Annotated in this window: 51 protein-coding genes, 1 other RNA gene and 1 pseudogene (1 of these 53 cut by a window edge); 34 read left to right on the plus strand and 19 right to left on the minus strand. The window is 57.0% G+C overall.

All coding sequences use genetic code 11. The features are described 5' to 3' along the window. Positions 1 to 109 precede the first annotated feature (109 nt). Positions 110 to 448 (plus strand): outer membrane protein assembly factor BamE, encoded by a 339-nt coding sequence (gene bamE, locus ACOTZB_RS14070; protein WP_008502502.1) that lies wholly within the window; start codon positions 110 to 112, stop codon positions 446 to 448. Positions 449 to 556: 108 nt separating this feature from the next. Here the strand turns inward: bamE and ACOTZB_RS14075 are convergent, their stop codons facing one another. Continuing rightward, entirely contained in the window at positions 557 to 844 is a 288-nt protein-coding gene (locus ACOTZB_RS14075; protein ID WP_421627490.1) for an RnfH family protein, read from the minus strand. Then, positions 834 to 1,271, minus strand: coding sequence for a type II toxin-antitoxin system RatA family toxin (locus tag ACOTZB_RS14080; protein ID WP_024908332.1), 438 nt, complete (start codon positions 1,269 to 1,271; stop codon positions 834 to 836). The genes ACOTZB_RS14075 and ACOTZB_RS14080 overlap by 11 nt, the downstream gene beginning before the upstream one ends. A 156-nt stretch (positions 1,272 to 1,427) precedes the next feature. Here ACOTZB_RS14080 and smpB point away from each other — a divergent pair, with 156 nt between their 5' ends. The 7 genes and pseudogenes from smpB to ACOTZB_RS14115 all read left to right on the plus strand — a co-directional run bounded on the left by smpB (position 1,428) and on the right by ACOTZB_RS14115 (position 7,130). Continuing rightward, positions 1,428 to 1,910 carry an SsrA-binding protein SmpB gene (smpB, locus tag ACOTZB_RS14085; protein ID WP_008502505.1) on the plus strand — a complete coding sequence of 161 codons (483 nt, stop codon included), beginning with the start codon at positions 1,428 to 1,430 and terminating at the stop codon, positions 1,908 to 1,910. Positions 1,911 to 1,999: 89 nt separating this feature from the next. Next, positions 2,000 to 2,363: a transfer-messenger RNA gene (ssrA, locus tag ACOTZB_RS14090) on the plus strand. A gap of 204 nt (positions 2,364 to 2,567) precedes the next feature. Then, positions 2,568 to 2,870: pseudogene (locus tag ACOTZB_RS14095) on the plus strand (integrase arm-type DNA-binding domain-containing protein); the annotation flags it as partial. Between the two features lie 180 nt (positions 2,871 to 3,050). Continuing rightward, positions 3,051 to 4,448, plus strand: coding sequence for an AAA family ATPase (locus tag ACOTZB_RS14100; RefSeq protein WP_421627492.1), 1,398 nt, complete (start codon positions 3,051 to 3,053; stop codon positions 4,446 to 4,448). After that, positions 4,435 to 5,130: a hypothetical protein gene (locus ACOTZB_RS14105; protein WP_421627494.1), complete on the plus strand. Its 696-nt coding sequence runs from the start codon at positions 4,435 to 4,437 to the stop codon at positions 5,128 to 5,130. Before ACOTZB_RS14100 ends, ACOTZB_RS14105 begins: the two co-directional genes overlap by 14 nt. A 977-nt stretch (positions 5,131 to 6,107) precedes the next feature. Beyond that, positions 6,108 to 6,464, plus strand: a complete 357-nt coding sequence (locus ACOTZB_RS14110) for a hypothetical protein (RefSeq protein WP_023333137.1) — start codon at positions 6,108 to 6,110, stop codon at positions 6,462 to 6,464. A gap of 105 nt (positions 6,465 to 6,569) precedes the next feature. After that, positions 6,570 to 7,130: a YceI family protein gene (locus tag ACOTZB_RS14115; RefSeq protein ID WP_337281657.1), complete on the plus strand. Its 561-nt coding sequence runs from the start codon at positions 6,570 to 6,572 to the stop codon at positions 7,128 to 7,130. On the opposite strand, the gene ACOTZB_RS14120 is transcribed toward ACOTZB_RS14115, so the two are convergent. From ACOTZB_RS14120 to ACOTZB_RS14130, 3 genes are read right to left on the minus strand one after another with little or no spacing between them, the layout of a single operon-like run. After that, positions 7,122 to 7,913: an anti-sigma factor family protein gene (locus tag ACOTZB_RS14120; protein WP_421627496.1), complete on the minus strand. Its 792-nt coding sequence runs from the start codon at positions 7,911 to 7,913 to the stop codon at positions 7,122 to 7,124. The two genes, ACOTZB_RS14115 and ACOTZB_RS14120, sit on opposite strands and share 9 nt — an antisense overlap. Continuing rightward, positions 7,910 to 8,440 (minus strand): sigma-70 family RNA polymerase sigma factor, encoded by a 531-nt coding sequence (locus tag ACOTZB_RS14125; protein WP_421627498.1) that lies wholly within the window; start codon positions 8,438 to 8,440, stop codon positions 7,910 to 7,912. The genes ACOTZB_RS14120 and ACOTZB_RS14125 overlap by 4 nt, the downstream gene beginning before the upstream one ends. A gap of 7 nt (positions 8,441 to 8,447) precedes the next feature. Beyond that, positions 8,448 to 8,975, minus strand: a complete 528-nt coding sequence (locus tag ACOTZB_RS14130; protein ID WP_047650335.1) for a tetratricopeptide repeat protein — start codon at positions 8,973 to 8,975, stop codon at positions 8,448 to 8,450. Positions 8,976 to 9,736: 761 nt separating this feature from the next. On the opposite strand from ACOTZB_RS14130, the gene ACOTZB_RS14135 reads away from it, so the two are divergent. The 6 genes from ACOTZB_RS14135 (at position 9,737) to ACOTZB_RS14160 (ending at position 25,567) form a co-directional block, all read left to right on the plus strand. Continuing rightward, positions 9,737 to 19,798: a BapA/Bap/LapF family large adhesin gene (locus ACOTZB_RS14135; protein WP_421627500.1), complete on the plus strand. Its 10,062-nt coding sequence runs from the start codon at positions 9,737 to 9,739 to the stop codon at positions 19,796 to 19,798. 81 nt (positions 19,799 to 19,879) lie between these two features. After that, positions 19,880 to 21,283 carry a TolC family outer membrane protein gene (locus ACOTZB_RS14140; RefSeq protein WP_047650332.1) on the plus strand — a complete coding sequence of 468 codons (1,404 nt, stop codon included), beginning with the start codon at positions 19,880 to 19,882 and terminating at the stop codon, positions 21,281 to 21,283. Then, positions 21,280 to 23,478, plus strand: a complete 2,199-nt coding sequence (locus ACOTZB_RS14145; protein ID WP_421627501.1) for a type I secretion system permease/ATPase — start codon at positions 21,280 to 21,282, stop codon at positions 23,476 to 23,478. The genes ACOTZB_RS14140 and ACOTZB_RS14145 overlap by 4 nt, the downstream gene beginning before the upstream one ends. Beyond that, positions 23,459 to 24,658 carry an HlyD family efflux transporter periplasmic adaptor subunit gene (locus ACOTZB_RS14150; RefSeq protein WP_421627502.1) on the plus strand — a complete coding sequence of 400 codons (1,200 nt, stop codon included), beginning with the start codon at positions 23,459 to 23,461 and terminating at the stop codon, positions 24,656 to 24,658. Before ACOTZB_RS14145 ends, ACOTZB_RS14150 begins: the two co-directional genes overlap by 20 nt. 251 nt (positions 24,659 to 24,909) lie before the next feature. Continuing rightward, positions 24,910 to 25,209, plus strand: a complete 300-nt coding sequence (locus ACOTZB_RS14155; protein WP_257833978.1) for a type II toxin-antitoxin system RelE/ParE family toxin — start codon at positions 24,910 to 24,912, stop codon at positions 25,207 to 25,209. 10 nt (positions 25,210 to 25,219) lie between these two features. Next, complete coding sequence (locus ACOTZB_RS14160; protein ID WP_214577165.1) at positions 25,220 to 25,567, plus strand: HigA family addiction module antitoxin; 348 nt, start codon at positions 25,220 to 25,222, stop codon at positions 25,565 to 25,567. Between the two features lie 70 nt (positions 25,568 to 25,637). Here the strand turns inward: ACOTZB_RS14160 and ACOTZB_RS14165 are convergent, their stop codons facing one another. Continuing rightward, positions 25,638 to 26,369, minus strand: a complete 732-nt coding sequence (locus tag ACOTZB_RS14165; protein ID WP_421627503.1) for a helix-turn-helix domain-containing protein — start codon at positions 26,367 to 26,369, stop codon at positions 25,638 to 25,640. 97 nt (positions 26,370 to 26,466) lie between these two features. Between ACOTZB_RS14165 and ACOTZB_RS14170 the strand changes: the two genes are divergently transcribed. Next, on the plus strand, positions 26,467 to 26,886 hold the full coding sequence (locus ACOTZB_RS14170; protein WP_421627504.1) for a nuclear transport factor 2 family protein: 420 nt from the start codon (positions 26,467 to 26,469) through the stop codon (positions 26,884 to 26,886). A gap of 2 nt (positions 26,887 to 26,888) precedes the next feature. Here ACOTZB_RS14170 and ACOTZB_RS14175 read toward each other — a convergent pair whose 3' ends face one another. From ACOTZB_RS14175 to ACOTZB_RS14185, 3 genes are all read right to left on the minus strand, one after another. After that, positions 26,889 to 27,407, minus strand: a complete 519-nt coding sequence (locus tag ACOTZB_RS14175) for a DUF6622 family protein (protein WP_126329521.1) — start codon at positions 27,405 to 27,407, stop codon at positions 26,889 to 26,891. Between the two features lie 85 nt (positions 27,408 to 27,492). Next, on the minus strand, positions 27,493 to 28,674 hold the full coding sequence (locus tag ACOTZB_RS14180) for a PLP-dependent aminotransferase family protein (protein WP_193805778.1): 1,182 nt from the start codon (positions 28,672 to 28,674) through the stop codon (positions 27,493 to 27,495). A 20-nt stretch (positions 28,675 to 28,694) separates the two neighbouring features. Further along, positions 28,695 to 29,582, minus strand: a complete 888-nt coding sequence (locus ACOTZB_RS14185) for a LysR family transcriptional regulator (RefSeq protein ID WP_421627507.1) — start codon at positions 29,580 to 29,582, stop codon at positions 28,695 to 28,697. A 97-nt stretch (positions 29,583 to 29,679) separates the two neighbouring features. Here ACOTZB_RS14185 and ACOTZB_RS14190 point away from each other — a divergent pair, with 97 nt between their 5' ends. Continuing rightward, the gene (locus tag ACOTZB_RS14190) at positions 29,680 to 30,282 is read left to right on the plus strand and encodes a short chain dehydrogenase (RefSeq protein WP_023308908.1); all 603 of its coding nucleotides are present in this window, start codon (positions 29,680 to 29,682) and stop codon (positions 30,280 to 30,282) included. Here ACOTZB_RS14190 and ACOTZB_RS14195 read toward each other — a convergent pair. The 7 genes from ACOTZB_RS14195 to ACOTZB_RS14225 form a co-directional block, all read right to left on the minus strand. Then, positions 30,276 to 31,010, minus strand: a complete 735-nt coding sequence (locus tag ACOTZB_RS14195; RefSeq protein ID WP_193805775.1) for a class I SAM-dependent methyltransferase — start codon at positions 31,008 to 31,010, stop codon at positions 30,276 to 30,278. The two genes, ACOTZB_RS14190 and ACOTZB_RS14195, sit on opposite strands and share 7 nt — an antisense overlap. A gap of 95 nt (positions 31,011 to 31,105) precedes the next feature. Next, positions 31,106 to 32,485, minus strand: coding sequence for an amidohydrolase family protein (locus ACOTZB_RS14200; RefSeq protein ID WP_421627509.1), 1,380 nt, complete (start codon positions 32,483 to 32,485; stop codon positions 31,106 to 31,108). 1 nt (position 32,486) lies between these two features. Then, complete coding sequence (locus ACOTZB_RS14205) at positions 32,487 to 33,443, minus strand: carbamate kinase family protein (RefSeq protein WP_257833822.1); 957 nt, start codon at positions 33,441 to 33,443, stop codon at positions 32,487 to 32,489. After that, positions 33,440 to 35,020: a xanthine permease gene (locus ACOTZB_RS14210; protein ID WP_421627511.1), complete on the minus strand. Its 1,581-nt coding sequence runs from the start codon at positions 35,018 to 35,020 to the stop codon at positions 33,440 to 33,442. Before ACOTZB_RS14210 ends, ACOTZB_RS14205 begins: the two co-directional genes overlap by 4 nt. 11 nt (positions 35,021 to 35,031) lie before the next feature. Next, complete coding sequence (locus tag ACOTZB_RS14215) at positions 35,032 to 36,447, minus strand: DUF1116 domain-containing protein (protein ID WP_421627513.1); 1,416 nt, start codon at positions 36,445 to 36,447, stop codon at positions 35,032 to 35,034. Next, positions 36,447 to 37,988, minus strand: coding sequence for an acyl-CoA synthetase FdrA (gene fdrA / locus ACOTZB_RS14220; protein WP_421627514.1), 1,542 nt, complete (start codon positions 37,986 to 37,988; stop codon positions 36,447 to 36,449). The genes ACOTZB_RS14215 and fdrA overlap by 1 nt, the downstream gene beginning before the upstream one ends. Positions 37,989 to 38,095: 107 nt before the next feature. After that, positions 38,096 to 38,701 carry an ankyrin repeat domain-containing protein gene (locus ACOTZB_RS14225; protein ID WP_421627515.1) on the minus strand — a complete coding sequence of 202 codons (606 nt, stop codon included), beginning with the start codon at positions 38,699 to 38,701 and terminating at the stop codon, positions 38,096 to 38,098. Positions 38,702 to 39,021: 320 nt separating this feature from the next. Between ACOTZB_RS14225 and ACOTZB_RS14230 the strand changes: the two genes are divergently transcribed. Next, positions 39,022 to 39,951, plus strand: a complete 930-nt coding sequence (locus ACOTZB_RS14230; protein ID WP_421627516.1) for a LysR substrate-binding domain-containing protein — start codon at positions 39,022 to 39,024, stop codon at positions 39,949 to 39,951. Here the strand turns inward: ACOTZB_RS14230 and ACOTZB_RS14235 are convergent. Continuing rightward, positions 39,948 to 40,106 (minus strand): YqaE/Pmp3 family membrane protein, encoded by a 159-nt coding sequence (locus ACOTZB_RS14235; protein WP_023308917.1) that lies wholly within the window; start codon positions 40,104 to 40,106, stop codon positions 39,948 to 39,950. The two genes, ACOTZB_RS14230 and ACOTZB_RS14235, sit on opposite strands and share 4 nt — an antisense overlap. Before the next feature lie 179 nt (positions 40,107 to 40,285). Here ACOTZB_RS14235 and ACOTZB_RS14240 point away from each other — a divergent pair, with 179 nt between their 5' ends. From ACOTZB_RS14240 to ACOTZB_RS14250, 3 genes are all read left to right on the plus strand, one after another. After that, on the plus strand, positions 40,286 to 40,585 hold the full coding sequence (locus ACOTZB_RS14240; RefSeq protein WP_193805768.1) for an ArsR/SmtB family transcription factor: 300 nt from the start codon (positions 40,286 to 40,288) through the stop codon (positions 40,583 to 40,585). A 9-nt stretch (positions 40,586 to 40,594) separates the two neighbouring features. Then, positions 40,595 to 41,116: a rhodanese family protein gene (locus tag ACOTZB_RS14245; protein WP_421627519.1), complete on the plus strand. Its 522-nt coding sequence runs from the start codon at positions 40,595 to 40,597 to the stop codon at positions 41,114 to 41,116. 79 nt (positions 41,117 to 41,195) lie between these two features. Next, positions 41,196 to 41,375 (plus strand): hypothetical protein, encoded by a 180-nt coding sequence (locus ACOTZB_RS14250; protein ID WP_421627521.1) that lies wholly within the window; start codon positions 41,196 to 41,198, stop codon positions 41,373 to 41,375. Between the two features lie 38 nt (positions 41,376 to 41,413). Here the strand turns inward: ACOTZB_RS14250 and stpA are convergent, their stop codons facing one another. Continuing rightward, positions 41,414 to 41,818 (minus strand): DNA-binding protein StpA, encoded by a 405-nt coding sequence (gene stpA, locus ACOTZB_RS14255; protein WP_033146355.1) that lies wholly within the window; start codon positions 41,816 to 41,818, stop codon positions 41,414 to 41,416. Between the two features lie 497 nt (positions 41,819 to 42,315). Here stpA and alaE point away from each other — a divergent pair, with 497 nt between their 5' ends. Continuing rightward, positions 42,316 to 42,765: an L-alanine exporter AlaE gene (gene alaE / locus ACOTZB_RS14260; protein WP_008502567.1), complete on the plus strand. Its 450-nt coding sequence runs from the start codon at positions 42,316 to 42,318 to the stop codon at positions 42,763 to 42,765. Between the two features lie 32 nt (positions 42,766 to 42,797). Here the strand turns inward: alaE and ACOTZB_RS14265 are convergent, their stop codons facing one another. Beyond that, a complete protein-coding gene (locus tag ACOTZB_RS14265; RefSeq protein ID WP_023308923.1) occupies positions 42,798 to 43,142 on the minus strand; it encodes a DUF2002 family protein in 345 nt (114 codons plus the stop codon). Positions 43,143 to 43,302: 160 nt separating this feature from the next. Between ACOTZB_RS14265 and ACOTZB_RS14270 the strand changes: the two genes are divergently transcribed. The 13 genes from ACOTZB_RS14270 to leuA form a co-directional block, all read left to right on the plus strand. After that, entirely contained in the window at positions 43,303 to 43,629 is a 327-nt protein-coding gene (locus ACOTZB_RS14270; RefSeq protein ID WP_023308924.1) for a DUF883 domain-containing protein, read from the plus strand. 243 nt (positions 43,630 to 43,872) lie between these two features. After that, positions 43,873 to 44,112 carry a glutaredoxin-like protein NrdH gene (gene nrdH / locus ACOTZB_RS14275; protein ID WP_421627524.1) on the plus strand — a complete coding sequence of 80 codons (240 nt, stop codon included), beginning with the start codon at positions 43,873 to 43,875 and terminating at the stop codon, positions 44,110 to 44,112. Beyond that, entirely contained in the window at positions 44,109 to 44,519 is a 411-nt protein-coding gene (gene nrdI, locus ACOTZB_RS14280; RefSeq protein WP_047650315.1) for a class Ib ribonucleoside-diphosphate reductase assembly flavoprotein NrdI, read from the plus strand. Before nrdH ends, nrdI begins: the two co-directional genes overlap by 4 nt. Next, a complete protein-coding gene (nrdE, locus tag ACOTZB_RS14285; RefSeq protein ID WP_421627526.1) occupies positions 44,492 to 46,636 on the plus strand; it encodes a class 1b ribonucleoside-diphosphate reductase subunit alpha in 2,145 nt (714 codons plus the stop codon). Before nrdI ends, nrdE begins: the two co-directional genes overlap by 28 nt. Before the next feature lie 9 nt (positions 46,637 to 46,645). After that, on the plus strand, positions 46,646 to 47,605 hold the full coding sequence (gene nrdF, locus ACOTZB_RS14290) for a class 1b ribonucleoside-diphosphate reductase subunit beta (protein ID WP_421627528.1): 960 nt from the start codon (positions 46,646 to 46,648) through the stop codon (positions 47,603 to 47,605). Positions 47,606 to 47,936: 331 nt separating this feature from the next. After that, the gene (gene proV, locus ACOTZB_RS14295; protein ID WP_421627530.1) at positions 47,937 to 49,148 is read left to right on the plus strand and encodes a glycine betaine/L-proline ABC transporter ATP-binding protein ProV; all 1,212 of its coding nucleotides are present in this window, start codon (positions 47,937 to 47,939) and stop codon (positions 49,146 to 49,148) included. Then, a complete protein-coding gene (gene proW / locus ACOTZB_RS14300) occupies positions 49,132 to 50,202 on the plus strand; it encodes a glycine betaine/L-proline ABC transporter permease ProW (protein WP_193805761.1) in 1,071 nt (356 codons plus the stop codon). Before proV ends, proW begins: the two co-directional genes overlap by 17 nt. A 9-nt stretch (positions 50,203 to 50,211) precedes the next feature. Next, entirely contained in the window at positions 50,212 to 51,207 is a 996-nt protein-coding gene (gene proX / locus ACOTZB_RS14305; protein ID WP_023308931.1) for a glycine betaine/L-proline ABC transporter substrate-binding protein ProX, read from the plus strand. A gap of 162 nt (positions 51,208 to 51,369) precedes the next feature. Then, positions 51,370 to 52,554 (plus strand): MFS transporter, encoded by a 1,185-nt coding sequence (locus tag ACOTZB_RS14310; RefSeq protein WP_421627531.1) that lies wholly within the window; start codon positions 51,370 to 51,372, stop codon positions 52,552 to 52,554. Between the two features lie 313 nt (positions 52,555 to 52,867). Then, positions 52,868 to 53,398, plus strand: coding sequence for a transcriptional repressor MprA (mprA, locus tag ACOTZB_RS14315; protein ID WP_023308933.1), 531 nt, complete (start codon positions 52,868 to 52,870; stop codon positions 53,396 to 53,398). A 126-nt stretch (positions 53,399 to 53,524) separates the two neighbouring features. Continuing rightward, entirely contained in the window at positions 53,525 to 54,697 is a 1,173-nt protein-coding gene (emrA, locus tag ACOTZB_RS14320) for a multidrug efflux MFS transporter periplasmic adaptor subunit EmrA (protein ID WP_023308934.1), read from the plus strand. A gap of 16 nt (positions 54,698 to 54,713) precedes the next feature. Next, complete coding sequence (gene emrB / locus ACOTZB_RS14325; protein WP_045357562.1) at positions 54,714 to 56,261, plus strand: multidrug efflux MFS transporter permease subunit EmrB; 1,548 nt, start codon at positions 54,714 to 54,716, stop codon at positions 56,259 to 56,261. 96 nt (positions 56,262 to 56,357) lie between these two features. Next, on the plus strand, positions 56,358 to 57,671 hold the 5' portion of the coding sequence (gene leuA, locus ACOTZB_RS14330; protein ID WP_421627534.1) for a 2-isopropylmalate synthase. Its footprint extends 342 nt past the window's final position; the window shows 1,314 of its 1,656 coding nt (coding positions 1–1,314); the start codon lies at positions 56,358 to 56,360; the stop codon falls past the right edge of the window.

The raw sequence follows: 57,671 nt of genomic DNA on the forward strand, positions 1-57,671 counted from the left end.
ACAACAAAAACGCCGCCAGACCGGTTTCAAAGTGGGGCAAGGTCTATTATCATCGGCATATTACATATGAGCCGCGTTCTGCTCGGGCCCGAAAAGGAATCAAATCACTATGCGTTGTAAAATGCTGACCGCTGCCGCAGCGGTTCTTCTGATGTTGACCGCAGGCTGTTCCACTCTGGAGAAAGTGGTTTACCGTCCTGACATCAACCAGGGGAACTACCTTACCCCTAACGATGTGTCCAAAATCCGTGTGGGGATGACACAACAGCAGGTCGCTTATGCACTGGGAACCCCGATGATGTCCGATCCGTTCGGCACTAACACCTGGTTCTATGTATTCCGTCAGAAGCCGGGCCACGAAGATGCGACCCAGCAGACCCTGACGCTGACCTTCAGCAGCGCCGGTGTGTTGACCAACATCGACAACAAGCCTGCCCTGACCAAATAATCAGAAGTCAGAAATGCAAAAAGGTGCTCATTGAGCACCTTTTTTGTATCTGAACTCTTGCGCAGAATCGTAGCCCCGGTAAGCGCAGCGCCACAGGTGGAGGAAGAGCTACTTAGCCGCTTTCTCCGCACGCTGACGTCGCAGCTCTTTCGGATCGGCAATCAGCGGACGATAAATCTCCACCCGGTCGCCCTCTTTCAGCACATCACCCAGCTTCACCGGACGGCTATAAATCCCCACCTTATTTTTTGCCAGGTCTATATCGTTGCGAAGTTCAAGGATGCCGGAAGCGCGGATAGCCGCCTCAACGGTTGCTCCCTCTTCCAGCATTACGCGCTGCAGATACTGCTTCTCCGGCAGCGCGTACACCACTTCTACAGCAATCTTATGCGACACTGTAAACCTCTTTGGCGCGGGTGGTGAACGCCTGAACCATATTCGAAGCCAGCTCTTTAAAAATGCGGCCAAACGCCAGCTCAATCAGCTTATTGGTAAATTCAAAGTCCAGCTGGAACTCGATGCGACAGGCGTCAGCGCTCAGCGGCGTAAACTTCCAGCCCCCCATCAGGGTTTTAAACGGACCATCCACCAGATGCATCAAAATACTCTGATTGCTGGTCAGCGTATTGCGGGTGGTGAACGTTTTGCTGATCCCCGCTTTAGAGACATCCACCGCCGCAGTCATCTGCGTCGGGCCGGACTCCAGAACGCGGCTCCCGGTGCATCCCGGAATAAATTCTGGATAAGACTGAACGTCGTTCACTAACTGATACATTTGTTCCGCGCTGTAAGGCACAAGCGCAGTACGGCTAATCTGAGGCATAGCATTTCCCATGGTCATACAACGGACAAATAATAACATTTATCACCTGTTAAAAAAACGCTAAGCCTCATCTCGTGCTAAGATAGCGCGTTAGACCTCACAGGACGCAATGAGGTGACTTTTTGAAATCAGATTACCGACGGCTTTACGACACTTATGACGAAGAAAAAAGCACATAAACCAGGCTCGGCGACCATTGCGCTCAACAAGCGTGCTCGCCACGAGTATTTCATTGAAGAAGAATTCGAAGCTGGCCTTGCGTTGCAGGGCTGGGAAGTAAAATCGCTGCGCGCCGGGAAAGCCAACATTGGCGATAGCTACGTGATCCTGAAAGATGGCGAAGCCTTCCTGTTCGGCGCGAACTTTACGCCACTGACCGTCGCCTCCTCACACTATGTGTGTGACCCAACGCGCACCCGCAAGCTGCTGCTGAACAAGCGTGAGCTGGAATCCCTCTACGGACGCATCAACCGTGAAGGTTTCACCGTGGTCGCCCTGTCGCTGTACTGGAAAAACGCCTGGTGCAAAGTGAAAGTTGGCGTCGCGAAGGGTAAAAAACAGCACGACAAACGTACTGACCTGAAAGAGCGCGAGTGGCAGCTTGATAAAGCGCGCATTATGAAAAACGCAGGACGTTGATTCTGCACACTTATTGTACTATTCAATAAGTTAGCGTTCCGGGCTGGTATCCAGGAAGTGAAATCTGGTATACTGAGTTCAACACTATTGGGGCTGATTCTGGATTCGACGGGATTTGCGAAACCCAAGGTGCATGCCGAGGGGCGGTTTGCCTCGTTAAAAGCCGCAAAAAAATAGTCGCAAACGACGAAAACTACGCTTTAGCAGCTTAATAACCTGCTCTGAGCCCTCTCTCCCTAGCTTCCGCTCTTAAGACGGGGATCAAAGAGAGGTCAAACCCAAAAGAGATCGCGTGGAAGCCCTGCCTGGGGTTGAAGCGTTAAAACTAATCAGGCTAGTTCGTTAGTGGCGTGTCTGTCCGCAGCTGGCGTGCGAATGTAAAGACAAACTAAGCATGTAGTACCGAGGATGTAGAAATTTCGGACGCGGGTTCAACTCCCGCCAGCTCCACCAAAATTCTCCATCGGTGATTACCAGAGTCATCCGTTGAAGTCCTAAGAGCCCGCACGGCGCAAGCCCTGCGGGCTTTTTTGTGCCCTCAATTTGTCCCGCGAAGTCCGAACTGAACTAATTAAATCCGAACCTTTTAGGCACCTCGTTAGGCACCTCATAAAGCTTTATTGTTTTTGAGGTGCCTAAAACTAAGGAAACCCGGCAATGGCGAGACAAACCAAACCTCTATCCGTTAAGGAAATCGAAGCAGCCAAACCCAAAGAAGCGGACTATGTTCTATGATGGTGATGGCCTTGAGCTACTCATCAAATCCAGCGGAAGTAAAATCTGGCAATTTCGCTACATTCGACCTGTCACCAAGAAGGGTGCGAAGAAGAGCATAGGCCCCTACCTGTCTGTTACGCTTGCCGATGCCAGAAGCTATCGAGCAGATTCTCGCCTCACCTGGCAAAACGAATCGATTCACAGAAACATCAGCAAGTACAACTGCGAAGTTTTCTGGAAGCATTTGTGGGCGGTTATTAAATGAATAGCTGAATTTAGTGGAGAACTATTTCGAATAGCCATTTAGATTAACATAATCTAATGTCTGTTTCTAACTCCTGATAAAAGCAGGTTTACTATGTGAGCTGGTTTGGTACAGTTATATGATAATACTATATTAATTACTATTCTGGAGTGAATACAATGCCATATATAAAGTCTATTAAATTTAAAGACCATAACATTTTCAATAATTCAGAGATTAATATCAATCTATCAAAAACTAACGATTCAAATAATCACATTACGGTAATAATTGGTGAGAACGGGACAGGAAAGAGTGAACTGCTGAAAGAAATAGTTGAACTGTTTAGATCAAACAAATCAGGTAGCAGAGGTTCTCAACAAAAAAGTCTTCATGTTGATTTGAAACCTGCCCGAGTGAAATCTTGGCCTAAAAAGTTGATTGCATCTTCTTTTAGCCTTAACGATAAATTTCCATTCGTGAATAAAGATAATAAAAATGAAGACAATGGGTTTTATAAATACCTTGGCATAAGGACCGCAAGTAATAATGCTTTCACGGGAAAAATCAGAGACGAATTATTTACATGCATGATAAAAATCTTCTCCAACCAGAACAAACTTAAAAAGTTTATTAATATTATTGAAACATTCGATTTACCAATAACCTATACCTTTGAATTTTCATATTCAAGAGGATTAGATGACTTGTTCACAAAGCCAAACATCAAAACATCCAAGGAAATAACCAATAATATAATCAACAACTTAATATTATCCAGAAGATTCAACCTCCCGGCATTAGAAAGAATGCAAGAAGACTCTTCTTTTGAAACAGATGTATTAACTAGCATCAACAAAACATTTAAGGAAGGAAAAAAGACAAAAATAATAAAATTTGATTTAGATGAATTCACTAAATTACGCTTACCAGAAAACGCTACAGAAATGGAGTTTATGTTAAACTCAAGACTGGTATCAATAAAAGAGTTCTCTCCGGGTGGTGATGTTAAATTTCAACATATGAGTTCAGGTCAATTTCATATCCTTAAGAGTGTTATTACTATAATTTCTGAACTTGAAGATGACTCATTAATTTTAATTGACGAACCAGAAATCAGCCTACATCCAAGTTGGCAAATGAATTACATGTCAGTTTTAAATGACATGATTTCAGGATTTAAAGATTGTCATGTTTTTGTTGCTACCCACTCCCATTTGATAGTGACAACCTTACCGATAAAAAATTCAGATGTTATTATCTCTAGAAAAAGAAAAGATAATAAAGAAATCTATTTCGAATCTTTTGAAGGGACACCGTCTGGGTGGTCATCTGACATGATATTATATAGCGCCTTTGGTGTTATAAATAAAAACAATCAATCTTTTGATTACGATATAGATCAAGTTGCTTCATTTATGAGTAATTGGAAATATTCAAAAGAAAATCTGATAAAACTTCAAAATTCAGTAAGGCGACTATCTCAATACAAATTACCAGACAATGATCCATTAAGTGTTTTCATCCTAAAATCTGAGGTTTTTTTAGCAAAGGTAATAAAAGATGAGAACTTATAAAATAGTGAAGCCAATCGAATCAATTACGTTAACCCCTAGCGAAATGGCTTTAGCAAAAAAATGTAATCAAGCTGGAAAAATAGCTTGGTCGGGGGCTGCTAAAAACATTTCAACTTTTGTTCATGGCGATATAGATAAAAGAAAAAAACTAAAAGCAAAAATAAAAAGAAAATTAAGAAAAAACCAGCAAAATTATTGTTATTATTGTGGGGTAGATTTCTCTTTCTTAAGAAACGAAGATGTTAACTCTCACATTGACCATTTTTATCCCAAAGGCGCTCCTCACAGATTTTATGAGCGTTTTGTCCTGGAAACAATGAATCTTGTTTTGTCTTGCTCTATTTGTAATGGTCTAGGTATGAAGGGTGAAAACGACTACGGCATTGACCATTACGCTTCAATAAGCAGAATTGGCTCGACCATAATACACCCCTATTTTGATGATATAACCGAGCACTTTAAAATTAATGAAGAATCAGGAGTTATCGATTTTATCAATCAAGACAAGACCAAGGCAGAACTCACTGCAAAAATTTTCAAATTAAATAAAAAAGCACAAATAAGAGCAAGACTAGGAGATATTCTTGTCGAACAAAAGGAAATTGAAGATGCAAATAGAAATTCCGCAGAAGCAGCTAAAAGATCAATTCCATTACAAGGAAGAACAGCTTCGAGAATATAAAATATAACGTTATCCCGCGGTAGAGTACCATTACTCTATCGTGGATAATTTAAATTACTCATATTATTACTCAACATAATTTCAAAAATATGCTACCAAAAACCACCTGTTGGCATAAGATAAAAGCACATAATTCAATTACAGCGCCTGTTGATATTAACAACCAATTTATCTAGTAGTTCAAAGTAGAATTCAAATAGTAAAGATAAAATCAACATTGTCTTTTAATAATAGACTTCAGTGTTTTTTAAACTACTTAACAATCGTTCTACGTAACAATTCTGCCTTAATAGCATCTTAATAAAATCACAGCCACAACCACAGCACTGACTTATGCGAAAAAAAACATTAGGTTACTGTGCATATCGTTAAGTTTTGTATATTTGCGAATTGACTGGTTGTAATCCATTCGAAAAAAACGCCCATATGCGGTAAATACTCACTTATGAATTTTTTCAGTAAATTTGTTTTAGTTATAGCAAAATAAATAATTACTGATATCACTGTACCAAAACATAAGATAAACTATCTCATTATACACCTAATTCGGACACCCCTTTACCTACCAAATTCCTAAAGAAATGCTCATCTAATTTTTATGATGAGGTTCTACGTGTCCGCATGATACAAGGCCTTGTTTTTTCCACGCACCACAGTCTTCCATCCCTTTGACAAACATCAACGACACCTCCCGTCCCCTTATGCAGAATAAAAAACACACCACCCAGCGCTACGGATTAGCCGCCCCAACCCGGAAGTAACCCCACCATGTACAGACCCATAACCGTCATTATCTTTATTCTCCTGACCCTCGCTGCCCTCGCGGAAATAGGCGTTTTATCCTTTGGATAATCCTCAGGCGAAATATCCCTCATCATGGCACATTGATCTCATTACAGTTTTTTCCTAAAGCCATCCCGCTTCGCCTGTGCCATGCTGAATCACGCTCATAACCGATAACGTTAAATGAGGATATTATGAAAAAAACAATTATCGCATTATCTGCCGTTCTGCTGGCTTCCCCAGTATTTGCTGCGACCACACATGCAACTGACGATACCGTCGCGGCGGCGAACGCAAACGCCAACGAGGCGAAGCAAAAACTGCACGAAGAGCAGAACAAAGGTGAAGAGCTGAAGCTGAAACAGAAGCATGCTGCGGAAGGCAAAAGCGAGAGCCTGGGCAGCAAGGTCAGCGAAGATTCCCAGAAAGCCTGGCATAAAACCAAAGAAGGCACCGAGAAAGGGTGGGATGCCACCAAAGAAGGCGCGGAGAAAGGCTGGAACAAAACCAAAGAAGGTGCCAGCGAGCTGGAAAAGAAAGTCACTGAGTAAGCATTTATACTCACAAAAAGGTCGCGCTTGCGGCCTTTTTTATTTCTTCGAATACAATTAGCACCTCGGGCGTTTACGCAGTGCGCACCTATCGGAGAAACCACGATGTATCGCCTTTTGGCCTTTCTGACCGTTCTGCTGTTATGTCCTTCCCTGCATGCTGCCCCGAAGAGCTACATAATTGACACCGATAACACCGCCATTCGGCTGTCGTGGCATGCCTTCGGCGGCATCCTCTCCTGGGCGACGTTCAGCGGCGTGACGGGCGCCGTGACGCTCAACCCGGAAAATGACGTCGACGACCATATTCACGTCACCATTCCCGTAGCGACTCTCGTAGCCTCAAACAAGCTGCTCACCTGGCAACTCAAAAGCGACATGTTTTTTGAATCCGAGCGCTACCCGACTATTGAGTTCATCAGCTCTCGCGTGGTCGCCCAGGGCGACGGGCGGTTCAGGGTGTTCGGCACGCTGACCGTGCGAAACATTGCCCGCCCGGTGATCCTGGAGGCCGTCGTGAAAGACCCGCACGCGCAGGCACTCACGCTGGATGCCACGACGGCAATCTCGCGCGCGGCCTACGGAATGGATAAGTTTGCGCTAGTCGTGGACGATCGTATTGCCATCGACATTGCCATTCAGACGAACGACGTGCCGTCATCCTGAGATGAGCCGCTGTAGCTGCTCCGCGTTTCCCCGCAGGTGAGACGGCGGGTTGCGGCCAATGAGGACAAACTGATAGCCCGCCTCCTGCCACCACGCCAGGTTCATGCCGTGCCGCTGCTCCTGGCGCAGAGAGGCCGTCGCCTTTTCATCAACAGGAGAGATACAGAGCGCCATCGGGCCGTAGTCGGCGTTGATCCAGGCAATCTGCGCGATCGAGGTGGTTTCATAGCGCAGCATTCGCACCATTTTCAGCTCTGCCCCCTGCAGGACAAGCTGCGACATATTCAGCTTCATGCCGATGTCCTGCGCGGCCCGTTCCAGCCCGCGCTGCAGGACCGGCGTTGCGCTGTCCATATCCAGCAGCGTCTCGACGCTGTACAGGGACATATATTGCGCTTCGAGGTCGCGAATATGGGCGTTCTCATCCGCTGGCGAGGAAGCGGGCCTCAGCAGGTAGCCCAGCCCGGATCCGACCATCAAAAAGCTGACCGACGCGGCGATCAGCGCCCGCCTGCTGACGCCAGCCGGCGTGGAGGATTGTGGATCGGGAAGGGCCGCCAGACGCGCCTGCATTGTCTCCAGAGGTGCCTCATCCAGCAGGGAGGCAAACGCCCCGGCGAAATCCTGGCTGCTTTTCATCAGCTCGGCGGTTCGCCCGGAGAGGCGTTCATCACTTTTCAACTGCTCTTCAAATTGCTGCGCGTCGGCGCGGCACATCTCGCCATCTATCCATGACACGATAGCGTCGTCGTTATAGGGCGGTGCAAAACGGTGCGCGTTCAAGAGCGTTTCTCCTTTACCGGAGGCAGTGCGTCAGCGGACCTGGCAAGCCGAGCCCGTGCCGTCGCCAGCCGGCTCATCACGGTACCGATAGGCACCGCCAGAGTGTCCGCCGCCTCCTGGTAGGTAAAGCCTTCGACATAAACCAAAAATACCGCGTTGCGCTGGGCTTCAGGCAGCGCGTTGACGCGCTGCATCACCTTAAGGTAATGCAGGCGCGTCTCATCCAGTTCACGGGTGTCCGGCGCCAGAAGCTCGTCGCTGGCGACAAATCCCTGCCCCTGACGCACGTGTCGTGCCCGAAGTTCAGAGATCCAGATGGAGTGCAGTATCGCGAACAACCACCTGTCGATGCGCGTGCCCGGCGTATACTGGCTGCTCCGTTCAAGCGCACGCACGCAGGTAGACTGAACCAGCTCTTTGGCGATATCCCTGTTTCGCGACAGCACCAGCCCATAGCGCCAGAGACGCGTCAGGTGTGCGGCTAACTGTTGACGAACCTCACGGGTAGCGATGTGTTTTCCCTCCACGAGAAAATCAGGATTCCGGATGTCCGTTGATAGCGGCCTGCAGGTCACGATACTCCTCGCAGGACTGGCCACAAATACCGGCAATCACCTTCAGCTGTTCTTTCGCGAGGTCAGGACGTCCTTTTACCATCCACGCTTCACCGAGATATTCCCGGGCTTTGGCATAATCCGGTGCGATAGCCAGCGCGCGCTGGTAGTAACCAATCCCTTCGTCCGTGCGGCCCAGTTTGCGCGTGGCGAACCCGCGATAGTTCCACGCTTCAGGAGTATTGCCATTTTTCAGCGAATCAAGCAGGTTCAGCGCCGCCTGGTACTCGCCTTTCTTCGCGAGATGGTACGCATAGTTGGTTTTGTCCTGGTCGCTGAGGCTGCTGCTCTTGTCCGGCACGCATTTCTGGGTGGCGCTGTCATACACCTGTCCGGAAGGACAATCGGGCGTTTTGCTCTCGGTACTATTATTGCCCATGGCTAGCGCCAGGGGGGACAGCAGGGAAAAAATCAGCACCGGGATCAAACGAAACGAGGTCGTGTTCATATAATGCTCCAGGGTAAGAGGGAAGTGACGTCAGTAAACGCCCGACTAACGATTTTTATTCATTCTCCCAGTGAATATTTTGCTGTTGCAAAATCATGCTGACATCGTAGCCCCAATGGCAATGAATCAGATTATTTTATCCTTGCCTTAACGTTATTATTTTCGCGTGATAGCAGAGTTTTAAGTCTGCATAAGAATATATTTTATTGTGCGGGTGACATAATATATCTTATATCAAAAACGTTACCCTAACTTAAATGCATATTAAGCGCGCTTAAACAATAACGTTTTCCAATATATTAAAAATGTCCCCTACCAATTATCATACTGCGTTAATCATATTTATAGGCAGCCTCGAAAGGAAAAGACAAAACAATATAAAACAGGATGTTATGCAATATGAGCTATTAACACCCCCTATGTATTAATGCCATCTTCATTGTTTTGTCACTTATTTACGAAAGCTTAAGTTGCACAACTATCGTTTTCTGTCTATATCATTTTTATATTCTGAAAAATAATTCCTCTATTAAATACAGGGTTTTATAAGACGCAAAACACCCATAAAAACGGTTCTCTTTTATAAGTCATTAGATTCGCTCTGATGTTGCCACTCTGAATACTGGCGGGCATCGTGCGCGCTAAAAACAACGGTGAGTGCTGCGTTATAACAGCAACTGCGCCGGGGGCGCCCTTTACCTTCTGCAGAGATGGCTCGTCTTGTTCGCCATTCATGAAACTTCTGCTGGAGTAATGCCTAAATGAGCCAAATCTCTGTTATATCGAAACTTACTGGCGTGGAAACGACCACGGAAGGCACACAGATTACGCTGAGCCATTCCTCTATCGTTGAGCTTCATGTCGAGCGAGCGAGCGTCTCCAACTTCGCGCGAAATGGGAACGATCTGCTGGTTACGCTGCACTCCGGCGAGGTAATCACCCTTAAAAATTTCTACGTCACGGACGCGCAGGGCGTGAGCCAGCTGGTACTGCAGGACAGCAACGGCGCATTATGGTGGATTGAAGATCCGACCGGAGCCGCCACGTACGAATCCATCGCGTCCACGGACGTGCTGCTTGCGGCCTCCGGGAGCGACGCTGGTGGTGCCGCCATCTGGCCATGGGCCTTGGGCGGTATTGCCGCCGCGGGCGGCATCGCGGCGGCGGCAAGCGGTGGGGGCGGCGGCGGTGATAGTGGCAGCAGTAATAATTCGGCCGATCCGGATACGACAGCGCCGAACGCGCCTTCCGGCCTTAAGTTCTCTTCAGATGGCAAAACCGTCACCGGTACCGCGGAACCCGGCAGCACCATCACGCTGAAAGACGCGAACGGCAACGTCATTGGCACAGGAAAAACGGGCAGCGATGGCAATTTTACCGTCTCTCTCGACACACCGTTGACCAACGGCGAGCAGGTGACCGCCACCGCGACGGATAACGCCGGGAATACCAGCCCGGGCACGAATCTTACCGCCCCGGACACCACCGCGCCCGATGCGCCAGCCATCACCAGCGTAACTGACGATATTGCCCCGCAGACGGGGGCAGTCAGCAGCGGCGGCAGCACCAACGATCAGCGCCCGCAGCTTACCGGCACCGGCGAAGCGGGCTCGACCGTGACGATTTATGACGGCGGAGTCGCTATTGGTACGGCGGTCGTCGCCAGCAACGGCACCTGGACTTTTACCCCGTCAGTTGATCTGAGCGAAAGCACTCACCAGATTACCGTGCGGGCAACCGACGCCGCCGGCAACACCGGGCCAGCCTCGCCGGTGTTTACCCTGACGGTGGATCTTACTCCGCCGGACGCGCCGACCGCGATTGTGTTGACCGACGATACGGGCAATATCAGGGGAACCATCACGTCGGTCGCGCCTACCGATGCTTCACTGCCGATCCTGGCGGGAACGGGCGAGCCCGGTGGGACCATCACCATCTACGATAACGGCGTGGTTGTTGGCACAACGACGGTGCTGCCCAACGGCACCTGGAGCGTCACGCCGAACGGTCCGCTTCCGGACGGGACACACTCCATAACCGTCACTGAAACCGATGCCGCCGGCAACCTGAGCGCGACCTCAGAGCCCGTCATCTTCACCGTGGACACCACGCCGCCGTTAGCCCCTGGAAACCTTGAGGTTTCGAATGATGGCGACACCATCAGCGGCATCGCGGAAGCTGGCAGCACGGTGACCATCCGTGAAGGCGATGTCACCCTTGGCACGGTTGTTGCCGACAGCCAGGGTAACTTCAGCCTGACGCTGACCCCGCCAAAAGTTAACGGCGAAATCCTGACCGCTGACGCCACCGACACGGCAGGCAACACGGGGCCCGCAACCTCCGCGGCGTCACCGGATATTACCCCACCGCAGACGCCAGTTATCGTGTCGGTGATAGATGACGTGCAGGCCACCACCGGCCCCGTGGGCCAGAACGGCCTCACCAACGACCGGGCCCCTACCGTGAACGGAACGGGCGAAGCGGGCTCGACCATCACGATTTATAACGGCAGCGATGTCCTCGGTACGGTGGTTGTTCCCTCCTCCGGCCTGTGGAGCTTTACGCCGCCCGCACCGCTGACCGATGGCACGTACGAACTGACGGCGAAGGCGACGGATCCCGCCGGTAACCCGAGCGGGTTATCAGCCCCGTGGACAATTAACGTCGACGGCACGGCACCTGGCACCCCGGTGATTTCACAAGTCGTGGACAATGTTCCCGGTCGCACCGGCTCGCTCGACATTAATGAGACCACTAACGACGCCACCCCGACGCTCAGCGGTACCGCCGAAGCAAACGCGACGGTCACCGTGCGCGTGGACGGTGTTGCTATTGGTACAACCGTCGCCAATGGTCTTGGCGTATGGATCTTTACCCCTTCCACCCCGATCGGTGCAGGCCCCCACGCCCTGACCGCCGTCGCGACCGACGCGGCAGGTAACACCAGCGGTATCTCCAACATCTGGACTCTGACGATTGACAGCGTCGCGCCTGCCGCCCCGGTCATTACCCAGGTGCTGGATGATGTGCCGGAACGCCTCGGCGCGCTCACCCCTAACGACAGCACCAACGACACCACGCCGACGCTCAACGGCACGGCTGAACCCGGCTCAACCGTCACCATCCGCCTCGATGGCACCGATCTTGTCACGATTCCGGTCGACAACAATGGCGCGTGGACCTATACCCTCACGACGCCTCTTGTCAGCGGGCCTCATACCTTTACCGTTGTCGCCACCGATACCGCGGGTAACACCAGCCAGCCGTCAGGCGGCTTCACCCTGACCGTCGATACCACGCCGCCAGCGGCGGCAACCATCGCCACCGTGACCGATGACGTCGGTGGCGTTCAGGGCACGCTCAGCAGCGGCGATACCACGGATGACACCCAACCCCTGCTGCAGGGCACCGCCCCGGCTGATGCGACGATCACCGTCTATGACGGTGCTACCCTGCTCGGTACCGCCACCCTCGACGGCAGCGGAGGCTGGAGCTTTACGCCCGTTACCCCGCTCACCGACGGCCCGCATTCCCTGACGGTTCACGCCACGGATGCCGCCGGCAATACCACTATCTCCAGCCCGTTTGTGTTGACGGTAGATACCGTCGCACCTGCAACGCCGGATATCCCGGTCATCACCGTCAATCCTGACGGAGCAGACACAACGCTGAACCCGGGCGAAACCACCCGCGACACCACGCCAACCCTGAGCGGTACCGGCACGGCGGGTGATACCGTGACGATCTATAACAACGGCACCAAACTTGATGATGTCATCGTGGACGGTACCGGCAACTGGTCCTGGACGCCATCACCCCCACTGTCCGGCGGTACCTATGACATCACCCTGACCGTCACCAACGTGGACGGCACGGGCAACGAAAGCGCCCCGTCGCAGCCGATAACTTTCACCATTGATACCGAGGCGCCGGCTACGCCTGCGGCACCGATCGTCACCGACAGCGTCACCCAGATCACCGGCCCCGTTCTTGATGGCGGAACCACCAACGATCCGCGCCCGGTCCTGAGCGGCACCGGTACGCCAAACGACGTCATCAACATTACTGACACCGTCAACGGCATATCGACCGTCGTGGGCACCGTCACGGTAGACAGCAGCGGTAACTGGAGCTGGCGCCCTGGCAGCGACATTGCTGAGGGCAGCCACGCCTGGACCGCCACCGCCACCGATGAAGCGGGCAACGTCTCTGACCCGTCGCTAGCGATTACGATCGTCGTGGATACCGTGGCGCCGGATACGCCGGCGATCAGTGCAGTGGGCGGTGAGCCGAACGGTGGCTACATCACGGATACCACACCGACAGTGGGTGGAACCGGGGTTAACGGTGAGACGGTGATCGTCTACAACAACGGCGTCGAAGTGAGCCGTGTTGTGGTGGCTAATGGAGAATGGAGTCTGACGCTTCCCACGCAAACGGACGGTCCGCTCAACATTACCGTGGCGGGCGTGGACGCAGCGGGCAACGTCAGCGCGCCGAGTTCGGTCTTTACCGTCACGCTGGATACCGTTGCGCCTGAGATCCCCGTCATTGGCGCCGTAGCTGACAGCCAGCTGTCAAATAACGTGCTCTATACCCGCGACGGCACGCCGACCCTTACCGGGACCAGCGAACCCGGCACCACCGTTATCGTCTCCATCGACGGTACCCCGTCGGGCGTGCCGGTCACGATACAGCCGGACGGCAGCTGGAGCTGGACCGCAGGCACAACGCTCTCAGACGGCCCGCATACCTTCACTGTCTCCGCTACCGATGCGGCGGGTAACGCTTCAGGAACTTCAGCCCCGCTGAGCGTGACGGTAGATACCGCCGCGCCTGCAGACCCGATCAACATGGTCCTGGCTCAGGAGGGAACACCGCTGACCGGTAACGCCGAGGCAGGAAGTACCGTTACCGTGAAAGACAGCGGTGGTACCGTCATTGGTAGCGGCGTTGCCGCCAGCAACGGCAGCTTCTCCATTGCGCTGAGCCCGGCGCAGCTGGATCCGACCACGCTGACCGTGAACGCTACGGACGCCGCAGGGAATGCCAGCGCGGGCGTGCCTTTTGTCGTCACCGACTCGTCGCTTGAGCTGCCGCAGGTGCCCGTCATCACGGCAATCGTCGATGACGTGGCCCCGGTTACTGGCGATGTGAAAGGCAAAACCACTAACGACACCACGCCAACGCTTACCGGTACGGCCGAAGCGGGCAGCCTGATAACCATCTATCAGGACGGTAGCGCGACGCCATTGACGACGGTGACCGCCGACGGCAGCGGCAACTGGAGCTATACGCCAGCCGCGCTTGGCGAGGGGCTGCACACCTTTGAGGTGACGGCGACCCTCAACGGCCAGACCAGCGGCCGCTCTCCGGCGGCCAGCGTCACCGTCGACCTCACCGCACCGGGCACGCCAGCTATCGGCGCGGTGATTGACGACGTCGGCCCGGGAACCGGTCCGCTGACCAGCGGCCAGACCACCAACGACAACCAGCCGACCCTCACCGGCACCGGCGCGGTCGGCGATACCATCTCCATCTACAACAACGGCGTGCTGCTGGGGACCGCGGAGGTCGGCAATACCGGCACCTGGAGCTACACCACGCCCGTTCTGGCTGAAGGCAATAACGTCCTGACCATCCGCGAGACCGATCCGGCGGGTAATCAGAGCGGTCCTTCGGCGGGCTTCACCGTCGTGGTGGACTCCGTTTCCGCCACGCCGGTCATCACCAACGTCACGGATAACGTCGGTAACGCGGCCACCACGGTGGTTAGCGGCAGCGAAACGAACGACGCCACGCCAACCCTTTCGGGGACAGCGGACGCAAACAGCGTGGTGACCATTTTCGACGGCGGCACCCAGATTGCCGTGGTAACGGCTGACGGCACCGGCGCGTGGACGTTTACTCCTGACACCGCGCTCGGCGAAGGCTCACACAGCTTCACCGTTCGGGCAACCGATCCGCTGGGCAACGTCAGCGCGGTCTCAGCCCCCTGGAGCATAGAGGTTGACCTGACGGCACCGACGGTTCCGACGCTGGATAATGTGAACGACAACGCCCCTGGCGGCGCCCAGGGTAACCTCACCAGCGGCCAGGTGACCAACGATAGCACCCCAACCATCAGCGGTACCGGCCAGGCGGGCAGCACGATTCACATCATGAACAACGGCACGCAGATTGGTACGGCGCTCGTTGACGGCAGCGGGAACTGGTCCTTTACGCCGACCGCGCCGCTGGGCGACGGCAGCTACTCCCTGCGCGCGTATGCAACGGATGCGGCAGGCAACGCCTCGTCGAACTCATCGGTCTTCGCCTTCACCATCGATACCGCAGCCCCCGGCGTACCGGTGGTGACCAGCGTGATTGACGACGTCGGTCCGGTCACCGGGACGCTAACGTCGGGTAACAGCACCAACGACGCGCGTCCAACCTTCAGCGGCACGGGTGACGTGGGTTCTACCGTGCACGTGATCGTTGATGGCAGCGAAATTGGCACTGCGGTGGTGAATGCCCAGGGCAGCTGGACCTTCACTCCGGGTACCGATCTGCCCGATGGGCCGCACGCCATCACCTTCAACGCCACCGACGTGGCTGGCAATACCGGCAGCACGACGACACCGTTTAACCTGACGGTGGATACGGGCGTGCCGTCGGCGCCGGTCATTTCGACCGCGGGTGACAACGCGGGCAGCATTCAAACTCCGCTCTCTTCCGGGCAGAGCACGGACGACACCACGCCGACGCTGAACGGCACCGCGACCGCCAACGCCACGGTCACCGTGTACGAGAATGGCCAGCCGGTCGGCACCGTTCAGGCGGACGGTACCGGCGCATGGAGCTTTACGCCGTCAACGCCGCTTACCAGCGGCAGCCATACCTGGACCGCCACGGTCACCGATGCAGCGGGCAACGTCAGCCTGAACTCGCCGGACTTTACCCTGATCGTGGATACCACCGCACCGAACGCCCCGGTTATCAGCCAGGCGATAGACGACGTGGGCAGCATTACCGGCCCGCTCACCTCCGGGCAGACAACCGACGATACCGTTCCGCGCCTTGTTGGGACCAGCGAACCGTTTGCCACCGTGAAGATCTATGAGGGAACTACGCTGGTTGGTACGGGCACCGCGGATGGCAACGGGAGCTGGAGTATCTTGCTCAACACCACGCTGACGGCGGGCGCGCACAGCTTCACCGCGCAGGCGACGGATGCGGCAGGCAACACCAGCGTGTCGTCCACCAGCTTCAGCCTCACCGTCGACACCACGCCGCCTGCGCTGCCGGTGCTGACCAGCATTCTGGATGACGTGGGCAATGCAGCAACGCCGGTGGCGAACGGCGGGTTCACCAACGACGCGCAGCCAACCCTCAGCGGTACGGCGGAAGCCGGGTCGACGGTGAAAATCTTTGATAACGGCGTACAAATCGGCAGCGTGACGGCGACCGGCGGGGCGTGGAGCTTTACGCCATCCCCGGCGCTGGGCAACGGTTCGCACAATTTGACCTTTACCGCCACCGATGCGGTGGGCAACGCGAGCGCGCCGACCGCCGGGTATGTGATTAACGTCGATACCCTCGCGCCGGGCGCGCCGGTTATCAGTTCGGTGATTGATGATGTCGGCAGCGTCACCGGGCCGGTGACCGGTACAAATCCGACCAACGACACGCGCCCAACGCTGAGCGGGACGGCCGAAGCGAATGCCACGGTGCGGATCTACGACGGCATTACGCTGGTGGGCACGGTGACCGCAGACGGCAACGGCAACTGGACCCTGCCGCAAACCACCACGCTGACGCAGGGCACGCATAACTTCACCGCCACGGCCACCGATGCGGCGGGCAACATCAGCGCGGCGTCAGGCGTGACGACGATTATCGTCGATACGACCGCCCCAACGGCGCCAACCGGGACCCTCAACGCCGACGGTAGCGTCCTGACCGGGACTGCGGAAGCAGGCAGCACCGTCGCTATCCGCCTTGCGGACGGCTCAACGGTGACCGCCATTGCGGGCAGCAACGGCACCTACAGCTACACCTTCATTAACAAACAGATCGAAGGCCAGACGCTGCAGATCACCGCTACCGACGCCGCGGGCAACACCTCCCTGCCGGGCTCCGCCCTTGCGCCGGTGGTGCCGCTCTCAGCCAGCAATAACGTCGAAGAGCTGGACCTCAGCACCACGGCAACCGTGACCAACAGCCAGTACAGCGATTACGGCTTCCTGCTGGTCGGCGCCGTCGGCAACGTCCTGACGCTGCTGGGCAATGATACGGCCCAGGTCAACTTCACGGTGGGCAACGGCGGCAGCGCGGATATCGTGGTGAACGCCAACGCCACGGGAGCGGTGCTCTCTCTGCTCAACACCCTTGAGCTGGTGGTTCAGCATTACGTCAACGGCGCCTGGACCACCGTGGTGGATACCGGTCAACCGCAGTTTGCCGATCTCCTGACCCTCGGCGCAACCGGCGTTTCGCTGAACCTGACCGGGCTGGCCGACGGCAACTATCGCGTGCTCAGCTACAACACCAACCTGCTGGCGACCGGCTCCTACACCAGCCTCGACGTGGCAGTGAAAGAGACCGGTCCGGGTACGGTCACGGGCGATACCAGCCTCAACGGCAACGTGATCCTCGATACGGACCCGACAGCCGGCAGCGACAACGCGCCGGCCGGAACCACTATCTCCACGGTTACTAACGCGCAGGGCGTCACCACTAGCGTGAACGCCGACGGCACGGTGATCCAGGGCCAGTACGGTACGCTGACCATCAACCGCGACGGCAGCTACACCTACAACCTGACCGACACCAGCGCCGCGGTGATTGGCCGCACAGAGAGCTTCAGCTACACCATTACCCACAACGGCGTCAGCGCCTCGGCGAACCTGGTTCTCTCTCTGGGTGCCGGTACGGTGAACGGCATTGTGGCGGTGGACGACACGGCCTCGCTGACCTTTGACACTACCGTGAGCGAGATTAACAACGGCACATCGTCTCAGGGCGGCGTTACTCTGGTAGGCATTAATCTCGGCAGCACGCTGGGGCTTAACCTGCTGGACGACATGACCAACCCAATCATCTACAACGTGGAGGAAGGGACGACCCGCACCATGACCATCCAGGCCTCCGTGGGCGGCGTGGCGCTGGCGTCGGTGTTCGACCTGTACGTCTATAAGTTCAACAATGCGACCCAGACCTTCGAGCAGGTTCGCGTTGAGTCGGGCTGGCTGCGCGCCCCGGTGCTGGGGGGAACGTCACCTCAGCTGACGCTGAACCTGCCTGCCGGGGAGTACCTGTTCCTGCTGAATACCGCGTCCGGGATCGCTGTACTGACGGCCTACACGCTGAGCGTCCTGCAGGATCATGTCTACAGCGTGGCGAGTATCAGCGAAACCACCACGGGCGACGTGCTGGCGAATGACCCGGTTCCAGCGGGCACGCTGGTTACCGAAGTGAACGGCGTGGCGGTCAACAGCAGTGGAACCACCACCATTCAGGGAGAATACGGCACGCTGACCATTAATTCGTCCGGACAGTACACCTATACCCTGAGAAGCGGCGTGGGGGCGGATCATATCAGCACGCCGGACACCTTCGTCTACACCGTTACCGCGCCTGACGGCTCGAAGGATACGGCATCGCTCAACATCACCCCAACCGCCCAGGCGATGAATGCGGTCAACGACGTCAGCACCGCAATGGACCTCACCTCGGTGCACCACACGTCGGCATACTCGGATACGACCGTGGGCACCGCCAGCTGGACGACGGCGCTGCTCTCGTCAACCCAGGGCAGCGGCAGCGGAACCTTCGTGGTCGACGCGAACACCGCGCTGCACAACGCGTCGCTGCACTTTAGCGTGGTCTCGCTGCTGGCGCTGGGCGGGCTGACGGTGAACTGGTCTATTAGCGACGGTTCGGGAGTTATCCGCAGCGGCTCCTTCAGCGGCGCCTCGCTGCTGGGCGGCAGTATCGACGTTCCGCTCACCGGGCTGGATCTGAACGCCGGGACCTATACGCTGAGCTTTACAGGTAGCGTACCGGGGCTGAGCGTGGGGAACATCACCATCACGCCAAGCGTGAACGGCACCACCTACTCGCTGAGTGATTTCGACGTCACCGGCAGCCACACCGTCAACGGCAATATCTTTGACGGCACCGATTCCGGCGGCGTCCTGGATCAGCTCCACTCGGTGGATACCCGTCTGAGCGTGACCGGTTACAACGGCGTGACCACCACGCTGGATCCGTATACCGGCAGCGCAACGGTGAACATTGTCGGTCATTACGGCACGCTGGCGATCGGCGCGGACGGTCACTACACCTATACCCTTAACAGCGGGGTATCGCTCTCAACCATGACCTCGAAGGAGACCTTCAACTACACCCTGACCGACTCCACAGGGAGAACGGACAGCGCCACGCTGACTATCAATATGGCGCCACAGTTCATCAGCTCTGAGCATAACGACGCCATCACCGGTACGGCCTACGGCGATACGCTGATTTACCAGGTGCTGAACAGTACGGTGGGGAATGGCACGGCGGGTAACGTCAGCAGCACCGCGGGCGATCACTGGACCGGCTTCTCGCTGGCGCAGGGGGACAAAATCGACATCGGCGATCTGCTGGTCGGCTGGAACGGTAGCGCCGCGACGCTGGGGAATTATCTCCATGTCACTAATAGTAATGGCAATACCGTGATCTCCATCGACCGTGACGGTGCGGGAGGCACCTACACTAATACCACGCTCGTTACGCTTGATGGCGTTCAGACCACCTACGACGAGCTTGTTAACCAGCAGCACATCATTACCTGATAGCACCTGCAGGAGATGACCCGGGCGCACAGCGCCCGGGCATAAATAATAAAGCCGTACTCTTTTTATTAGGGACATGACATGGGAATGAAGATGCCTCACTGGTGGCTCTCGTGCTGCCTGATATCTGTGCCCGCTCTCTGCGCGAACCCGGCGGCAATCATCAATACCGGCCAGCTTCGCGAAACGCAGGAACTCCCCTCGCTCAATGGCCGCGTCGCACCTGCGGCGGGCAAAGCCGCACCCGGTTCATTGCAGCTTGGCGATGCCGTCAACCGCGCCGTCACCTGGCACCCGGCCATCAGCGAAGCCGTGGGGAAACTCTACCAGCAGAGCGAAGAGGTGGACGTCGCTAAATCAAAATACTATCCGCAGATTAATGCCGGCGTGGACAACGGTTATTCCCATGACGGCGACCAGAACGGCTTTACCCCGTCGCTGGTGCTCTCTCTTTCACAAATGCTCTACGACTTTGGCAAAGTGGACAGCCAGGTGCGAGCCGAGAGCGCGGGCGTTGCCCAGCAGCAGGCCAACGTGCTGGTAAGTATCGACACTATCGCCCACGATACCGCTATCGCCATGGTGCAGGTGCAAACCTGGCAGCAGATGGTCGAGACCGCTAAAGAGCAGCTCGACGCCCTCTCCTCCATTGGCAAACTGACCCGTCTGCGTAATGACGAAGGAGCCACGTCGCTCTCTGACGTGGTGCAGACCGATGCCCGTATCGAAGGCGCGCGCGCCCAGCTGATGCAGTACCAGGCAAGCCTGGACAGCGCCCGCGCCACGCTGATGAGCTTTCTCGGCTGGAACAGCCTGAACGCCATCGGCAATGACTTTCCGCAAAAGCTGGGCCGGAGCTGCGACATTGCCGAGCCGGATGACCGTCTGGTGCCCGCGGTACTTGCCGCCTGGGCGCAGGCTAACGTCGCCCAGGCGAACCTCGACTACGCCGACGCGCAGATGACGCCCACCGTCTCGCTGGAGCCGGAGGTGCGTCACTACATGAACGATCGCTACGCGGGGAGCGAAACCCGGGATCGCACCCAGTATTCTGCATGGGTGAAAGTGCAGATGCCGCTCTATCAGGGCGGCGGCCTCACCGCCCGGCGTAACGCTGCCGGACACGCGGTGGAGGCGGCGCAGTCCACCGTTCAGCGTACGCGTCTGGACGTCCGCCAGAAACTGCTGGAAGCCCGCAGCCAGGTGATGAGCCTGCAAAGCACGCTGCAAATCCAGGGCCGCCAGGAAGCCCTCAGCGCCCGCACCCGTGAACTGTACCAGCAGCAGTATCTCGATCTCGGCTCGCGCCCGCTGCTCGACGTGCTCAACGCCGAGCAGGAGGTCTATCAGGCGCGCTTCACCCAGCAGCAGACCCTCGGTCAACTGCACCAGCTGCAGCTCAACTGCCTGTATAACACCGGGCAGCTGCGTCATGCGTTCGATCTTGATAACCGCACCATCCAGACCGTGGAGATCCAGCCATGAAGCAACGCGAAATCCCGCAGGGTGAAATGATGACGGATGAGGCGCTGGCGCAGTGGGCGCAGGCCTTTGGTTTTGTCGCCACGCGCTACCGCGTCGCCTGCTCTCCCGGCGCGCTTATCGCAGGCGCACCGTGGCTGAAAGGCAAACCGATGGTACCCGCCCTCACCCAGCTGGCCCGCGAAGCGGGGCTGTCGTTTCAGCTCCTTACCGACGATCGGCAGGCGATCAACAGCTGGCGTCTGCCGGTGGTGGTGGCGATGAATGACGGCAGGATCGGCGTGATCGAGCATTTCGACGGGGACGATACGCTGGAGGTCAGCTTTTTCGACGATGAGACCTATACCAACCGGCTGTCGATGACGGCGATGCTGCCCGCTATCCGCCACGTCATTGCCCTGCGTCCACTCGCCGCGCTGAAGGACAGCCGCGTGGACGCCTATATCTCAAAATACCGCCCGGACTGGCTCTACCGGCTGGTGATGCGCGACCTGCGCCCCTACAGCTGGGTCATGCTGGCCGCCCTCTTTATCAACGTGCTGTCGCTCTCCGGGATCGTCTTTTCCATGCAGGTGTACGACCGGGTGATCCCCGCCCAGTCCTACCCGACGCTTTACGTCCTGACTATCGGGGTGCTGATCGCCACGCTGTTTGGCTTTGTGCTTCGCGTGGCGCGCGGGCACATCATGGATCTGCTCGGCAAGCGCTCGGACATGCGCGTTTCGGATCGCGTCTTCGGCCACGCGCTGCGGCTGCGCAACAGCGCGATCCCCCGCTCCACCGGCAGCTTTATCTCTCAGCTGCGCGAGCTGGAGCAGATCCGCGAGATGGTGACCTCGTCCACCATCTCGACGATTGTCGATCTCCCCTTCTTTCTCCTGTTCGTGGTGGTGCTGGCGATCATCGCCCCGCAGCTGGCGTGGATCGCCCCGGTCGCGGCGGTGATCATGGTCCTGCCCGGCCTGCTGCTGCAGAAGAAGCTGGCGGAGCTGGCAAAGCAGTCGGCCCATGAATCGACCCTGCGTAACGCTGTGCTGGTGGAGAGCGTGCAGGGACTGGAGGACATCAAGCTGATGCAGGCGGAAAACCGCTTTTTGCAGCAGTGGAACAGCTATATCCAGATCACCGCCGAATCCGGCCTGCGCACCCGCGAGCTGACGCAGAACCTGATCAGCTGGGGGATGACCATTCAGAGCCTGGTCTACGCCGGAGTGATTGTTGTCGGCGCCCCGATGGTGATCGACGGCACCCTGACCACCGGCTCGGTGGTCGCCGCGTCGATGCTGGCCTCCCGCATGATCGCCCCGATGGCGACGCTGTGCGGCGTGCTGGCGCGCTGGCAGCAGGTCAAAGCGGCAAAAGAGGGGCTGGACAGCATCATGCAGCTTCCCACCGAAAATCAGCGCGAGGAGACGCCGATCCGCCAGGACGTGCTGCGCGGTCATTACCTCTTCGAGCAGGCGCAGTTCCGCTATCAGCCGGACGATCCGCGCATGGCGCTGCGCATTAACCGGCTGGAGATCCGGCCGGGAGAAAAAGTGGCGATCCTCGGGCGCAACGGCGCGGGCAAATCGACCCTGCTGCAGGCCATGGCGGGCGGGATGGATCTGGCGGCCGGCGAGCTGCGGCTTGATAACTTCAGCCTGCCGCATCTCGACGTCGCCGACGTCCGGCGCAACGTCGGCTTTATGACCCAGAACGCCCGGCTGTTTTACGGCACCCTGCGCGAAAACATCACCCTCGGCATGCCGCGCGCCACCGATGAAGAGATTTTCGAGGCGCTGGAGCTGACCGGCGCGACAGGCTTCGTGCAGAAGCTGCCCAAGGGGCTGGACTACCCGATCATGGAAAACGGCGTGGGATTATCCGGCGGGCAACGCCAGTCTATTCTGCTGGCGCGGATGCTCCTGCGCGATCCGAATATTGTGCTGATGGATGAACCCACCGCGTCGCTGGACGAGCACACCGAGCGGGAATTCATCCAGCGTCTGGGCGACTGGCTCGGGCATCGCACCCTGATTGTCGCCACGCATCGCGTACCGGTGCTGGAACTGGTGGAGCGCGTCGTGGTGTTGAAAGAGGGAATGCTGGTGATGGACGCGCCAAAGGCCCAGGCGCTGAACAACAGCCGTATGCAGCAGCAACAGCAACAGGCAGCAACCGGACGGGAGTGGAAAAATGAAAATCAGTCAGCGTGACGTGGCGGCAATAGACGATCTGGATAACGCCCTCGACTCTGAAAGCGGCTACACCGGCGCGCGTCGGATCGTGATCTTCTCGCTGCTGATGTTTGTGGTGCTGGGCGTCTGGGCATGGTTTGGCGTGCTGGATGAGGTATCAACCGGCTCGGGTAAAGTGATCCCCAGCTCGCGCGAGCAGGTCTTACAGTCTCTCGACGGCGGGATCCTCACCGAACTGAACGTCCACGAGGGCGATCAGGTGCAGGCCGGACAGGTGCTGGCTCGGCTTGATCCGACGCGTTCCGAATCGAACGTTGGCGAAAGCGCGGCGCGCTATCGGGCCTCACTGGCCTCCAGCGCCCGCCTGTACGCCGAAGTGAACGATCTCCCGCTGAAGTTCCCCCCTTCGCTGGCGAAATGGCCGGATCTGATTGCTGACGAAACGCGCCTCTACAACTCCCGCCGCGCGCAGCTGGAGGATACCCAGCGGGAGCTGCGCGCCGCGTTAGATCTCGCCAACAAGGAGCTGGCCATCACCCAGCGGCTGGTCAAAACCGGCGCCGCCAGCCACGTGGAGGTGCTGCGCCTGCAGCGGCAGAAAAGCGATCTGGAGCTGAAGCTCACCGACGTACGCTCGCAGTATTACGTTCAGGCCCGGGAGGCGTTATCCAAGGCCAACGCGGAGGTGGATATGGTTTCAGCGATCCTCAAGGGCCGCCAGGATTCCGTCACCCGTCTGACGGTAAAATCCCCGGTACGCGGGATCGTGAAAAACATCAAGGTGACCACCATCGGCGGCGTGATCCCGCCCAACGGCGAGCTGATGGAGATTGTACCGGTGGACGATCACCTGCTGATTGAAACCCGCCTGTCGCCGCGCGATATCGCCTTTATCCACCCGAACCAGGAGGCGCTGGTCAAAATCACCGCCTACGACTACGCCATTTACGGCGGGCTGCACGGCGTGGTGGAGACGATATCCCCGGATACCATCCAGGACGAAGCCAAGCCGGAGGTGTTCTATTACCGAGTATTCATCCGCACCAGCCAGGATTACCTGGTCAATAAGGCGGGCAGGCACTTCTCGATTGTGCCGGGGATGATTGCGACGGTGGACATTAAGACCGGCGAGAAAACGGTGCTGGATTATCTGATCAAGCCGTTTAACCGCGCGAAAGAGGCGCTGCGGGAGCGGTAGTCAATCGCCGGGTGGCGGCTCCGCCTTACCCGGCCTACATACCCGGAGGCCCTTGCAAGCGCAGCGCCGCAGGGTATTAAACCGTACGCCAGAACTGGAACCTACCTCGGAGTATTAATCTTTAGCCATGCATCCCACTTCCCTTCAGCCATCGCCCTGGTAATATTAACCGCAGACAAAAACGCACTTGCGCACAGTGCAGGAGTGCGTTACTATTCAATCAGCTTCAAGGACTGGAGCTCAGCACCATTATGATTAGTTATTTTCGGGATCAATGGCTTGAGGATTTTTTTCTTTACGGCAGATCGAGCAATGTTATTCCTGCAAATCTGGAAACAGCGCTTGCGAGAAAGCTCGATATCATCAGGGCAGCAACATCGCACAGAGATTTGCGATCGCCACCGGGCAATATGTATGAAGCATTGAATCCTCCGCTGAAGGGATATTCCTCAATCCGGGTAAACAGGCAATACAGGCTCGTATTTCGCTGGACAGAGGGTAAAGCAGAAGATCTCTACCTCTCTCCACACAAGTACACGCATCACAAGTGAGGCATCACCTATGACACTTCAACAGGCACTCCGCAAACCCACTACGCCGGGCGACGTGTTGCAGTATGAGTATCTTGAACCGCTCAATCTGAAAATCAGCGATCTGGCGGAGATGCTCAATGTTCACCGCAACACCATCAGCGCGCTGGTCAATAATAATCGCAAGCTTACTGCCGATATGGCGATCAAACTGGCAAAAGCCTTTGATACCACGATTGAATTTTGGCTGAACTTACAGCTGAACGTCGATATCTGGGAAGCGCAATCAAACTCCAGGACGCAGGAGGAGCTAAGCCGTATAAAGACCGTTGCGGACGTCATGGCTAAGCGAAAATCTGGCCAGCCGGATGTAGCCTGATTCGGTAAACACTTCATCTATCAATACTTTTAATCGTTAAAAGAGCTGGATCTCAACGATGCCACGCGCATTACCTTCGCCCAAAAGGGCCTTCTTTAATCACCCATTGCCCCGGCGTTTTACCGGTCCATGCTCTGAATACCTCAATAAATGCGCTGACGCTGCTGTAGCCGCAGGACAGCGCAATCCACCCTACCGGCTTCCCCGCCGCCAGCCACTCCATTGCCCGCATGACGCGTGCCAGCTGCCGCCAGTTAACAAAGTTCATTCCGGTCTGGGCGCTAAACCGACGGTTGAACGTACGCACGCTCATCCCAGCATGAATAGCATGGCTCTCAACCGTCTGGTTATCATCGACAAACTGCAGCAAATGGCTGACCACGTTCTTCAGACGCGGATCCGTCGGCACGGGCAGAGAAAAGCGAGCCTGAGGCGTCAGGGCAAGCTCATCCAGCAGCAAAGTAAGCTTTCGCGGATCGTACTCGCTCTCTGCATCGCATAAACGGGAAAACAGTGCATGGGTGAGATCGTCGGGCTCGAACAGAGCGGGCGCATCGGGAAGCATTGCGCACCCGGCCGGGTCAAGATAGATAGCGCAGCCTTCTATCGCACTTTCGGAAAAAGCGGCGTGCTGCCGATCCGGAGGGATCCAGCCAATGTGTTTAGCCGGTACGACCGAACGCGCCTGCTGCGTCTCAATGACCAGCAGCCCCGTTGCAATGCGCCACAGCTGGCCGGTGCGATGGCTGTGCCAGGGCGTTCGATACCCGCCGGGATGAAGGAGCGCTTCAATACTGACCATATCATTTTGACCTAAAATCGTTATTCTTCGGCGTATTACAGAAACTGCGACTTCGGCTGTCAAGGATAATGGTGATTCAACCACATAAGGAGCCCGCATGAGCATTATCACGTCCCTGATAGCCCACACCGACAACGCCGCGCAGCGCGAAAAGATGGCCTGCCTGTTAACCCGCTTATTCAACGGCGATATCGATCCGGCAGAAGTATTTACGCCCGATTACCAGCAGTTTACGGACGGTCACGCGCTTGACTACCGGGGTTTTATCCAGCATCTGAGCCACGTCAGCTCGCAGATCCGCGCGATCGCCTTTACCGTGGTGGAGATAGCCTGTCATGACGAACTTCTGGCTGATCGGCATATCGTGACGGTCACGTATCCCGATGGTCGTCAGGCAGAGATCGAGGTTTACCTGTTTGCCGCGCTGCGTGAAGGGAAAATCTGGCGGATCCATGAAGTCACGCGAGCACTCAGCGGCGATGCTGCAGATCGCACGCTGGCACACGCGACAGAATAACCTTACTCCGCCGGGCGCGGTGCGGCGCTGTTATACACGCCAATATAACGCGCAAATTTCCCGATAAACACACCGGCAAACACGCCGCCGGAGACGATCGCCAGCGCGCTCATGGCGGGCTGCTGCATCGTCTGGGGAGAGACAGCGCTCATCACGCCCAGGACGTACTTCACGCCGAACGCCAGCATCATAAACGGCAGCGCGGTGTAGTCTGCCTGACGGTAAAGGCTGCGCGGCGCCTCTGCGCGGGTGATAACCGCCTGCTTAATCAGGAAATACCCCAGCGCGGCACCGGCGAGGATCCCCGCCGTCCACAATGCCACAGTCTCGGGCGTCAGCGTGCGGTACACCACCAGATCGTAGATATCCCAGATTAGAAATATTGCCGGAATGATGGCAAGCCTCTCCAGCGTAACGGTGGCAGGCCTGCGGGCTTTAATGCCGCGAGAGATAAGGAAGATAAAAAGCACCCACACCCAGGCGGGCGTGTGCGTAACGACACCGAACAAAAATTCAAACATGGAGATCTCCATGGACGATCGCGGCCCGTGCCGCCCTGAACGCGTATTGCGCATAACGGCAGGAAAGCCATTATGCGCAGGTCTTTTACAGCGATTTTTTCAGGCGTTGAACCGCTTCCTTCAGCTCTTCATCCGTTGGCGTGACAAACGACATACGCAGCGTCGAATGGTCTGGCTCATTGCAGTAGAAAAATTCGCCCGGCACAAATACTACGCCGTTACTTAACGTTTTTTCCAGCCAGCGAGTGGTATTACTCCTATTTTTCATAGTCGCCCACAGGAACATGCCGCCCTTCGGCTTGTGGAACGACATCACATCACCCAGCTCGGCCTCCAGCTCGGTTGCGAAGGTCTGGTATTTCTGGCGATAGGCTTCGCGGATCGTTTTAATCTGATCGGGCAGGCGACCGGTTTTCAGATATTCATACGTCATCAGCTGCGACAGCGTGCTGGTGTGCAGATCGGTGGTTTGCTTAAGGTTTACTACTGCGCGCTTCAGCCATTCCGGCACCAGCACCCAGCCCACGCGGGTTCCTGGAGCAAGAATTTTGGAGAAGGTCGAGGTATACACCACGTTCTCTTCGTTGCCGATATCTTTGGCATGGGCAATTAACGGGCGGAAAACTTCATCGGTATAATTAATTTCGCTGTACGGATCGTCTTCAATAATGACGAAATCATAGCGCTTCGATAATTCCACCAGCTGTTTGCGACGCGCCTCGGAAAGGGTTACCCCGCCAGGGTTGCCAAACGTCGGAACAATATAGACCGCTTTGATGGTTTGTTTTGCCGCCAGCGCTTCAAGCTCGTCGACCTTCATGCCGTCGCCATCGGTGCCAACGGATTCAAAATTCGCCTGCGCCAGGCCAAATACCTGCAGCGCAGCAAGATAGGTTGGACGCTCAACCACAACGGTATCGCCCGGGTTAATTAATGCACGCGCCAGCACGTCGAGGGACTGCTGCGAACCGGAGGTCACGACCACATCATCCGCCTTGCAGCTGATCCCACGCCCTTCACAGATGCGCTGAATTTCTTCACGCAGCCCCGGTACACCTTCGGTCAGACCGTACTGAAAGGCCTCACCAAAATGCTGTGATAATACGGCATCAGCGGCAATTTTCAGCCCTTCGTGATCGAACAGGGCCGGATTAGGAATCCCCCCACCCAGCGAAATGACGCCGGCCATTTTGCTATGTTTTAATAATTCACGGATGGCAGATGATTGCAGGCCCTGCGCGCTGCTGGCGAGTTTATTCACAGACATTCTTTGCATACCTTCTTTTTTTATAGTGTGCCCAATCTTAGCAGAATATGGGCGATAAATTCCGTTAGCTTAGGGAGAGGTCGTAAATCCTGACGCCACAGCAAATGCACGGGTCTCGGCGCCGGAATGTACTTCTCCAGCACCCGCACCAGCCTGCCGCTTTCCAGATCTTCCGCCACCAGCACTTCCGGCTGCAGCAGCAGTCCCGCGCCGGCACTCGCGGCCATCCGCAGCCCGTAGCCGTCATTACATCTTAAGACCGCATCCCGCTTCCAGCGCACCTCGCCCTCAACGCCCGGCAGCCGCCACTCGTTGCGCGCGGTCCACACGCTGTGGGATAAGCAGAGATGATCCACCAGATCGGCAGGGGTTTGCGGCGTACCGTAGCGCGCCAGATAGTCCGGCGCGGCGCAGATCACCATCCGGTAAGGGCAGAGGTATTTCGCCACCAGATCGTCGTTGTGAATGTCGCCAATGCGAATGGCCAGATCGATACCTTCCTCCACCAGATCCACCATCCGATTGGTGAGATCCAGCTCGATGCGCACCTCCGGGTAGCGTTGTAAAAAAGAGGCCGTAAGCGGCGCGATCGCGCTGCCGCCAAACGAGGTGGGCGCCGTCACGCGCAGGGTGCCGGACGGCGCGGCGCGCAGGCGTTCCACCGCGCTTTCGGCAATCGCCACCTGCTCCAGCACCCGCTTCGCCTCGTCGTAATAGACCCGTCCGGCGTCGGTCAGGCTCTGGCGCCGCGTGTTACGCTCCAGCAGGCGGGTGCCGAGCTGTGATTCCAGCAGCGCAACGTATTTCCCCACCATTACCGCCGACATCTCCAGCCGTGCCGCCGCGCCGGTAAAGCTGCCGCTTTCCACCACCGCAATAAAGGTCTCCATGCTGCGAAGCTTATCCATATTCCAAACCCCTGGTTAGCAATCTTCTAACTTTAGCCCAGTTTATCTGCATTTTTATTTATTAAAGAATGGAGGCTCACAACATAAGGAGTCGGCTATGAAAATCGTCATTATTGGTGCCAGCGGTACGGTCGGTCGTGCGGTAACGGAAGAGCTGAGTCGTCGCCACGAGGTCATCCGCGTCGGCCGCACGCAGGGCGACGAGCAGGTGGATATCACCTCGCAGGCAAGCGTCCAGGCGCTGTTTGAGAAAATCGGCCCGGTGGATGCGATTGTCTCCGCCAGCGGCGGCCTTTACTTTGGCCCACTCGCGACCATGAAGGACAGCGACTTCAACCAGGGCCTGCAGGACAAGCTGCTCGGGCAGGTGCGCCTGGCGCTGACCGGCCAGCATTATTTGAACGAAGGCGGCTCGATTACGCTGATAAGCGGCATCGTGGCGCACGAGCCAATTGCCCAGGGCGTGAATGCCACCACGGTGAACGCGGCGCTGGAAGGGTTTGTCCGCGCCGCAGCCTGCGAACTGCCGCGCGGGATCCGCATCAACCTGATTAGCCCGACGGTCCTCACCGAATCCGTCGAAACGTACGATGGCTTTTTCCCGGGCTTTGAGAGCGTTCCCGCCGCGACCGTGGCGCAGGCCTATCGCCGCAGCGTGGAGGGCGTACAGAGCGGGCGCGTGTATAAGGTGGGTTACTGAGCCTTAAGGGCGGCGATCAGCACCAGCATCGGGCGCTCTGCCTCTTCGGCCAATGCAGGCCAGGCGTCAATCTGCGCCTGCGCTGGCCCCCACTCGTTGACGTCGCTTATCGTTAATCCTGCCCCGATCAGCGCGTTAAGCGTTGTGCCGAGCGTGCGGTGATATTTCACCACTCCGTCCGCCAGCCAGTTGCTGACGCGTTTGCCTTCGTCCTGATAATGGTTTACGCCCCAGAACCGCTCGCCGCTATCGTCGGTCAGCCAGCCCTGACGGGTGGCGCAGGTGTATATCGGGTGCTCCATCGAAAAGACCAGGCTGCCGCCGGGCCTGAGCGCGCGCTGAACCCTGGCGAATAGCGTGTCCAGTTCCGGCAGGTAGTGCAGCGCCAGCGAGCTATAGACCAGATCTAGGCTGTTCTCGTTGAGCCTGAGAGATTCCAGATCGCTACGCTGATAGTGAATCTGTGGGTCAGCGGTAAGCTCCGCTGCGCGGGCGAGCATCTTTTCTGAGATATCGACCCCCGTGACGTCAGCAGCGCCCAGCTCGCGGGCTGCGCGGCAGAACCAGCCGTAGCCGCAGCCGAGATCGACAACCGCTTTGCCGGTTAAATCCGGCAGCATGGCCTTAAGCGCGGGCCACTCCGGCGCGCCGTCCAGCCCCTGAACCGAGCGCGGAAGCTGGGCATAGCCTTCGAAAAACGCAGGGTTGTCGTAGATGTTTTGTGCCATGGCAGATCCCTCTTTAAGAATGTGACTCCCAGTATAAAGCATTGTCTGCGGCCTGATGCCCTCCCTACTCCCACAGGGAGAGGGAGAAATTCACGTCAACCCACCGAGCCCCAGACAAGGTTGCCCTTATGGAACGTCGCGGTGCGCGGAGAAATGCGCGCCACGGCTTCGGCGGAGCAGGAGGCGTCCACCAGCACAAAGCTGGCATCATCCTGCGCTTTCGGCCACACGCGCTCGCCCTTGTCGTTCAGCGGCAGCACGTCGCCGGTCGCAATCCCCAGCGCGCGGGAGAGCGTCTGCTCGTTCGGACGGATGTAGAGCTGGGCATAGAGATTCGCTTTTTCCAGCATGTCCCCCAGACCGTACGGCGACCAGTGATCGATGACGCTGTCGGTTCCCGTCACCACGAACACGCCCTTCTCGCGCAGCTGCTTTAGCGGCATATGCAGGGTGCCAATCGGCACGGTGGAGGCGATGGTCACCTGCTGCGCCGCCATGCGGGTGGCGATCTCATCCACCTGCTGTTCGTTGAGCGTCGCCAGCGCGAAGGCGTGGCTGATGGTCAGCTTCCCCTTCAGCTCCGGCGTTTTCTCCACGGTCTCGACCATGTAATTCACCGCCGCCACGCCCGCCGGGCTGGTTTCGTGCAGGTGGATGTCCACACCTTTGTCGTAGTCCAGCGCAATCTGGAACATGGTGTCGAGGGATTTCTCCATCGCGCCGTCGACGTTGGTTGGGTCCAGCCCGCCCACGTAGTGCGCTCCGGCCTGCATCGCCTCGCGCATCAGCTTTTCGGAGTTCGACAGCAGCAGCCCGTGCTGCGGAAAAGCGACAATTTCGCAGTCAAAGCCGGGCTTACGGCGCGATAAAACCGCCTGCAGGTTTTCCAGATTCTTCAGACCGGAAACCGGCTCGATATTGCAGTGGCTGCGGGCGATGGTGGAGCCTTTCGACTGGATCAGGTCGATCAGCTTTTCCGCGCGCTCCTGGGTGTAGGGCTGCAGCTCCGGCAGCAGCTTCTGCTCGAGGCGGATCATATCCTGAATCGTCGTGCCCGCCGGGCGGTTCAGGGAGCGCCACGGACCGCCATAAAAGGTTTTATCCAGATGAATGTGCATGTCGCGCATCGCCGGGAGCATCAGCTTGCCGCCCGCATCGTAGTGCGGCAGCGTGGCGTCGGCGTGGCGCTTGTTGTCGCGCAGGGCGACGATCTTCCCGTCGTTAATCTCCAGCGTTTTCAGTTCGGTGCGGGTGCTCGTCGCCACGCCGCCGTCGACGTTAAACCCGGCTTCGAGCAGCACGTTGTCCAGATAGTAATGTTTCGCGGTGATGCTCATCGGTTTGCCCTTCTCGCAGGTTGGCTTCGCGGAGTCAGCAGCATACGCGACGGATCCGGTGGCGCCAAACAGCGCGCAGGCGGTGAACATTTTGCCGCTCTGGCTAATAAACTCGCGGCGGCTTTTGTTTTCACTCATCTTATCTTCCTTCATTAACAATATGGGTGCCGGTTTCCCCACGCAGCGCCGCGGGCAGGCAGTCCGGCGAGGTGATGATCACGCGCCTGCCGCCGTGGTGTAAAAATTCCAGCGAGGCGACGATTTTGGGCAGCATGCTGCCCGCCGGGAAGTGGCCCTCTTCCCTGTAGCGCGTCATCTGCGCCACGCTGACGGTGTCCAGCGCCTGCTGGTTCGGCTTGCCGAAGTTGATGCACACCTTCTCCACGCCGGTGGTGATCACCAGCACGTCGGCGCCGATCTCGCGCGCCAGCAGCGCGGTGGAGAGATCTTTATCAATCACCGCATCGACGCTCTGGTAGTCGCCCTGCTCGCTGCGAATCACGGGTATTCCGCCGCCGCCCGCGCCGATCACCACAAAGCCTTTTTGCGTCAGAGCCTTGATGGCATCCGCCTCGACGATCCGCAGCGGCTGGGGTGAAGCCACCACGCGACGGTAGCCACGGCCTGAATCCTCGACAAAATGCCAGTCCGGGTGCGTGCGCTGCAGCTCGTCGCGCTGCGCCTCGGTGAAGAACGCACCGATAGGTTTGGTAGGGTGAGTAAAGCCCGGATCGTTTTTATCCACCTCCACCTGCGTGACGACCGTGACCGCTTTTTGCTCCCCACGCGCGGCAAGGCGATTGTTGAGCGCCTGCTGGATCAGGTAGCCAATCCCGCCCTGGGTGTCCGCCACGCAGTTTGCCAGCGGCGTCAGCGGCAGCCCTTCCCGCTCGTGGGCGATTTCGGCGCGGCGCAGATCCAGCCCCACCTGGGGGCCGTTACCGTGGGTGAGCACGATGTCATAGTCGGAGGCCAGCATTTCGAGCACCGACTCTGCCACCGCTTTCACCGCCTGCGCCTGATGTTCAACCGACTGGCTGGCGTTGTCTTTGATAATGCTGTTGCCGCCGATGGCGACGACCATAAGCTCTTTCATTTTGTGTCCTTTAGAAGGTGCGTTCTGGTGCCCTCACCCCGGCCCTCTCCCACAGGGAGAGGGGGAGTAACAGAGATATCCAGTACATGCTTCACCACAAACATGCCGCCCATCATCAGATACGCGGTGACGAACATCAGCGAACTGCCCTCGGCAAATCCCACCACCGGAGCGTGGATCACGCCAAACAGCGCCAGCAGTGCACCACCCGCAGCGGCGACAGCCCCGCGCAGCGGCTTGTTGATGATGGCGAAGATGGCGATACAGCCCCACAGCATGCTGGCGAGCGGCGCGCCGCTGCCGAGATGCACCAGGCCTTCGTAGTAAATTCCTTTGCTGTGCAGCACGTCGGTGCCGATCTTCGCCGCGCTGGTGCCCGCCGCCCCCATCACGCTGTTCATCATCGTCAGCGCCCAGTTGGCGATCCACGGGAACAGGCAGATGAAGATCACCGGTACCTCCACCTTCGGCGTCTCCCTTACCACCTGGTTGGCGGTGACCACGCCGATAAACACCAGAATCGGCACGATGGCGGTCATTGGAATGATGGCGAGCATAAACGCCCCCAGTCCGAACAGCGGCACGATGAACATGGTCACGCCGGAGGCCAGCGTGTAGCCGATGCTCGCACCCATCGCTTTCCAGCCAGGGTGGCCGACGTAGACCGTCACCGGGAAGGGGTTCCCCATCAGGCAGCCGAGCATCGACGCCAGGCCGTTCGCCAGCATGACTTTACGCGTCGGGTATTCATCCCCCGCCGCGTGGGCGCTTTCGATGTTCTCCAGGTCAAAGATGTAGTTCGCCAGCCCCAGCGGCACGGCAGAGGCAAGATACGGCAGCGCGTGCGGCAGGCCCTGCATGAAGCTGTCCACGTGCACTTCCGGCGGGTTAAAGCCGAAGGATGACATAGACGCTTTAATCGCTTCCGGGCTTTGCAGACCGGAGATCCACGCCAGTGCCGTACCGGCAATCAGCAGCAGCAGACCGGTCGGGATACGGGCGAAAATCGGCTTTTTACCGAACCAGTTGATGAAGATCAGCAGCAATACGATGAAGGACACGGTCGGCGCTTCGAACGCCTGAAGCATCGGGTTCATCGCCAGCAGCAGCAGGCCCAAACCGGAGAGGCACGACAGCAGCACGGTACGCGGGATCATCTTGCGGATGGTTTCACCGAGGAACGAACCGCCCGCGAGGATCATCGCCTCCACGAAGCACCACACCAGGCCAATCTGGATCGCGAAGTCCGCATCGCCGGTCTGCTGATAAACCGGCATCAGGACCAGGAAGGTCACGGTAAAAATCGACGGCGCGCTCGGGCCGGACGGCAGCGCGGTCACGTCCGTACGCCCGGTGGCGCGCGCCATCTGCATGCCGAACCAGGCGTAGCAAATACTCGCGACCAGCACCGCCAGCCCGAAGGCCGGCGCGATGCGTCCATAAACAATCTCCTTCGGGATGCCAACGACAAAAATGAGCAGCCCCATCATGGTCAGCAAATTGGTCAGGTTGTTGGTCATCAACCCGAAATACGCCGCCCAGTCACCTCTTTTCCACTCCAGCTTCATGTTTTTCATGGATGCTTGCCTTATAAAAAGTAGCGATCGCGGAAGGTCAACAGCGCCTTTTCAAAACAGCTAAACGGCGGGTGAACGATGCCCGCCCCAATCATGCCGATGCCCGCGTCTTTATGGGCAATGGCGGTGTTAATCACCGGCAGAATGCCGCTGCCGGCGACTTTGGTGATGTCGATAGCGGTCGGAATGCCCATAAACGAGAGCAGCGGAATGGTGACGTTCGGGTTTTCGCCGAGGGTGATTTCGCGCATCTGACGGGAGAAGTCGATGGCTTCCTCCACCGTCCCGCCCACCAGCGCAACGATTGCCGGAGCCGTCGCCATCGCAAAGCCGCCGATGCCGTAGGTTTCGGTGATGGCGCTATCGCCGATGTCCAGCCCTGAATCTTCCGGCTTATAGCCCGCGAACATCGGGCCAATCACCTGCTGCGCCGGGCCGGTGAACCACTGCCCCGGCAGGCCGGAAACGCGCAGGCCGAACTCGTAGCCGTTACGCGCCATGGTGGTGACGACGGTGCTGTACTCAATGCCGTGAGCGGCGTCCAGCGCGGCCTTACACATCGCCATCCACGTCGGGCCGGAGAAGTAGTCGCTGCTGGCGACAAACTCGAACACCTCGCGCTGCTGCTCCACCGGATAACCCGCCTGAATCAGCCCCGGCGTCAGCGCCTGAATAAGAAGCGTGGTGCCCGCGTTGTTGCGGTTGTGGCACTCGTCGCCCATATGCAGCGCCTGGGCCAGCATCAGGCGCAGGTCGATTTCGCCGACGATCTTCATCGCCTCGCGCAGCATCGGGCCGAGCACGTCGCGCATCCAGTTCAGGCGGTCGATCACGCTCTGGTCGTTGGCGCCCATGCGCAGGATCTTCGCCATCTGCTCGCTGAGGTTGGTGAACGCGCGGTTGCCGTAAGTTTTGTTCTCCACGATGTGCATAAACATCGACGCGGAGGTGACGCCCGCCATCGAGCCCACGCAGTCGTGCTCGTGGCACGGCGAGAACGTAATATCTCCGGAGGCGGCGAGCCTTGCCGCATCGTCCAGATCTTTCGCCAGCCCTTCAAACACCAGCGCCCCGGTAACCGCCCCCTTCATCGCCCCGCACATGTTCTCCCAGGCGACAGGCGGACCGGCATGCAGAATGGTGGTGCGGGTCATGCCCGGCACAACGTTAATGGCCTGGTCATAGCCCACCAGCACCGGATGAGACTGAATAATGCGCTCAAGGGCGATGTGGTTAGCGGCGGCGATTTTCTCCGCCAGCGGTTTTTCTGCCAGCCGATCGAGCGCTTCAACGACCTGCATATTGCCCCGTCCCGGCGGCGTCCAGTCGAGCTGGGTCACGGGAACGTGCTGTTTTTTGAGATCGTCGCTGAACATCGCAATGCCGACGTTAATCACGTTCAGCGGCTGGTTGAATAAGGTCGTCATTATGCTTTCTCCCCTTTGCAGACAAATTCGCGTGCCAGTAATCCGGTGTTGGTGCTGCTGCTGGCCCAGATGACGCCTGCGTCGGTCAGCAGCTGGCATTGCTGCGCCAGCGACTGCGGATCCTGGTCGGTGCCGAGCACGTAGCCGAGGATCTCCAGCGGACGGTTATCGGCCTTCGCGATGGCCTGCGCCTCTTTGATAGCGTCGATCATCACCCCGACCGGATCCTCGTGCGCGCCAAAGCCCAGCACGAAGTCCATCACAATTACCCCGACTTCCGGGTCGCGGGCTTCCTGCATCAGGCGGCTGATGCGGTTGGTCGGGTCGATCATCGGGTGCGGCTTGCCGTTGGTGAAGTCGTCGTCGCCAAAATCGAGGAAGGTGTGGGCTTTACTGACGCTGATGTCGCTCAGGCGCTTAGCCGGATCCGGCTGGATGTTGCTGTAGACGTCGTCGAATTTCGCAAGCGACGCGAACATCGCCTCGTCGCACAGGGTACCGCCGCAGAACAGGCCGCGAATGTACTTCTGCTGCGGGGTCAGGCGGGCGCGCACCTCTTCAATCAACGGCCAGTTGAGAGGATGCAGATCGAGGGACTCTTTTTTGATGCCGGTGAGCAGGACCGCCTTCAGGGCCGCCTCTTTCGTGCCGCGTGCAAACTGCAGGCCGTCTTCATCGGCGGGCGGTTCGCTGCGGCCGAGGAAGCAGACAACCACCGGCTTGCGGCAGGCGCGCGCGCGGGCCAGCACTTTCTCCGCCACCGCAGGGGCCGGCGGCTTGGAGATCAGCGCAATCACCTGGGTCGCGTCGTCCGCTTCCAGCATGTCGATGGCGTCGAGCATCATCAGGCCGCCGATTTTCTCGCTAAGATCGCGACCGCCGGTGCCGATCAGCTGCGACACGCCGCCACCGAATTCGTGAATGCGCACGCTCAGCTCCTGGCTGCCGGTGCCGGAGGCGCCGACGATGCCAATCGCTCCGCGGCGCACCGCGTTGGCAAAGCATAATCCCGCGCCGTTGATAATGGCGGTGCCGCAGTCCGGGCCCATCATCAGCAGCCCTTTCTGATGCGCCAGCTGCTTCAGCGCCAGCTCGTCATCGAGCGAAACGTTGTCAGAGAAGAGCATCACGTTAAGGCCGTCTTCCAGCGCCTGACGCGCTTCGCGGGCAGCGAAGGTGCCGTTGACGGAAATCACCGCGAGGTTGCTCTCCGGGCGATGAGTTTTGGCGCTGGCAATCGTGGCGTAGCGCGCTTCATGGGTGCCGCCGCTCTCTTTACGCGTGAACAGCGCTTCAATAGCGGCCAGCGTTTCATCATTCGCCGCGTCGCCTTTAATCACGATCATCAGGTCGCCGTTTTTGGCTTCCGCTAATTCCGGCGTTAATAGCCCGAGGTTTTTTAATACGCCTTTGTTCATCTCCGTCGCCATCGCGACAAACGCCTGCTCGACGCCCGGTAATTTATTGGCTTTGGTGGAAACGGACATTAATGAGACGGAGTCAAAATATGTGTTCTTTTTTATGACGATTTTTGTGGGCATTATTTTCTCCTGAATGCGGATAAAAGGGGGCCGCCGTCGTGCAAAATGCACGTCGGTAAAAATGCTTTTTAAATTAACGGCCAGCCGGACGCGGCTGACCGAATGCGTTATGCGCCCGCCGCCAGCAGCAGGTCAGCTATTGCATCGAAGCCTTTTTCCCGCGCCAGCTCGAGCGGGGTTTTGCCGTATTTATCGGTCATGTGCGGGTTCGCGCCGTGATCCAGCAGCAGCTTCACGATCGCCTGCTGCTTAGCGCCGCCGTCGTTAAGCACGATCGCTTCCAGCAGTGGCGTCCAGCCGACAAAGTTAGTGTGGTTGACGTTGATATCCGTTTTCTCCAGCAGCTCGCGAACGATCTCCACGTGCCCTTTTTCACTGGCTGGCGTAATGCCGACGCCGCCAAAGCGCGTCAGGCGATCGAGATCCGGATTTGCCGGAAGGACAAGGCGCAGCAGGGTGATATCGTTGGTCAGGCAGCTAATGAGGAAGGGGTTAAAGCAGGTCTGATCCTGTTTATCAATATCCGCCCCGGCGGCAATTAATAACGCCACGCAGTCATAATGCTTTTTCAGGCTGGCAATAATAACGGCGGTTCTTTTCTGGCGGTTGGTGGCGTTAATATCCACACCTTTCTCCAGACAGGCTTTTAGCGCATCGCTATTGCCCTCTTCTGCCGCCAGCAGAAATTCAGTAACGAGTTCGTTCGCAGACATATTCAGACTCCCGATATTTTTATTTCTGTTGACCTGAGAATAGCAACAGCCTGGTGATAAAAGAATCCGCTTAAAAATGATTCATCGACAGTCAATTCATTGTTGAGGTAAATTCAACAAACCGGTCAAAACGTGCGTCTGTGCAACCTTTTTCTTATGTTTCTCCGCTTTTTAGCGCTTCTGCCTGCATTATGCTTATGTCTGATGAAGCCTTACCGCATGCGGCTTTCGACAAAGAGTCAGAACTGTGATCGGCTTCAAATGCGTTGTAACGACGCTGTTAAAATATGTTCAAAACTGATGGCTGAAGGGAGTGAGATATGAATTCCATCTTTACCGAGGAGAACCTGCTGGCCTTTACTACCGCCGCACGCTTCGGCAGCTTCAGCAAAGCCGCCGCCGAACTGGGGGTAACAACCTCCGCCATCAGCTACACCATTAAGCGCATGGAGACCGGGCTGGACGTGGTGCTGTTCGTCCGCAGCACGCGCAGCATCGAGCTGACCGAGTCCGGATTTTACTTTTATCGTAAGGCCACCGACCTGCTTAACGACTTTCACGCCATCAAGCGCGGGATTGACACCATTTCTCAGGGCATTGAGGCACGGGTGCGCATCTGTATCAACCAGCTTTTGTATACCCCACGCCACACGGCGCGGCTGCTGCAGGTGCTGAAAAAGCAGTTTCCCACCTGTCAGATCACCGTGACCACCGAGGTCTACAACGGCGTCTGGGACTCCATCATCAACAACCAGGCCAACATCGCGATTGGCGCGCCGGACACGCTGCTGGACGGTGGCGGGATTGATTACACCGAGATCGGCGCCATTCGCTGGGTGTTTGCCATCGCGCCGGAACACCCGCTGGCGTTCACCCCGGAGCCAATAGCGGAAAGCCAGCTGCGCCTGTATCCCAACATCATGGTGGAAGATACCGCGCACACCATTAACAAAAAGGTTGGCTGGCTGCTGCACGGACAGGAGGCGATTCTGGTCCCGGACTTTAACACCAAATGTCAGTGTCAGATCCTGGGCGAAGGGATTGGCTTTTTGCCGGAATACATGGCCCGCGAGGCGGTAGTAGCGGGGCAGCTGGTCACCCGACGGATTAATAACCCGCGTCAGGATTCGCGCATGCTGCTCGCCACGCAGCATGCCGCAACCGGCCAGGTCACGCGGTGGATCAAGCAGCAGTTTGGTCCTGCGGGGGTGCTGACCGATATCTATAGCGATTTACTGTGGCGCGCCTAGCTTTTGCTCTGTACCCAAAATGCGTGAATGAGGCCGGGGAAGTAGCCCAGCAGCGTCAGAAGAATGTTGATAATAAACGCCCAGCCAAACCCTTTGCCCAACAGCACGCCCAGCGGCGGTATGAGGATCGTAAAAACAATACGCCAAAATCCCATATAAACACTCCGTTCAATCTAATCCATTGAAAATAATAAAGAGAACGCTGTAAGCATAGCCAGTTTATTCGTCTGTACCAGTTCCGGGCCTCGCGTTTACCCTCTTTTACGCTTTTGACGCTGGTTTAATGCAATGGATTAGTTTAGCATTCACTTAATTAAGTAAATGCTAAACTATCATGACCGAACTTGAACAGCTTCAAGCCAGCGCCGGGCAGGCCGCCACACTCTTAAAAGCGATGAGCAACCCCCGTCGGCTGCTGATCCTCTGCACCCTGTGCGGAGCGCCCGGCACAAGCGCGGGGGAACTGGCGCGAGCAACGGGGCTTAGCGCGTCCGCTACGTCTCAGCATCTGGCGCGCATGCGTGAGGAAGGGCTTATCGACAGCACCCGCGACGCGCAGCGCATTCTCTATTCCATAAAAAACGATGCGGTACATCAGCTTATCAGCACCCTGAAAACCCTTTATTGCCCGTAAGGAGCCGCCATGTCACTTCCTCTTCTTTCACCGCGCCAGGCCAGTGCCCGGGTCGCTGAAGGCGCAAAACTGATTGATATTCGTGATGCCGACGAGTACGCCCGCGAGCATATTCCTGCCGCGCGGTCCGTGCCGCTGGATACCTTACCCGGCGCACTTAACGCGCAGGCGGGCGATACGGTGATTTTTCACTGCCAGTCCGGCGCCCGGACGTCGGGGAATGCCGACCGTCTGGCTCAGGCCGCCGCGCCCGCAGAGGCATTTGTGGTCGAGGGGGGGATTCAGGGCTGGAAGCAGGCGGGGCTGCCAACCGTCGAAGACAAATCCCAGCCGCTGCCGCTGATGCGTCAGGTGCAAATTGCCGCCGGGCTGTTGATACTCTGCGGCGTGGTGCTGGGCTATAGCGTCTCCAGCGGCTTTTTCCTGCTCAGCGGTTTTGTCGGAGCCGGGCTGCTGTTCGCCGGTGTGACGGGCTTTTGCGGCATGGCGCGACTGCTCAAGGTGATGCCATGGAACCGGCGTACCTCATAAGCAGTAATCGGTGAAATACGCTGTACCCGGCGTCATGCGTGGGCTAAGGTGAAGATCGCTAAAACGATGAGGAGGTAATATGTTTTCTGTCGGTGATTATGTGCAACCGCGTAAAGGCGGCCCGAAACTGAAAGTGCTCGAAGTGAACGGTGACAGCATTGTGGCGGTCCAGGCCAGCAATGAGCAAGGCGAGAAATATACGCTGAAAGGCGCCGATGTGGCGCCTTATACCGAAGAAGGCGATTTCGGCGTCTGCTGAACAATAAGCCGGGCGGCGTGTTCCGCCCGGCTCATCCGTTAGATCAGAAAATCATCCAGTGATTTACCGTCTGCCAGCGCGCTGGCGATAGGCTTCGGCGTGCGGCCCTGGCCGGTCCACGTTTTCTCTTCGCCGTTCTGGTCAATAAAGCGATATTTTGCTTCACGCGGCTTACGCTTTTTCGCTGGCTTACCCGCCTGCGCCAGTTCAGAACCCAGCAGGTCAGTCGGGGAAATACCATCGGCTTTCATCCGCTCCAGCAGAGCATTAATTTTTTCCTGCTGCTCAGCACGCTGCTGCTCTAATTCCGTCAGCTCGCTGCGTTTCTCTTCTGTAACGACCCTGACCTTTTCCAGCATTTCCTCAAGAACGTCCAGGGATAATTCACGCGCCATGGCGCGCAGGGTTCGGATATTATTAAGATTCTGTAACGTCAAAGACATATTATTTGAAAACCTTTTCTTTGGGGGATAAATAGATAAATCGCCGACAGAATAATTCATTTGAGTTGAAATATCTACCCAAGGGTCCGTACGGGCGTCGGTGTAAATATATTTAGAGCTCATTGTTAATAATAGCGCAAGGAGCAGGCAGGACACCGGTGAATCCAATCACCCCTATTAATATAAATGGCTAAGCTTAATCCAAATCACAGCATACTCACCCGCCATCAGGTGGGAATGCCTGCTTCTCGCCACCTATAAAATCAAATGATTGATTTTAATATAAAAACTATCAAACGAGACAGATTATAACGATCGAAACAAAAAACGAACAACTTTAGAGAATTTTGTGGACAAAAGGCGATTAAATAAAAATTAATCACTAGTTGTTAGTTCAAACTCAGAGATATACGCTATACACGTCAAACAAACCAACCTAAAGCACTAACCGCTGAAGGAAAATCGTTTCTTTTGTGTTCTTCTCAAGGAGTTCAGACATGTTCTCGCCGCAATCTCGCCTGCGCCACGCGGTGGCGGATACTTTCGCGATGGTTGTTTACTGTTCCGTCGTGAACATGCTGATCGAAATATTCCTCTCCGGAATGTCCTTCGAGCAGTCGCTTTCTTCTCGTCTGGTGGCGATCCCGGTCAATATTATTATTGCATGGCCATACGGTTTATACCGCGATGCGGTAATGCGTTTCGCGCGTCGTATCAGTCCTGCAGGCTGGGTGAAAAACCTCGCAGACGTTCTGGCGTATGTGACGTTCCAGTCGCCGGTTTACGTGGCCATTCTCCTGACTGTCGGTGCAGACTGGCACCAGATCGCTGCGGCGGTGAGTTCGAATATTGTCATTTCGATGTTGATGGGAGCCGTTTACGGCTATTTCCTCGACTACTGCCGCCGCCTGTTTAAGGTCAGCCAGTACAGCCAGGCAAAAGCGTGATGTGAAGCGACTGGCGCACGCCAGTCGCGGATTTACTGTACGTCGCCAAACAGTCCCTTCAAAAATCGCTCCAGCGCCATACGCGAACTGAAACCGTGCGGAATACCATAATGCTCGTGCCGTTCACCGCCTAAATAGAGCGGAAATTGCTGATAATGATCGCAGGTTTTAATATCCGAGGCAGGCTCAGCAAATGACAGACTTCTGTCTTTCAGCGTCGGGTGAATAATGAGAGCGGTGCGTCCCATTCTTGCTTCGCGATTAACATAAACATAATTCTCGCCGCGGCGATATCCATACGCTTTTGGCGTCACCTCATCCATGGTGAATCCCTCTTTTTCAAGAACGCGTGCCACCTCGTCAGGTCGTAAATACATATCTTTTCCTCGTTATCTTTTCCTGCCCGGCAACCTTACAGTATTCAGCAATAGCAGGGCTTTCAGAATAGTCCATAAACTGCCGGATATCGCGTGATGCGCTTCAGATATTAAATTTCTGAACTAAACTGAACGGGAACACAAAATTACGGAGGATCGTATGTTTAACAGACCGAACCGAAACGATATTAATGACGACGCTCAGGATATTCGTAATGATGTCAGCCAATTAGCGGACACGCTGGAAGAGGTGCTGAAGTCCTGGGGAAGTGACGCGAAGGACGAAGCGGATGCCGCAAAGCGTAAGGCTCAGTCTCTGCTCCGTGAAACTCGCGCCCGCATGAACGGACGCTCACGCGCCACGCAGGCAGCCTGCGATATGGCAAGCTGTGCTACGACCTTCGTGCGTGAAAAACCGCTATGTACTCTGGGAACCGTCGCGGCGGTCGGCATCTTCGTCGGTGCCCTGCTCAGCCTGCGTAAATAAGCCCGCGTTTTCTGCCCCGGCAGCCTCAGGCGCCGGGGCTTTTTTATGCCCGTTAGCCTGAAAAACCCGTACAGCCTGCCCTGCCCCGCTGTGCTCATCACAGGGGCGATATTAATCCAAATTTCCCATATCTTGTATGGTTGAAACTTAAGGCAACTACATCTAGTATTCCTTTTAGCAAGATACACACAACCCGACGCGATGATTCGCGCCGCACCCTCATTTTAAATGGAAATACGAATCATGAGCATTATTATTTACACTCGTAACGATTGCGTTCAGTGCCACGCGACCAAACGGGCAATGGAAAGCCGCGGCGTGGCGTTTGAAATGGTGAATGTTGACCAGGTCCCCGAGGCCGCAGATACCCTGCGCAAGCAGGGTTTTCGTCAGCTTCCGGTGGTGGTCGCCGGGGAGACAAGTTGGTCCGGCTTCCGCCCGGACATGATTAACCGCATCGCCGCGCAGGCCGTACGGGCATGAGCAGACTGGTGTTCTTCTCCAGCAGCTCGGAAAACACGCTCCGTTTTATTGAGCGCGTCGGGCTGCCTGCGGTGCGCATTCCGCTGAACGAGCGGGAGCGGATCCGGGTAGAGGAGCCTTACATTCTGGTGGTGCCCAGCTATGGCGGAGGCGGGACAGCGGGAGCCGTGCCTCGCCAGGTGATCCGCTTTCTGAACGATCCTCATAACCGCGGGCTCATCCGCGGCGTTATCGCAGCGGGGAATCGCAATTTCGGCGATGCCTTTGGCCGCGCCGGGGATGTCATTTCTCAAAAATGCGGCGTGCCGTATCTCTATCGTTTTGAGCTGATGGGGACACAGCAGGACGTCGAAAACGTGCGTAAAGGAGTGAACGAATTTTGGCAACGACAACCGCAGAACGGGTGATTCAGGCGACACCGGATTACCACGCATTAAACGCGATGCTTAACCTCTACGATCGGGAGGGGCGCATCCAGTTCGATAAAGATCGTGAGGCGGTGGACGCCTTTTTTGCCGCCCACGTGCGGCCCAACAGCGTGATCTTTGCGAGCCAGAATGAACGTCTCGACTATCTGGTTAACGAGGGCTACTACGACGCGCGCACGCTCACCCGCTACGACCGCGCCTTTGTGGTGAAGCTGTTTGAGCGCGCCCACGCCAGCGGCTTTCGTTTCCAGACCTTCCTCGGCGCGTGGAAGTACTACACCAGCTACACCCTGAAGACCTTTGACGGTAAACGCTACCTGGAAAGCTTTGAAGATCGTGTGGTGATGGTGGCACTGACCCTGGCGCAGGGCGATGAAGCGCTGGCGGAGCAGCTCGCCGACGAGATCCTCTCCGGCCGCTTCCAGCCCGCCACGCCGACCTTTCTCAACTGTGGCAAAGCCCAGCGCGGCGAGCTAGTTTCCTGCTTCCTGCTGCGCATTGAAGACAACATGGAGTCGATTGGCCGCGCGGTGAACTCGGCGCTACAGCTTTCCAAACGCGGCGGCGGCGTGGCGTTTCTGCTCTCGAACCTGCGTGAAGCGGGCGCGCCGATCAAGCGCATCGAAAACCAGTCCTCCGGGGTGATCCCGGTGATGAAGATGCTGGAAGATGCGTTCTCCTATGCCAACCAGCTTGGCGCGCGTCAGGGCGCGGGCGCGGTTTACCTGCACGCACATCATCCGGATATTCTGCGTTTTCTCGATACCAAACGTGAAAACGCCGACGAAAAAATTCGCATCAAAACCCTGTCGCTCGGCGTGGTGATCCCGGATATCACCTTTAAGCTCGCCAAGGAGAATGCCGAAATGGCGCTTTTCTCGCCGTATGACGTTGAGCGAATCTACGGCAAAGCCTTTGGCGACGTGGCCATCAGCGAGCTGTACGACGAGCTGCTGGCCGACGATCGCATCCGCAAAAAAACCATCAACGCCCGCGATTTCTTCCAGACGCTTGCGGAGATCCAGTTTGAGTCCGGCTATCCGTACATCATGTACGAGGACACGGTGAACCGCGCAAACCCGATTGCCGGGCGCATCAACATGAGCAACCTGTGCTCGGAGATTTTGCAGGTCAACAGCGCGTCCGCCTACGACGAGAACCTGGACTACGCGGACATCGGCAAGGATATCTCCTGCAACCTCGGGTCGCTGAATATTGCCCACACCATGGATTCCCCCGACTTTGGCCGCACGGTGGAGACCGCCATTCGCGGGCTGACGGCGGTATCGGACATGAGCCACATCCGCAGCGTGCCGTCTATTGAAGCAGGCAACGCCGCGTCGCACGCCATCGGGCTGGGGCAGATGAACCTGCACGGCTATCTGGCGCGGGAAGGCATCGCCTACGGCAGTCCGGAAGGGCTGGATTTCACCAACCTCTATTTTTACACCATTACCTGGCACGCGCTGCACACCTCGATGATGCTGGCGCGCGAGCGCAGCCAGCGGTTCGCGGGCTTTGAGCAGTCCCGCTACGCCAGCGGGGAATATTTCAGCCAGTACCTCGAGGGCGACTGGCAGCCGAAAACCGAAAAAGTGCGCGAACTGTTTGCCCGCGCGGGGATTACCCTGCCGACGCGCGAAATGTGGCAGCAATTGCGTGATGACGTGATGCGCTCCGGCATTTATAACCAGAACCTGCAGGCGGTACCGCCGACCGGATCGATTTCCTACATCAACCACGCCACGTCGAGCATTCACCCGATCGTGTCGAAAATTGAAATTCGCAAAGAAGGCAAAACCGGGCGCGTTTATTACCCTGCCCCGTTTATGACCAATGAGAACCTGGCGCTGTATCAGGACGCGTATGAGATCGGCCCGGAGAAAATTATCGATACCTACGCGGAGGCGACCAAACATGTGGATCAGGGGCTGTCGCTGACGCTGTTTTTCCCGGACACCGCCACCACGCGGGATATCAACAGGGCGCAGATCTACGCCTGGAAGAAAGGTATCAAGACGCTCTACTACATTCGCCTGCGCCAGCTTGCGCTGGAAGGCACCGAAATTGAAGGCTGCGTGTCCTGCGCGCTGTAAGGAGAAAGGATGAAACTGTCACGCGTGAGTGCCGTTAACTGGAACAAAATCCAGGACGATAAAGACCTGGAGGTATGGAACCGCCTGACCAGCAACTTCTGGCTGCCGGAAAAAGTCCCGCTCTCCAACGATATTCCGGCCTGGCACACGCTGAGCCACGCCGAGCAGCAGCTGACGATCCGCGTCTTTACCGGTCTGACGCTGCTGGACACCATTCAGAATACCGTCGGTGCACCGGCTCTGATGAGCGATGCGCTGACGCCGCACGAAGAGGCGGTGATGTCGAACATCAGCTTTATGGAGGCGGTGCACGCCCGCTCCTACAGTTCGATTTTTTCGACGCTCTGCCAGACCAAAGACGTGGACGCAGCCTACGCCTGGTGTGAAGAGAGTGAGTCACTACAGAGAAAGGCGGAGCTTGTTCTGGAATATTACCGGGCCGACGAGCCGCTGAAGAAGAAGATCGCCAGCGTATTCCTGGAATCCTTCCTCTTCTATTCCGGCTTCTGGCTGCCCATGTACTGGTCGAGCCGGGGCAAGCTCACCAACACCGCCGATTTGATTCGGCTCATCATTCGTGATGAAGCGGTGCACGGGTATTATATCGGCTATAAGTATCAGAAAGGGCTGGAGAAAGTCAGCGAGGCAAAGCGCGAGGAGCTTAAAGGCTTTGCGCTCGATTTGCTGATGGATCTGTACGACAACGAGCTGAGCTATACCGAGGAACTCTACGCCGGTACCGGCTGGGAAGAAGACGTGAAGGCCTTCCTCTGCTACAACGCCAACAAGGCGCTGATGAACCTGGGTTACGACGCGCTGTTCCCGCCGGAGATGGCGGAGGTGAACCCGGCTATTCTGGCCGCGCTGTCGCCCAATGCTGACGAAAACCACGATTTCTTCTCGGGATCTGGCTCGTCGTACGTGATGGGCAAAGCGGTGGAAACCGAGGATGAAGACTGGGATTTTTAATGAACGCTAACGTTCGTTAATTTAATATAAACCCAACAATTCCCGCTCTAATATTTACAAAACAACTACACTGTAATTTCCACGTCATATTCGCCTGAATCATTCCGATTCAGGTGAAATTTCCCGATGCAGCAGCAAAAAATTGAGAAAAATTCAAACCGTCCTCAGCCCTTTATTCATGGGAAATTCAGCCGTTTCGCTTGCGTCAAAATTTTGCCTTCATCCCGACTCAGGGTTGTCTCAGATTCTCAGTATGTTAGGGTTATGCCCGTTAACAATTTACCATGGTAATCATATCGGCATAAACAAATAACAGGACACTCTCTATTGCATGGCAATTAAATTAGAAGTGAAAAATCTTTATAAAGTATTTGGCGAGCATCCGCAGCGCGCATTCAAATATATTGAGAAAGGCCTTACGAAAGAGCAAATTCTGGAAAAAACCGGGCTATCGCTTGGCGTTAAAGACGCCAGTCTGGCCATTGAAGAAGGCGAGATTTTTGTCATCATGGGATTATCCGGTTCGGGTAAATCCACTATGGTTCGCCTTCTCAATCGCCTGATTGAACCCACCCGCGGACAGGTGCTGATTGACGGCGTGGATATCGCCAGAATATCAGACGCAGAGCTTCGCGAGGTGCGCAGAAAGAAGATCGCAATGGTGTTCCAGTCATTCGCGCTGATGCCGCACATGACGGTGCTGGATAATACTGCTTTCGGCATGGAATTAGCCGGCACTCCAGCTCAGGAACGTCAGGATAAAGCCCTTGATGCACTGCGTCAGGTCGGGCTGGAAAATTATGCGCATGCGTACCCGGATGAGCTTTCCGGCGGTATGCGTCAGCGCGTGGGATTAGCCCGTGCATTAGCCATTAATCCAGACATATTATTAATGGATGAAGCCTTCTCCGCCCTCGATCCGTTAATTCGCACCGAGATGCAGGATGAGCTGGTAAAATTACAGGCTAAACATCAGCGAACGATTGTCTTTATTTCCCACGATCTGGATGAAGCCATGCGTATTGGCGACCGTATTGCCATTATGCAAAACGGTGAAGTGGTGCAGGTCGGCACGCCGGATGAAATACTCAATAATCCGGCGAATGATTATGTGCGCACCTTCTTCCGCGGCGTGGATATTAGCCAGGTCTTTAGCGCCAAAGATATTGCCCGTCGAACGCCAAACGGCATTATCCGTAAAACGCCAGGCTTCGGCCCGCGCTCCGCGCTGAAGCTGCTGCAGGACGAAGACCGTGAATACGGTTATCTGGTTGAACGCGGCAATAAATTTGTTGGCGTTGTCTCCATCGACTCTCTGAAAACCGCCCTTGGCGAAAACCTGGGAATCGATGCGGCGTTAATTGACGCTCCGCTTGCCGTGGACGCCGAAACGCCGCTCAGCGAGTTGCTCTCTCACGTGGGCCAGGCGCCTTGCGCCGTGCCGGTCGTGGGTGAGGAACAACAGTACGTCGGCATCATCTCAAAACGGATGCTGCTGCAGGCTTTAGATCGCGAGGGGGCAAACAATGACCGATCAATCTAACCCGTGGAGCACCACCGAAGCAGCGGACAGCGCTGCGCAATCTGCCGACGCCTGGGGTTCCACGCCAGCGCCGACCGATGGCGGTGGTGCGGCAGACTGGCTCAACAGCGCACCCGCGCCTGCGCCAGAACACTTCAATATCATGGATCCGTTCCACAAAACGCTGATCCCGCTGGACAGCTGGGTCACGGAAGGGATCGACTGGGTGGTCACCCACTTCCGTCCGGTCTTCCAGGGGATCCGCGTCCCGGTGGATTACATCCTGAACGGCTTCCAGCAGCTGATGCTGGGCATGCCGGCGCCGGTGGCGATTATCCTGTTCTCCCTGATCGCCTGGCAGTTCGGTAGCGCAGGGATGGGGGTCGCCACGCTGATTTCGCTGATTGCCATCGGCGCGATTGGCGCGTGGTCGCAGGCGATGATCACCCTGGCGCTGGTGCTGACCGCTCTGCTCTTCTGCATTGTCATCGGCCTGCCTATGGGGATCTGGCTGGCGCGAAGCCCGCGGGCAGCGAAGATTATTCGTCCGCTGCTGGATGCGATGCAGACCACCCCGGCATTCGTCTATCTGGTGCCTATCGTGATGCTGTTCGGCATCGGCAACGTGCCGGGCGTGGTGGTCACCATTATCTTTGCCCTGCCGCCGATTATTCGTCTGACCATTCTGGGGATTAACCAGGTGCCTGCGGACCTGATCGAAGCGTCCCGCTCGTTCGGCGCCAGCCCGCGCCAGATGCTGTTTAAGGTTCAGCTTCCTCTGGCGATGCCGACCATCATGGCGGGCGTTAACCAGACGCTGATGCTGGCCCTGTCGATGGTGGTGATTGCCTCGATGATCGCCGTTGGCGGACTGGGCCAGATGGTGCTGCGCGGCATTGGCCGTCTCGACATGGGGCTGGCCACCGTCGGCGGCGTCGGCATTGTGATCCTCGCCATTATCCTTGACCGCCTGACCCAGGCCGTCGGTCGTGATTCACGCAGTCGCGGCAACCGTCGCTGGTATACCACCGGCCCTGTCGGGTTACTCACCCGCCCTTTCACGAAGTCAAAATAAGGAACAACGATGCGACATAACGTACTTTTTGCCACAGCGTTTGCCACCCTTGTCTCCACCAGCGCGTTTGCGGCTGACCTGCCTGGCAAAGGCATTACCGTGCAGCCGGTGCAGAGCACCATTTCGGAAGAGAGCTTCCAGACGCTGATCGTCAGCCGCGCGCTGGAGAAGCTGGGCTATACGGTTAACACCCCGAGCGAAGTGGATTACAACGTGGGCTATACCTCGATTGCCTCCGGTGACGCCACCTTTACCGCCGTCAACTGGCAGCCGCTGCACGACGACATGTATGCCGCCGCCGGTGGCGACAAGAAATTCTATCGCGAAGGCACCTTCGTGACGGGTGCGGCGCAGGGGTATCTGATCGACAAAAAAACTGCCGATAAGTACCACATCACCAACATTGAACAGCTGAAAGATCCGAAGATCGCCAAACTGTTCGACACCAACGGTGACGGCAAGGCCGACATGATGGGCTGCTCGCCGGGCTGGGGCTGTGAAGCGGTGATTAACCACCAGAACAAAGCGTTCGATCTGGCGAAAACGGTCGACGTGAGCCACGGCAACTATTCAGCGATGATGGCCGACACCATTGCCCGCTTTAAAGAGGGTAAACCGGTGATCTACTACACCTGGACGCCGTACTGGGTGAGCGACGTGCTAAAGCCGGGCAAAGACGTGGTGTGGCTGCAGGTGCCGTTCTCCTCCCTTCCGGGCGAGCAGAAGGATATCGACACCAAACTGCCGAACGGCATGAACTACGGCTTCCCGGTGAACACCATGCATATCGTGGCCAACAAAGCCTGGGCGGAGAAAAACCCGGCGGCGGCGAAGCTGTTCTCGGTAATGAAGCTGCCGCTGGCGGACATCAATGCCCAGAACGCGATGATGCATGCGGGCAAATCGTCTGAAGCGGATGTGAAAGGCCACGTGGACGGCTGGATCAAAGCCCACCAGCAGCAGTTCGACGGCTGGGTGAAAGAGGCGCTTGAAGCGCAGAAGTAAAGGACTTAGCCCTCTCCCCGTGGGAGAGGGCTAGGATGAGGGGATCAACCGCACCCAACCTAAACCGCACAATACATCACCCAACAATCCCCCAACTTTCACAATCATTAGCTATTATGGTTTCCGGAAAAATAATCACTCAACTAACGATTCCTGAAACTAATGACAAAAACAACTCAAGGGCTTAGCCCCGCACTCATCCTTTTAATGTCCGTGGCAACGGGTCTGGCAGTCGCCAGCAACTATTACGCGCAGCCTCTTCTCGACACCATCGCCCGCGCGTTCAATCTCTCCGCCAGCTCCGCAGGCTTTATCGTCACCGCTGCCCAGCTAGGCTATGCCGCCGGGCTGCTGTTCCTGGTGCCGCTCGGCGATATGTTTGAACGCCGAATGCTGATTGTCTCCATGACCCTGCTGGCCGCCGGTGGGATGCTGATCACCGCCAGCAGCCAGTCGCTGACGATGATGATTATCGGTACCGCGCTAACGGGGCTGTTCTCCGTGGTGGCGCAAATCCTGGTCCCGCTCGCCGCGACCCTCGCCTCCCCGGAAAAACGCGGCAAGGTGGTGGGCACCATCATGAGCGGCCTGCTGCTGGGGATTTTGCTGGCGCGTACCGTTGCAGGACTGCTGGCAAGCCTCGGCGGCTGGCGCACCGTATACTGGGTGGCGAGCGTGCTGATGGTCATCATGGCGCTGGCGCTGTGGCGCGGGCTGCCAAAAGTGAAGCAGGAAAACCACCTGAACTATCCTCAGCTGCTGGCCTCCGTTTTCAGCCTGTTCACCCAGGACAAGCTTCTGCGCACCCGCGCCCTGCTGGGCTGTTTCACCTTCGCTAACTTCAGCATCCTGTGGACGTCGATGGCGTTTCTGCTGGCCGCGCCGCCGTTTAATTATTCCGAAGGGGTGATTGGCCTGTTCGGCCTGGCCGGCGCCGCAGGCGCACTGGGCGCACGTCCCGCTGGCGGGCTGGCCGACAAGGGCAAATCCCACCTGACCACCTCCGCAGGGCTGGTTTTACTTCTGCTCTCCTGGGCGGCGATCTGGTACGGACACATCTCGGTGCTGGCGCTGATCGTCGGTATCCTGGTGCTCGATCTCACCGTTCAGGGCGTTCACATCACCAATCAGACCGTCATCTATCGCGTGAAGCCAGAGGCGCGTAACCGCCTGACGGCCGGATACATGACCAGCTACTTCATCGGCGGCGCGGCGGGTTCGCTCATTTCAGCGTCGGCGTGGCAGCATACCGGCTGGTCGGGGGTATGCGCGATAGGGGCCATCGTCGCCACCATCAACCTGCTAGTATGGTGGTGCGGTTATCACCGTCAGGATGCAATTAACTAACATTTACATTGAGTTGGCCTCTTAGGGTGTTAAGAGGCCCTTCACTCTGTTAATGTAAACGTAATCATTTATCCCAGAAATTTTAATGTGGGTGACATATTTACAATCGGCATGAATAGTTCAGACCCCCGTCCTCACATCCTCTCTTCAGCGGGTTCACACCCAACGCTTTCTGTGCTCACCGGGTCACGGACTTACCCGGCGCTTTCTGACGGTGACATAAATTTGGCGGATATAACCGCACAAATAATTCATTTACATTATTTGTCACTATCGTTACTATATCGGCTGTAATTAATGAGGTTATGCCCAAATGGATAGTTCGTTTACGCCCATTGAACAAATGCTTAAATTCCGCGCCAGTCGCCATGAGGACTTCCCGTATCAGGAAATCCTGCTGACTCGCCTGTGCATGCACATGCAGGGTAAGCTACTGGAAAACCGTAATAAAATGCTGAAAGCTCAAGGGATTAACGAGACGTTGTTTATGGCGTTGATTACGCTGGAGTCTCAGGAAAATCACAGCATTCAGCCTTCCGAACTGAGCTGCGCGCTGGGCTCCTCCCGTACCAATGCGACCCGTATTGCCGATGAACTCGAAAAGCGCGGCTGGATTGAGCGCCGTGAAAGCGACAACGATCGCCGCTGCCTGCATCTGCAACTGACCGATAAAGGTCACCAGTTCCTGCGCGAGGTGCTGCCACCTCAGCACAATTGCCTGCACAAACTCTGGTCCGCCCTCAGCACCGCCGAGCGCGACCAGCTTGAGCACATCACTCGCAAGCTGCTCACCCGTCTGGACCAGATGGATGAAGACGGCGCCGTTCTTGAGGCGCTGCGCTAACGCGACGACACGCTCACCATTCCAGATTCATAAGAAAACCGACAGGCCAGCACGTCACAGTGCTGGCCTTTCTGACAACAGGTCGGCTCAGCCGATGTGAAAATAAGAAGATCGTGGAGAACAACAATGAGCGCAAATGCGGAGAGCACTACCCCGCAGCAACCGGCCAACAAGAAAGGCAAACGTAAGAGCGCCCTTCTTCTGTTGACCTTGCTCTTTATCATTATTGCCGTGGCATATGGGATCTATTGGTTTTTAGTACTGCGTCATGCTGAAGAGACTGACGACGCGTACGTGGCAGGGAACCAGGTACAAATTATGGCGCAGGTGTCGGGCAGCGTGACGAAAGTCTGGGCTGACAATACCGACTTTGTGCAAAAAGGCGATGTGTTGGTGACCCTCGATCCAACCGACGCCCAGCAGGCGTTTGAAAAAGCACAGACCGCGCTGGCCTCCAGCGTCCGTCAGACCCGCCAGCTGATGATCAACAGCAAGCAGCTGCAGGCCAACATCGACGTGCAGAAAACGGCGCTGGCGCAGGCGCAGAGCGACCTGAACCGCCGCGTGCCGCTCGGCACCGCCAACCTGATTGGCCGTGAAGAGCTGCAGCACGCCCGCGACGCCGTTGCCAGCGCTCAGGCACAGCTGGATGTAGCCATTCAACAGTACAACGCCAACCAGGCGATGGTGCTGGGCACCAGTCTGGAAAACCAGCCTGCCGTACAGCAGGCGGCGACTGAAGTGCGCAACGCGTGGCTTGCCCTGCAGCGTACCAAAATCGTCAGCCCGATGACCGGCTATGTCTCCCGTCGTTCCGTCCAGCCAGGGGCGCAGATTAGCCCAACCACGCCGCTGATGGCGGTCGTGCCGGCAGACAATCTGTGGGTAGACGCCAACTTTAAAGAGACGCAGCTTGCCCATATGCGTATCGGCCAGAGCGCGACGGTTGTCAGCGACATCTATGGCGATGACGTGAAGTACACCGGTAAAGTGGTCGGTCTGGACATGGGGACCGGCAGCGCCTTCTCCCTGCTGCCTGCGCAAAACGCCACCGGTAACTGGATCAAAGTGGTTCAGCGTCTGCCCGTGCGTATTGAGCTGGATGCCAAACAGCTGGCGGATCACCCGCTGCGTATCGGCCTCTCTACGCTGGTAACGGTCGACACCGCCAACCGCGACGGTCAGATCCTGGCAAGCCAGGTGCGAAGCAGCCCGGCTTATGAAAGTAACGCCCGTGAAATTAGCCTCGATCCGGTCAACAAGCTGATCGATGACATCGTGAAGGCAAACGCCGGTTAATCCGAAGGTGAGCGTTATGCAACAGCAAAAGCCGCAAAAACCGCTCGAAGGCGCGCAGCTGGTCATCATGACCATCGCGCTGTCGCTGGCGACATTTATGCAGGTGCTGGACTCCACCATCGCAAACGTGGCGATCCCGACCATCGCCGGTAACCTTGGCTCGTCGCTGAGCCAGGGAACCTGGGTCATTACCTCGTTTGGGGTGGCAAACGCCATCTCCATTCCGATTACCGGCTGGCTGGCAAAGCGCGTCGGTGAAGTGAAGCTGTTCCTCTGGTCGACGGTATTGTTCGTTCTTGCCTCCTGGGCGTGCGGCATGTCCAGCAGCCTGACGATGCTGATTTTCTTCCGCGTCATTCAGGGGATTGTCGCCGGGCCGCTGATCCCGCTGTCGCAGAGCTTACTGCTGAACAACTACCCGCCCGCCAAGCGCTCGATTGCGCTGGCGCTGTGGTCGATGACCGTAATTGTCGCGCCGATTTGCGGGCCTATCTTAGGCGGCTATATCAGCGACAACTATCACTGGGGCTGGATCTTCTTCATCAACGTACCGATTGGCGCCATCGTGGTAATGCTGACGCTCCAGTCGCTGCGCGGCAGAGAAACCCGGACGGAACAGCGGCGTATCGACGCCATTGGTCTGGCACTGCTGGTTGTCGGCATCGGTAGCCTGCAGGTCATGCTCGACCAGGGCAAAGAGCTGGACTGGTTCAACTCCCGGGAGATCATCATCCTGACGATTGTCGCGGTGGTGTCGCTGAGCTTCCTGATTGTCTGGGAGCTAACGGACGATAACCCGATAGTCGACCTGTCGCTGTTTAAGTCGCGAAACTTCACCATAGGCTGTCTGTGTATCAGCCTCGCCTACATGCTCTACTTCGGCGCGATTGTACTGCTGCCGCAGCTGTTGCAGGAGGTATACGGCTACACCGCAACCTGGGCAGGTTTAGCCTCGGCGCCGGTTGGATTGATTCCGGTTCTGCTGTCGCCGATTATTGGCCGCTTCGCCCACAAGCTCGACATGCGCAGGCTGGTGACGTTCAGCTTTATCATGTATGCCGTGTGCTTCTACTGGCGCGCGTATACGTTCGAACCGGGAATGGACTTTGGCGCGTCCGCGTGGCCGCAGTTTATTCAGGGCTTTGCCGTGGCGTGTTTCTTTATGCCACTGACCACCATCACGCTTTCCGGTTTACCGCCTGAGCGCATGGCGGCCGCATCGAGCCTGTCGAACTTTACGCGAACGCTGGCGGGCTCGATTGGTACGTCGATCACCACCACCCTGTGGACGAACCGTGAATCGATGCACCATGCCCAGCTGACCGAAGCGGTGAACCCGTTCAACCCGAACTCCCGGGAGATGTACAACCAGCTTCAGGGAATGGGTATGACGGAACAGCAGGCGTCAGGGTGGATTGCCCAGCAGATCACCAATCAGGGGCTGATTATCTCGGCCAACGAGATTTTCTGGATATCGGCGGGGATCTTTATCGTCCTGCTGGGGCTGGTGTGGTTTGCTAAACCACCGTTTGGCGCCGGTAGCGGCGGCGGTGGCGCGCACTAATTCGCGTTGTCCAGAACGCGACAGCGATTGTCAGTTTCGATAAAGCAGCGCTCCTGAAATCCATTCACGATGGTGAAAAGACAACAGGAGCGCATCATGCTGAACACACCCGCCGACAAGTACCAACCCTATCCAACCCTTTCCCTGCCCGACCGCCGCTGGCCGGAGCAACGCATTACCCGCGCGCCGCGCTGGCTCTCAACCGACTTACGCGACGGCAACCAGGCCCTTGCCGAGCCGATGGATAGCACCCGCAAGCTGCAGTTCTGGGATCTGCTGCTGGGCTGCGGATTCAAAGAAATTGAGGTGGCTTTCCCATCCGCCTCACAGACTGACTTCAACTTTGTTCGCCAGCTGATTGAAGAGAACCGCATCCCGGATGACGTGACGATTCAGGTGTTAACCCAGGCGCGGGAAGATCTCATCCATCGCACTTTCCAATCCCTGCGCGGCGCGAAACAGGCCACCGTCCATCTGTATAACGCCACCGCCCCGCTGTTCCGCCGCCTGGTATTCGGCATGGAAAAAGCGCAAATCGTCGAGCTGGCGACGCGATCCACGCGGCTTATTCGTCAGCTGTGTGAAGAGAACCCGGACACCCGCTGGCAGTATGAGTATTCCCCGGAGACCTTCTGCTTTACCGAGCCGGAGTTTGCGCTGGAGATCTGTGAAGCCGTGGCGGAGATCTGGCAGCCGTGCGACGAACGGCCCATGGTGATCAACTTACCGGCCACCGTCGAAGTGAGCACGCCGAACGTCTATGCCGACCAGATCGAGTATTTCTGTCGCCATTTCAGCCGCCGCCGGGATGTCTGCATTAGCGTGCATCCGCATAACGACCGCGGTACCGGCGTCGCCAGCGCCGAGCTGGCCGTGATGGCGGGGGCTGATCGCGTGGAAGGCTGTCTGTTTGGTAACGGCGAGCGCACGGGCAACGTCTGCCTGGTGACGCTGGCGATGAACCTCTATAGTCAGGGCATCAGCCCGAATCTCGACTTTAGCGATATGAACCGAGTCGTGGAAGTGGTGGAAGCCTGCAACCAGCTGCCGGTGCATCCGCGCCACCCGTGGGCCGGACGACTGGCCTATACCGCCTTCTCAGGCTCGCATCAGGACGCGATCAAAAAAGGCTTTGATGCCCACAGGCCTGGCGATCGCTGGGAGATGCCGTATCTGCCCGTCGATCCGCAGGACATCGGCTGCACCTACGAAGCGGTGATCCGCGTCAACAGCCAGTCAGGGAAAAGCGGCAGCGCGTGGCTCATCGAACAGAATCATGGCCTGAAACTGCCCCGCGCCCTGCAGCAGGATTTCAGCCAGCACGTGCAGCAGGAAACCGATCGCCACGGAAAAGAGATGACGCAAAACGCGCTGTGGCAGCTGTTCCGCACCCGCTACGGCCTGGTAGCC

Source organism: Enterobacter cloacae complex sp. SHL020 (assembly GCF_049236945.1).
Lineage (GTDB): Bacteria > Pseudomonadota > Gammaproteobacteria > Enterobacterales > Enterobacteriaceae > Enterobacter > Enterobacter dykesii.

Excerpts from the sequence above, each read along its gene's own strand:
- bamE (WP_008502502.1), top strand. The coding sequence starts at position 110 with ATGCGTTGTAAAATGCTGACCGCTGCCGCAGCGGTTCTTCTGATGTTG.
- ACOTZB_RS14080 (WP_024908332.1), bottom strand. The coding sequence starts at position 1,271 with ATGCCTCAGATTAGCCGTACTGCGCTTGTGCCTTACAGCGCGGAACAA.
- smpB (WP_008502505.1), top strand. The coding sequence starts at position 1,428 with ATGACGAAGAAAAAAGCACATAAACCAGGCTCGGCGACCATTGCGCTC.
- ACOTZB_RS14100 (WP_421627492.1), top strand. The coding sequence starts at position 3,051 with ATGCCATATATAAAGTCTATTAAATTTAAAGACCATAACATTTTCAAT.
- ACOTZB_RS14105 (WP_421627494.1), top strand. The coding sequence starts at position 4,435 with ATGAGAACTTATAAAATAGTGAAGCCAATCGAATCAATTACGTTAACC.
- ACOTZB_RS14110 (WP_023333137.1), top strand. The coding sequence starts at position 6,108 with ATGAAAAAAACAATTATCGCATTATCTGCCGTTCTGCTGGCTTCCCCA.
- ACOTZB_RS14115 (WP_337281657.1), top strand. The coding sequence starts at position 6,570 with ATGTATCGCCTTTTGGCCTTTCTGACCGTTCTGCTGTTATGTCCTTCC.
- ACOTZB_RS14130 (WP_047650335.1), bottom strand. The coding sequence starts at position 8,975 with ATGAACACGACCTCGTTTCGTTTGATCCCGGTGCTGATTTTTTCCCTG.
- ACOTZB_RS14135 (WP_421627500.1), top strand. The coding sequence starts at position 9,737 with ATGAGCCAAATCTCTGTTATATCGAAACTTACTGGCGTGGAAACGACC.
- ACOTZB_RS14140 (WP_047650332.1), top strand. The coding sequence starts at position 19,880 with ATGGGAATGAAGATGCCTCACTGGTGGCTCTCGTGCTGCCTGATATCT.
- ACOTZB_RS14145 (WP_421627501.1), top strand. The coding sequence starts at position 21,280 with ATGAAGCAACGCGAAATCCCGCAGGGTGAAATGATGACGGATGAGGCG.
- ACOTZB_RS14150 (WP_421627502.1), top strand. The coding sequence starts at position 23,459 with ATGAAAATCAGTCAGCGTGACGTGGCGGCAATAGACGATCTGGATAAC.
- ACOTZB_RS14155 (WP_257833978.1), top strand. The coding sequence starts at position 24,910 with ATGATTAGTTATTTTCGGGATCAATGGCTTGAGGATTTTTTTCTTTAC.
- ACOTZB_RS14160 (WP_214577165.1), top strand. The coding sequence starts at position 25,220 with ATGACACTTCAACAGGCACTCCGCAAACCCACTACGCCGGGCGACGTG.
- ACOTZB_RS14165 (WP_421627503.1), bottom strand. The coding sequence starts at position 26,369 with ATGGTCAGTATTGAAGCGCTCCTTCATCCCGGCGGGTATCGAACGCCC.
- ACOTZB_RS14170 (WP_421627504.1), top strand. The coding sequence starts at position 26,467 with ATGAGCATTATCACGTCCCTGATAGCCCACACCGACAACGCCGCGCAG.
- ACOTZB_RS14175 (WP_126329521.1), bottom strand. The coding sequence starts at position 27,407 with ATGTTTGAATTTTTGTTCGGTGTCGTTACGCACACGCCCGCCTGGGTG.
- ACOTZB_RS14180 (WP_193805778.1), bottom strand. The coding sequence starts at position 28,674 with ATGTCTGTGAATAAACTCGCCAGCAGCGCGCAGGGCCTGCAATCATCT.
- ACOTZB_RS14185 (WP_421627507.1), bottom strand. The coding sequence starts at position 29,582 with ATGGATAAGCTTCGCAGCATGGAGACCTTTATTGCGGTGGTGGAAAGC.
- ACOTZB_RS14190 (WP_023308908.1), top strand. The coding sequence starts at position 29,680 with ATGAAAATCGTCATTATTGGTGCCAGCGGTACGGTCGGTCGTGCGGTA.
- ACOTZB_RS14195 (WP_193805775.1), bottom strand. The coding sequence starts at position 31,010 with ATGGCACAAAACATCTACGACAACCCTGCGTTTTTCGAAGGCTATGCC.
- ACOTZB_RS14200 (WP_421627509.1), bottom strand. The coding sequence starts at position 32,485 with ATGAGTGAAAACAAAAGCCGCCGCGAGTTTATTAGCCAGAGCGGCAAA.
- ACOTZB_RS14205 (WP_257833822.1), bottom strand. The coding sequence starts at position 33,443 with ATGAAAGAGCTTATGGTCGTCGCCATCGGCGGCAACAGCATTATCAAA.
- ACOTZB_RS14210 (WP_421627511.1), bottom strand. The coding sequence starts at position 35,020 with ATGAAAAACATGAAGCTGGAGTGGAAAAGAGGTGACTGGGCGGCGTAT.
- ACOTZB_RS14215 (WP_421627513.1), bottom strand. The coding sequence starts at position 36,447 with ATGACGACCTTATTCAACCAGCCGCTGAACGTGATTAACGTCGGCATT.
- fdrA (WP_421627514.1), bottom strand. The coding sequence starts at position 37,988 with ATGCCCACAAAAATCGTCATAAAAAAGAACACATATTTTGACTCCGTC.
- ACOTZB_RS14225 (WP_421627515.1), bottom strand. The coding sequence starts at position 38,701 with ATGTCTGCGAACGAACTCGTTACTGAATTTCTGCTGGCGGCAGAAGAG.
- ACOTZB_RS14230 (WP_421627516.1), top strand. The coding sequence starts at position 39,022 with ATGAATTCCATCTTTACCGAGGAGAACCTGCTGGCCTTTACTACCGCC.
- ACOTZB_RS14235 (WP_023308917.1), bottom strand. The coding sequence starts at position 40,106 with ATGGGATTTTGGCGTATTGTTTTTACGATCCTCATACCGCCGCTGGGC.
- ACOTZB_RS14240 (WP_193805768.1), top strand. The coding sequence starts at position 40,286 with ATGACCGAACTTGAACAGCTTCAAGCCAGCGCCGGGCAGGCCGCCACA.
- ACOTZB_RS14245 (WP_421627519.1), top strand. The coding sequence starts at position 40,595 with ATGTCACTTCCTCTTCTTTCACCGCGCCAGGCCAGTGCCCGGGTCGCT.
- ACOTZB_RS14250 (WP_421627521.1), top strand. The coding sequence starts at position 41,196 with ATGTTTTCTGTCGGTGATTATGTGCAACCGCGTAAAGGCGGCCCGAAA.
- stpA (WP_033146355.1), bottom strand. The coding sequence starts at position 41,818 with ATGTCTTTGACGTTACAGAATCTTAATAATATCCGAACCCTGCGCGCC.
- alaE (WP_008502567.1), top strand. The coding sequence starts at position 42,316 with ATGTTCTCGCCGCAATCTCGCCTGCGCCACGCGGTGGCGGATACTTTC.
- ACOTZB_RS14265 (WP_023308923.1), bottom strand. The coding sequence starts at position 43,142 with ATGTATTTACGACCTGACGAGGTGGCACGCGTTCTTGAAAAAGAGGGA.
- ACOTZB_RS14270 (WP_023308924.1), top strand. The coding sequence starts at position 43,303 with ATGTTTAACAGACCGAACCGAAACGATATTAATGACGACGCTCAGGAT.
- nrdH (WP_421627524.1), top strand. The coding sequence starts at position 43,873 with ATGAGCATTATTATTTACACTCGTAACGATTGCGTTCAGTGCCACGCG.
- nrdI (WP_047650315.1), top strand. The coding sequence starts at position 44,109 with ATGAGCAGACTGGTGTTCTTCTCCAGCAGCTCGGAAAACACGCTCCGT.
- nrdF (WP_421627528.1), top strand. The coding sequence starts at position 46,646 with ATGAAACTGTCACGCGTGAGTGCCGTTAACTGGAACAAAATCCAGGAC.
- proV (WP_421627530.1), top strand. The coding sequence starts at position 47,937 with ATGGCAATTAAATTAGAAGTGAAAAATCTTTATAAAGTATTTGGCGAG.
- proW (WP_193805761.1), top strand. The coding sequence starts at position 49,132 with ATGACCGATCAATCTAACCCGTGGAGCACCACCGAAGCAGCGGACAGC.
- proX (WP_023308931.1), top strand. The coding sequence starts at position 50,212 with ATGCGACATAACGTACTTTTTGCCACAGCGTTTGCCACCCTTGTCTCC.
- ACOTZB_RS14310 (WP_421627531.1), top strand. The coding sequence starts at position 51,370 with ATGACAAAAACAACTCAAGGGCTTAGCCCCGCACTCATCCTTTTAATG.
- mprA (WP_023308933.1), top strand. The coding sequence starts at position 52,868 with ATGGATAGTTCGTTTACGCCCATTGAACAAATGCTTAAATTCCGCGCC.
- emrA (WP_023308934.1), top strand. The coding sequence starts at position 53,525 with ATGAGCGCAAATGCGGAGAGCACTACCCCGCAGCAACCGGCCAACAAG.
- emrB (WP_045357562.1), top strand. The coding sequence starts at position 54,714 with ATGCAACAGCAAAAGCCGCAAAAACCGCTCGAAGGCGCGCAGCTGGTC.